General features: G+C 70.4%; 38 protein-coding genes and 1 pseudogene (1 of these 39 running past the window's edge). 18 read left to right on the forward strand and 21 right to left on the reverse strand.

Annotation, left to right across the window (positions count from 1 at the left end):
* Positions 1 to 71: 71 nt before the first annotated feature.
* Positions 72 to 1052, reverse strand: a complete 981-nt coding sequence (locus tag HF886_RS18540; RefSeq protein ID WP_169653130.1) for a tyrosine-type recombinase/integrase — start codon at positions 1050 to 1052, stop codon at positions 72 to 74.
* A 201-nt stretch (positions 1053 to 1253) separates the two neighbouring features.
* Here HF886_RS18540 and lepB point away from each other — a divergent pair, with 201 nt between their 5' ends.
* Entirely contained in the window at positions 1254 to 2042 is a 789-nt protein-coding gene (lepB, locus tag HF886_RS18545; RefSeq protein ID WP_169653131.1) for a signal peptidase I, read from the forward strand.
* An 85-nt stretch (positions 2043 to 2127) separates the two neighbouring features.
* On the opposite strand, the pseudogene HF886_RS18550 reads toward lepB, so the two are convergent.
* The 4 genes and pseudogenes from HF886_RS18550 to HF886_RS18565 all read right to left on the reverse strand — a co-directional run.
* Positions 2128 to 2418 (reverse strand): annotated as a pseudogene (locus HF886_RS18550) (alcohol dehydrogenase catalytic domain-containing protein); the annotation flags it as partial.
* Positions 2418 to 2945 carry an SRPBCC family protein gene (locus HF886_RS18555; protein WP_346765201.1) on the reverse strand — a complete coding sequence of 176 codons (528 nt, stop codon included), beginning with the start codon at positions 2943 to 2945 and terminating at the stop codon, positions 2418 to 2420. The gene HF886_RS18555 and the pseudogene HF886_RS18550, both read right to left, overlap by 1 nt.
* Before the next feature lie 152 nt (positions 2946 to 3097).
* Positions 3098 to 4591, reverse strand: a complete 1494-nt coding sequence (locus HF886_RS18560) for an NAD(P)/FAD-dependent oxidoreductase (RefSeq protein WP_169653132.1) — start codon at positions 4589 to 4591, stop codon at positions 3098 to 3100.
* Between the two features lie 72 nt (positions 4592 to 4663).
* Positions 4664 to 5434 (reverse strand): precorrin-3B synthase, encoded by a 771-nt coding sequence (locus HF886_RS18565; RefSeq protein WP_169622290.1) that lies wholly within the window; start codon positions 5432 to 5434, stop codon positions 4664 to 4666.
* A 104-nt stretch (positions 5435 to 5538) separates the two neighbouring features.
* Between HF886_RS18565 and HF886_RS18570 the strand changes: the two genes are divergently transcribed.
* The 3 genes from HF886_RS18570 (at position 5539) to HF886_RS18580 (ending at position 7207) form a co-directional block, all read left to right on the forward strand.
* On the forward strand, positions 5539 to 5994 hold the full coding sequence (locus tag HF886_RS18570; protein ID WP_169653133.1) for a PPOX class F420-dependent oxidoreductase: 456 nt from the start codon (positions 5539 to 5541) through the stop codon (positions 5992 to 5994).
* 20 nt (positions 5995 to 6014) lie between these two features.
* Complete coding sequence (locus HF886_RS18575) at positions 6015 to 6509, forward strand: acetyltransferase (protein ID WP_169653134.1); 495 nt, start codon at positions 6015 to 6017, stop codon at positions 6507 to 6509.
* Positions 6510 to 6673: 164 nt separating this feature from the next.
* Positions 6674 to 7207 (forward strand): glutathione peroxidase, encoded by a 534-nt coding sequence (locus tag HF886_RS18580; RefSeq protein WP_169653135.1) that lies wholly within the window; start codon positions 6674 to 6676, stop codon positions 7205 to 7207.
* A gap of 67 nt (positions 7208 to 7274) precedes the next feature.
* On the opposite strand, the gene HF886_RS18585 is transcribed toward HF886_RS18580, so the two are convergent.
* Genes HF886_RS18585 through HF886_RS18595 form a run of 3 tightly spaced genes read right to left on the reverse strand, consistent with a single transcriptional unit; the run spans position 7275 to position 10942 of the window.
* A complete protein-coding gene (locus HF886_RS18585; RefSeq protein ID WP_169653136.1) occupies positions 7275 to 8645 on the reverse strand; it encodes a metallopeptidase TldD-related protein in 1371 nt (456 codons plus the stop codon).
* Positions 8642 to 10153, reverse strand: coding sequence for a TldD/PmbA family protein (locus HF886_RS18590; protein WP_169622294.1), 1512 nt, complete (start codon positions 10151 to 10153; stop codon positions 8642 to 8644). The genes HF886_RS18585 and HF886_RS18590 overlap by 4 nt, the downstream gene beginning before the upstream one ends.
* Positions 10154 to 10174: 21 nt before the next feature.
* Positions 10175 to 10942: a TSUP family transporter gene (locus tag HF886_RS18595; RefSeq protein WP_169622378.1), complete on the reverse strand. Its 768-nt coding sequence runs from the start codon at positions 10940 to 10942 to the stop codon at positions 10175 to 10177.
* A 154-nt stretch (positions 10943 to 11096) separates the two neighbouring features.
* On the opposite strand from HF886_RS18595, the gene HF886_RS18600 reads away from it, so the two are divergent.
* From HF886_RS18600 to HF886_RS18615, 4 genes are read left to right on the forward strand one after another with little or no spacing between them, the layout of a single operon-like run.
* Complete coding sequence (locus tag HF886_RS18600; RefSeq protein WP_169622295.1) at positions 11097 to 11660, forward strand: FxsA family protein; 564 nt, start codon at positions 11097 to 11099, stop codon at positions 11658 to 11660.
* A gap of 19 nt (positions 11661 to 11679) precedes the next feature.
* On the forward strand, positions 11680 to 13290 hold the full coding sequence (locus HF886_RS18605; protein WP_346765409.1) for an amidohydrolase family protein: 1611 nt from the start codon (positions 11680 to 11682) through the stop codon (positions 13288 to 13290).
* A gap of 53 nt (positions 13291 to 13343) precedes the next feature.
* On the forward strand, positions 13344 to 14921 hold the full coding sequence (gene lnt, locus HF886_RS18610; protein ID WP_169653179.1) for an apolipoprotein N-acyltransferase: 1578 nt from the start codon (positions 13344 to 13346) through the stop codon (positions 14919 to 14921).
* Positions 14921 to 15700, forward strand: a complete 780-nt coding sequence (locus HF886_RS18615; RefSeq protein ID WP_169622296.1) for a polyprenol monophosphomannose synthase — start codon at positions 14921 to 14923, stop codon at positions 15698 to 15700. The genes lnt and HF886_RS18615 overlap by 1 nt, the downstream gene beginning before the upstream one ends.
* 21 nt (positions 15701 to 15721) lie before the next feature.
* Here the strand turns inward: HF886_RS18615 and HF886_RS18620 are convergent, their stop codons facing one another.
* The 5 genes from HF886_RS18620 to HF886_RS18640 all read right to left on the reverse strand — a co-directional run bounded on the left by HF886_RS18620 (position 15722) and on the right by HF886_RS18640 (position 20747).
* Positions 15722 to 16723 (reverse strand): diiron oxygenase, encoded by a 1002-nt coding sequence (locus tag HF886_RS18620; protein WP_169653137.1) that lies wholly within the window; start codon positions 16721 to 16723, stop codon positions 15722 to 15724.
* Positions 16720 to 17646 carry a prephenate dehydrogenase dimerization domain-containing protein gene (locus tag HF886_RS18625; RefSeq protein WP_346765410.1) on the reverse strand — a complete coding sequence of 309 codons (927 nt, stop codon included), beginning with the start codon at positions 17644 to 17646 and terminating at the stop codon, positions 16720 to 16722. Before HF886_RS18625 ends, HF886_RS18620 begins: the two co-directional genes overlap by 4 nt.
* On the reverse strand, positions 17643 to 19766 hold the full coding sequence (pabB, locus tag HF886_RS18630) for an aminodeoxychorismate synthase component I (RefSeq protein ID WP_169653138.1): 2124 nt from the start codon (positions 19764 to 19766) through the stop codon (positions 17643 to 17645). Before pabB ends, HF886_RS18625 begins: the two co-directional genes overlap by 4 nt.
* Before the next feature lie 7 nt (positions 19767 to 19773).
* Positions 19774 to 20148: a chorismate mutase family protein gene (locus HF886_RS18635; protein WP_169622299.1), complete on the reverse strand. Its 375-nt coding sequence runs from the start codon at positions 20146 to 20148 to the stop codon at positions 19774 to 19776.
* Positions 20149 to 20408: 260 nt separating this feature from the next.
* Positions 20409 to 20747 (reverse strand): RNA polymerase-binding protein RbpA, encoded by a 339-nt coding sequence (locus tag HF886_RS18640; RefSeq protein ID WP_169622300.1) that lies wholly within the window; start codon positions 20745 to 20747, stop codon positions 20409 to 20411.
* 183 nt (positions 20748 to 20930) lie between these two features.
* Between HF886_RS18640 and HF886_RS18645 the strand changes: the two genes are divergently transcribed.
* Positions 20931 to 21263, forward strand: coding sequence for a hypothetical protein (locus tag HF886_RS18645; RefSeq protein WP_169622301.1), 333 nt, complete (start codon positions 20931 to 20933; stop codon positions 21261 to 21263).
* Between the two features lie 21 nt (positions 21264 to 21284).
* On the opposite strand, the gene HF886_RS18650 is transcribed toward HF886_RS18645, so the two are convergent.
* Positions 21285 to 21887 carry a hypothetical protein gene (locus tag HF886_RS18650; protein ID WP_169622302.1) on the reverse strand — a complete coding sequence of 201 codons (603 nt, stop codon included), beginning with the start codon at positions 21885 to 21887 and terminating at the stop codon, positions 21285 to 21287.
* Between the two features lie 547 nt (positions 21888 to 22434).
* Here HF886_RS18650 and HF886_RS18655 point away from each other — a divergent pair.
* Complete coding sequence (locus HF886_RS18655) at positions 22435 to 44493, forward strand: non-ribosomal peptide synthase/polyketide synthase (RefSeq protein WP_169653139.1); 22059 nt, start codon at positions 22435 to 22437, stop codon at positions 44491 to 44493.
* 29 nt (positions 44494 to 44522) lie between these two features.
* Here the strand turns inward: HF886_RS18655 and HF886_RS18660 are convergent, their stop codons facing one another.
* The 3 genes from HF886_RS18660 to HF886_RS18670 are packed head-to-tail and all read right to left on the reverse strand — an operon-like array spanning position 44523 to position 46293.
* Complete coding sequence (locus HF886_RS18660; protein WP_169653140.1) at positions 44523 to 45116, reverse strand: zeta toxin family protein; 594 nt, start codon at positions 45114 to 45116, stop codon at positions 44523 to 44525.
* Positions 45113 to 45490, reverse strand: a complete 378-nt coding sequence (locus tag HF886_RS18665; protein ID WP_169653141.1) for a hypothetical protein — start codon at positions 45488 to 45490, stop codon at positions 45113 to 45115. The genes HF886_RS18660 and HF886_RS18665 overlap by 4 nt, the downstream gene beginning before the upstream one ends.
* Positions 45491 to 45543: 53 nt before the next feature.
* Positions 45544 to 46293, reverse strand: a complete 750-nt coding sequence (locus HF886_RS18670; RefSeq protein WP_169653142.1) for a TetR/AcrR family transcriptional regulator C-terminal domain-containing protein — start codon at positions 46291 to 46293, stop codon at positions 45544 to 45546.
* A 110-nt stretch (positions 46294 to 46403) separates the two neighbouring features.
* Here HF886_RS18670 and HF886_RS18675 point away from each other — a divergent pair, with 110 nt between their 5' ends.
* Positions 46404 to 46781, forward strand: a complete 378-nt coding sequence (locus HF886_RS18675; protein WP_169653143.1) for a VOC family protein — start codon at positions 46404 to 46406, stop codon at positions 46779 to 46781.
* A gap of 200 nt (positions 46782 to 46981) precedes the next feature.
* Here the strand turns inward: HF886_RS18675 and HF886_RS18680 are convergent, their stop codons facing one another.
* Entirely contained in the window at positions 46982 to 47314 is a 333-nt protein-coding gene (locus HF886_RS18680) for a VOC family protein (RefSeq protein ID WP_169622382.1), read from the reverse strand.
* Between the two features lie 1308 nt (positions 47315 to 48622).
* Here HF886_RS18680 and HF886_RS18685 point away from each other — a divergent pair.
* From HF886_RS18685 to HF886_RS18710, 6 genes are all read left to right on the forward strand, one after another.
* Positions 48623 to 49264 (forward strand): dihydrofolate reductase family protein, encoded by a 642-nt coding sequence (locus HF886_RS18685; RefSeq protein ID WP_169653144.1) that lies wholly within the window; start codon positions 48623 to 48625, stop codon positions 49262 to 49264.
* A 145-nt stretch (positions 49265 to 49409) separates the two neighbouring features.
* The gene (soxR, locus tag HF886_RS18690) at positions 49410 to 49859 is read left to right on the forward strand and encodes a redox-sensitive transcriptional activator SoxR (RefSeq protein WP_169622309.1); all 450 of its coding nucleotides are present in this window, start codon (positions 49410 to 49412) and stop codon (positions 49857 to 49859) included.
* A gap of 175 nt (positions 49860 to 50034) precedes the next feature.
* Positions 50035 to 51375: a glycosyltransferase 87 family protein gene (locus tag HF886_RS18695; RefSeq protein ID WP_346765411.1), complete on the forward strand. Its 1341-nt coding sequence runs from the start codon at positions 50035 to 50037 to the stop codon at positions 51373 to 51375.
* Positions 51376 to 51508: 133 nt separating this feature from the next.
* Entirely contained in the window at positions 51509 to 52081 is a 573-nt protein-coding gene (locus tag HF886_RS18700; RefSeq protein WP_169653146.1) for a hypothetical protein, read from the forward strand.
* Positions 52082 to 52176: 95 nt separating this feature from the next.
* A complete protein-coding gene (locus HF886_RS18705; RefSeq protein ID WP_169653147.1) occupies positions 52177 to 53220 on the forward strand; it encodes a tyrosine-type recombinase/integrase in 1044 nt (347 codons plus the stop codon).
* A 142-nt stretch (positions 53221 to 53362) separates the two neighbouring features.
* Positions 53363 to 54745 carry an NAD(P)/FAD-dependent oxidoreductase gene (locus HF886_RS18710; protein WP_169653148.1) on the forward strand — a complete coding sequence of 461 codons (1383 nt, stop codon included), beginning with the start codon at positions 53363 to 53365 and terminating at the stop codon, positions 54743 to 54745.
* 27 nt (positions 54746 to 54772) lie between these two features.
* Here HF886_RS18710 and HF886_RS18715 read toward each other — a convergent pair whose 3' ends face one another.
* Positions 54773 to 55456, reverse strand: a complete 684-nt coding sequence (locus tag HF886_RS18715; RefSeq protein WP_169653149.1) for a response regulator transcription factor — start codon at positions 55454 to 55456, stop codon at positions 54773 to 54775.
* The gene (locus HF886_RS18720) at positions 55453 to 56748 is read right to left on the reverse strand and encodes a sensor histidine kinase (RefSeq protein WP_169653150.1); all 1296 of its coding nucleotides are present in this window, start codon (positions 56746 to 56748) and stop codon (positions 55453 to 55455) included. The genes HF886_RS18715 and HF886_RS18720 overlap by 4 nt, the downstream gene beginning before the upstream one ends.
* A 203-nt stretch (positions 56749 to 56951) precedes the next feature.
* On the opposite strand from HF886_RS18720, the gene HF886_RS18725 reads away from it, so the two are divergent.
* Complete coding sequence (locus tag HF886_RS18725; protein WP_169622316.1) at positions 56952 to 57350, forward strand: DUF6223 family protein; 399 nt, start codon at positions 56952 to 56954, stop codon at positions 57348 to 57350.
* Positions 57351 to 57400: 50 nt separating this feature from the next.
* Here the strand turns inward: HF886_RS18725 and HF886_RS18730 are convergent, their stop codons facing one another.
* Positions 57401 to 57671, reverse strand: the end of a protein-coding gene (locus tag HF886_RS18730; protein ID WP_169653151.1) for an anibiotic ABC transporter. 1403 nt of this gene lie beyond the right edge of the window; 271 of the gene's 1674 nt are visible here — the last part of the coding sequence; its start codon lies off the right edge, out of view; the stop codon is at positions 57401 to 57403.

A 57671-nucleotide genomic window follows, 5' to 3' on the forward strand; every position in this document is an offset into this window, starting at 1 on the left:
GTATCCAGCACGACTCGTTGATCACTACGTCTACTGCAGAGCCGATCCGAAGTCCACCACTCCACGGGGCACTATCCAAACTGTTCGGCGTACCCGAACTCGACCAGGTGCGTCACATACGAGTGCCGCAGACTGTGCAACGTCAACTCCGGCGCAAGTCCCGCCTCATCCCGCAACTGCGCGAACCGTCGATCCAGATACCGGTAACCCACCCGGGTGCCCCGCTCGGTCGGCCACAAACCCGGATTCGCGACCGGATGGAACCGATCCCGAACCTGCTCGACATAGATCCGTAGACCCTCGATCGCCCACTCGAACTCCGGCAGCGAGAGCACCGAGCGACGCTTGGGAATGCTGCCCTTGGACGACTTGCCGTGCCGCACATATATCAACGCGAAGCTGCCCCACTGCGGTGCCTTCGGGTTCGAACGCAGATCCACCAGGTCCAAGCCCAGCACCTCGCGCCGTCGCAGACCCCACGCGTAGGTCGTCTTGAGCAACTGCGCATCCCGCAGCGCCGCCAACGCACCCTTGCGGCCCTGCCGCACCAGCTCGTCCACCCGGCCGTCCGCGACCGCGAACAATGCCTCCAACTCGTCGTAGTCCAACGGCCGCCGTCCCGGGCGCCCTTCGAAGTCGGCGGTGTGCGCGACGGTGTTCCACTCGAAACACACCTGCGTCGGCACCGCCCCGAACCGCGATCGGCACTCTGCGACCCAGCCGTACCGCTGATCGGTCACGAAGTTCAAGAACGCCCGGATCGTCAGGTGATAGATCCGCACCGTCGACCGCGCCAAGGGCCGGACGCCGCTGAGCAAGTGCGTGGTGAAGTCCTCCACATCACCCGGCAACCATTGCCACGGGTACGTCTCGGTGAACCGCTGGAACCGTTCCACCTGCCACCGCCGCATCAAGATGGTCTGGGACGCCAATCCCCGGCTGGTCTGCTGACGGGCGAAACCCTCGAGCATCGCTGCGAACACCGCTCCGGGCTCGTTGAGCAGCACGACACCCCGCGACCTCAGGCTCAGAACCTCGTCGCTGTGATCCATCGCAACATAATTGCATTAGAAGCATCATTGTGTCGATGTCTGCGGGATTTCTGCAGTCGTTACTCGGTCTTTGGTTTGGAATTCTCGATCGGACTTACTGCTGCGCCGCACCTTCGAACCTGACAGTCGATGAACAGGCACAACGGTCTGCAGCCTGCTCCGGATGTCGCGAAAGAACGGGTAGGAATAACCTCGCACACCATGACGGGAAACGAGAACTTCGAATCAGATCGACAAGAGGGAGGACGTGAACGAGGTTCGGGTTCTGGGGACACCCCATCCGCAGACGCGGAGTCGACAGCCAACAAGAAAAAGCACCGGTCTTTCCTCCGAGAGTTGCCGATCCTCGTTGTTGTCGCACTGGCACTGAGTTTTCTGCTCCAGACGTTCCTGGCCAGGGTGTACTTAATCCCCTCCGAGTCGATGGAGCCGACGCTCCATGGTTGCGTCGGCTGCACGGGAGACCGGATTGTGGTCGACAAGGTGACCTATCGGTTCGGCGACCCCGAGCCAGGTGATGTCGTTGTCTTCAAAGGCCCGCCGTCGTGGAGCACGGAATACCAATCGACACAGTCGGACAATGTCGTTGTCCGTGGTGTCGAGACCGTGGCATCGTGGGTCGGCTTGGTCCCACCGGACGAGAATGACCTGGTCAAGCGTGTGATCGCGATCGAAGGGCAAACGGTGCAGTGCCTTCCCGAAGATCCGACCGTGCTCGTTGACGGTGAGCCTCTGGACGAGCCGTACATCGACCGCACGCTGCGCGGAAATGACAGTGCATGCCAAGGTATCTTCTTCGGACCAGTCACCGTTCCGCAGGGGCACGTGTGGGTGATGGGTGATAATCGGACGAATTCGAAGGACTCACGGTTTCATCTGGGCGACGAACTGCAAGGGACGATCCCGGTATCGGAGATCATCGGCAAGGTCCGCTTGATTATTCTTCCCCCGTCTCGGTGGGGCGTCGTTCATGCCGTGAACCCGCAGTAGCAGCTGGGCGCTCTGTCCTTGCCTGTGAATAGTGCGCCAGTATCGTGTTGCATCAGGTCGAATAGTTCCCGGTTTGCATCCCGTCCTCGCAGTACGGGCAACTGCCGCACCCGATGAACGACGGCACGACGACGCGGTCACCGACCCGCACCGACGTCACCTCGGGGCCGGTCTCGACGATCTCGCCCATGAACTCGTGGCCGATGACGTCGCCTTCCCGCATGCCGGGCAGGTACCCACCGAGGAAATGCAGGTCGGAACCGCAGGTGGTGGTCAGGCGCACCCGCACGATCACATCGTGCGGGTTGACCAACCCCGGGTCGTCGACTGTTTCGACGGACAGGTCGTTGACACCCATCCAGCACAGGGCCTTCATCATCGGTCTCCTTCCGTGCCGCGTGCGCTCGGACTTCCGTGGAGTGTGGGCATCTCCCCGGTCTGCATCAGTGCCCGGGCCCGGTACAGCGCGGTGAAGGTCAGCGCTCCCGTCACCAGGTCGGGTGCCGGGGTGTCGGCACGCAGGGTCATCTCGGTGCCGCGCCCACGAGGGGCGTCGGCCACGGCCAGCACCAGACGCGGGCCCGGCGCGTCGGCGTCGTCCTCACCGGTGAAGGCGAGTCCTTCCTCGGTGACGTCGACGCGGGTGTCCCAGGTCATAGGATCTCCGCCGGTGTCCCAGTGCCACCGCAGCCGGTTCGCCTCCGCTGTCTCCACCCGGACGCGATCGCCGAACAACCGGGTCAGGTTGTCGGGATCTTGCCAGAACTGCATGACCTGCGCGCGGGGCGCAGCCACGGTGACGGTCTGCGGTCGTCCGGCGTCGGCGGGCCGGTCGGCGGCGCGGCGGACCAGGCCGCTCACCGCCTGACCGGCGTTGCCGACGGCCCTGCTGATGTCGATCACGGTCGCCTCCTCACTCGAGGTGTCGTGCAGGATTGCTGCGTCACGCTTCTCTGCCGGGACGTCTACCCGCGGACAGCGACGGTAAACGGCCCGGACGCGACGACCGGGCCGACACCTCAGCCCTTGCCAATACCGTTGCGATCGAGCGTGTTTCAGGCCCTGCGGGATTCGAGCAGCCGCAACCACACTTCGCTGACCGTCGGGTAGGACGGCACCGCATGCCAGAGCGTGTCGAGGGTGACGTGCCCGACGAGGGCGACGGTGGCGGCATGGACGAGTTCACTCACGTCGGTGCCGACGAAGGTGGCCCCGACGAGGGTGTCGGTGGCACGGTCCACGACCAGCGCGGCGTGGCCGGTGAAGTCGTCGCGCGACAACGCGGCGCCGGCCACGTCGATGTCCGCTTCGAGCACCTCCACGTCGAAGCCGTCGGCGCGGGCCTGCTCGGCGGTGCGCCCCACCGCGGCGATCTCCGGGTCGGTGAAGATCACCTGGGGGACCTGGTGATGGTCGGCGCTCGCCCGGTAGCGGGGCCCACCGAGGGGGCGACCCTCGGCCCGGGCGGCGATCACGTCGCCGCACACCCGCGCCTGATATTTGCCCATGTGGGTCAGTGCGGCACGACCGGCGACATCGCCCACGGCGTAGAGCCAGTCGCCGTCCACGCCCTCGACGGTGAGATGGTCGTCGACGGTGACGGCCGCGTCGGCGGACAGACCGACCGTGTCGAGCCCGAGCGCCGCCGTCGTGGCGCGACGGCCCGTCGCCACCACGATCTCGTCGACGTCGAGAGTGCTGCCGTCGTCGAGGTCGACGGTGACCGTGCCACCATGGATCCGGCCGATGCCGGTTTCCCGCACGTCGGGCCGGGTGACCTGCTTCACCGCCGCGTGATGACGCACCGTGACGCCGTGGGCCCGCAGCGCCTCTGAGACCATGTCGGCCGCGAACGGCTCGACGCGGGGCAGCAGGCGCGATCCGCGCACCACCATCGTCAACTCCTCGACGCCGAGTTGCCGCAACCAGGTGGCGGCTTCGCACGCGACGACGCCACCGCCGACCACCAGCACACGGCGGGGGATCTCCAGCAGATTGGTGGCGTCGCGCGAGGTCCACGGCAACGCCGCACGCAGGCCGGTCGTGTCGGGAATCGCGGCGACGGTGCCGGTAGCCAGCACCACCGCATGCCGGGCACGGAGGGTGCGGGGCTGATCGGGGTGGGCGTCGGTGACGGTGACGGTGCGTTCCCCCGCGAGGCAGCCGCGCCCGCGCACCACATCGATGCCCGCGGAGCGGGCCCACTCCACCTGCCCGCTGTCGTCCCGGTGACTGGTGAAGCCGTCGCGGCGGGCAAGGACGGCGGGCACATCGACGCCGTGTGCGCTGACCTTGTCGCCCACACCTGCCACGTGCCGCGCCGTCGCGAGCACCTGGGCGGGGCGCAGCAGCGCCTTGGAGGGCATACACGCCCAGTACGAGCATTCCCCACCGACGAGTTCGTGTTCGACAAGGGCGACGGTGCGGTCGCTTCCGGCGACGGCATACTGCGCGGCGTTCTCGCCGGCGGGCCCACCTCCGAGCACGATCACGTCGTAGGTGTCGTCATCGGGGTCGCGGGGCCCGGAAGGACTGTCGGCGCGGGTCACCCGTTTCACGGTAGGCGGCGAGGAGCGTCGGCGGACCGGTTCCGGAGGATCGACCGGACAATTCCGGCGCGGTCAGTCCAGTTGCGGGGACCGGGCGTCGAACACCAGCCCCATCGGTGCGAGCACCCGCACCACCTGCTCGGCGGTCCACTCGTCCAGGTCGCACAGCAACACCGATCGCCACGGGGTGATCACGACCGGCCGTTCCACCGCGGCAAGGAACTCGGCGAGCCGCGCCGGCAGCACCCCGCCGGGGAGACCGCCGGCGAGCGTGACCGCGCCGTCGGTCTGGTCGAGCCACCCGATCGGAGCCGGCGGCGGCGACGGCAACGGTTCCGCCGCATCGGGTTCCCCGGAGGGCGGGGTCCCGGCGAGCAGGATCTCGGCGGCGGTGTCCGGGTCGATGCGCAGGCCGGTGTCGACGCCGTCGCGCACCAACGCCATTCGCCCGTCGGGTCGCGCGAGGACCGCGACGTGCGGGGCCAGCGCGACGATGTCGCCGGTGCCGTCGTCGATGCCGTAGATCCGGGCGGCGCGGTCGGGGGAAGCGTGCAGCCGCGCCGCGACCGCCCGGACGAGAGGACGGATGTCACGGTGCCCCTCGAGGCGGCCGCTCAGCGGTGAGGCGAGGACGCGGGGCCGGGTCGGCGCGTCGACGGTGAGCCCGATCGCGTCGAGCCGCGAGACGATCGGTTCGGCGTCACCGCGCAGCAGGATCTGTGCCCGCTCGGTCAGGTGTAGTTCGCCGCCGCCGTGCGACTCGGCGAGTTCCGCGAGCGCACGCAACTGCGCTGCGGTGACCACGCCACCGGACAAGTGGACTTCGACCTCGGCGTCGGGCATGTCACCAGGCTAGATCGTCGTGCGGTCACCGACCACATCTTCCGCTGCGTCCCGTCCGGTGTCGATGCACGTCCGGGCCGGGAAAAGACCGTAGGGTGTCGGCCATGTCCGACACTCGCTCCGAGCGCCCCTCGTTCGCAGAGCTCTCCGAGGCCAAGTACATCCTGCTCACCACCTTCCGGAAGGACGGGACCCCGGTGGGCACCGCGGTGTGGGCGGCACCCGACGGCGACCGGCTGCTGGTGTGGACGGCGGCGGATGCCTACAAGGTGCGCCGGCTGCGGCGCGATCCGCGCCTGACATTGGCGGTGTGCGACGCGCGCGGCAACGCGAAGTCCGCGGCGGTCCCCGGCACCGGCGTGATCCTCGACGCCGAGCAGACCGCCCATGCGCGTTCGGTGATCGCCCGCAAGTACGGACTGCTCGGCCGGATCACCGTGGGGGCCAGTGTGCTGCGCCGCGGCCGCACCGGGACGGTGGGGCTGGCGTGTTCCCTCGATCCCGACACCGGAACTACCGACACCGGAACTACCGACACCGGAACTACCGACACGCAGTAACCGACGGCAACGGGGGACCGATGCGGCACACCTACTACTCCCAGGCGGTTGCCGTCGCGCTCGCGAACAGTCCGCTGGTCCCCGAGACCCGGCGCGGCCGATGGCTGCTCGCAGCCGGTGTCGAGGCCGCCGCACCGTGTGCGATCAGCCGGAACGTGGTCGTGCAGGGGTTGGGCCGGCTGTCTCTCGGTGCGGGCACCTTCGTCAACGTCGGGTGTTACTTCGACACGGTCGCCGACATCACCGTGGGGTGTCGGGTGTTCCTCGGCGATCATGTGCGGGTGCTGACGAGCAGCCACCTGACCGGGGGCTCCGAGCAGCGGGCCTCCACCCTGACCGGGGAAGCGGTGACCATCCGTGACGGCTCGTGGATCGGCTCGAGCACGGTGATCCTGCCGGGAGTGACCATCGGTCCCGGGGTCGTGGTGGGCGCGAATTCTCTCGTCACGCGCGACTGCGCCGCCGATTCGCTGTATATGGGCAGTCCGGCGCGGTTTCGCCGCACGCTGCCCTGACCGGGATACGGCAGCGACCGGGATCCCACCGTGACATCGGACACAGCGGCGAGAGGATCAGCGTGTCGTAGTTTTGCTGTGACACCGATCTTGTTCGACACCCGATCGTTCTTCCGCCCGCCCCTGCATTCCCACTCGCAGCATCACATCCGCCAGGAGACCGCATGACCGTGCACGACTTCACCGTTCGTACCGCCGAAGGAGACGCCGTCTCGCTCGGTGAGTACGCCGGTTCGTATCTGCTCATCGTCAATGTCGCCAGCAAGTGCGGTCTGACGCCGCAGTACGAAGGCCTCGAAGCGCTGCACCGCGCGACCGCCGGCAAGGGACTGCAGATCATCGGGTTCCCCTGCAACCAGTTCGGGGAGCAGGAACCGGGCACCGACGCGGAGATCCAGGAATTCTGCAGTCTGACCTACGACGTGACGTTCCCGGTCTACGGCAAGGTCGAGGTCAACGGCGACGACGCGGACCCGCTGTACCGGTACCTGCGCAGCGCCGCACCCGGCGACTTCGGGCCCGATCACGGTTTCCTGTTCGAGCACGTCCGCACGACCCGACCCGAGGCCATCGGCACCGACGAGGTCAAGTGGAACTTCACCAAATTCCTCGTCGACCCCGCCGGTGCGGTCGTCACCCGGTTCGAACCGACCGTCGCCCCCGAGGCCATCGGCGCCCAGCTCGCCGAGCTGCTCTAGCTGTACCCGCCCCAGCGGTCCGGCACCGCCCCGGCGGGGCTCCGTACGCCCCGCCGGGTACCCGTGGTCAGCGCGCCGCGCTGACCGACGACATGTGGAAATCCGGGATCCGCATCGGCGGCATCGCGGTGCGGGTGAACCAGTCCTTCCATTCGCGAGGCAGCGTGCGCTCGGTGTGTCCGACCTCGGTAGCCCGGCCCAGCAGCGCCACCGGGGACTCGTTGAACCGGAAGTTGTCCACCGCGGCCCGCACCTGCCCGTCCTCGATCAGGTACACCCCGTCGCGGGTCAGTCCGGTCATCAGCAGGCTCGCCGGGTCGACCTCGCGCAGATACCAGAGCGTGGTGAGCAGCAACCCGCGTTCCGTCCCGGCGATCATCTCGTCGAGGGACGCGCCGGTACCGCCGGTGAGCAGCAGGTTGTGACCCGGTGCGGTGGGCTGGGCGGAAAACTCCGCGGCTGCGGCACGCGGATAGGCCAGCGCGTGTACCGTCCCGTCCCGGATCCAGTCGACGCGGCCGGCGGGCAACCCGTTGTCGAACACCGACACCGCATCTGTCGAGGTGGTCGCCGTGACGAACGGCGCGTATTGCAGGCCCGGCGCCGCCGGATCGGAGGTCAAGGTCAGCGGCAGGCCGGTGAGTGTGTCGCCCAGGCGGGTGCCGTGCGGACCCGACCACACCGTGCGACCCTCGTGCGCGCCGAGGCCCTCCATCGACCACATCAGGGAAATCATCAGGTCGGCCACCGCGGAGGGCGGCAACACCGTCTCGTAACGCCCCGCCGGCACCGACACCGACGTCGCGGCCCAGTCCAGTCGTCGGGACAGGTCCTCGAGCAACCGGTCCATCCGAACATCGGTGAAATCGGTGGTCCCCGCCCCGACCCACGCGCTGGCACCGTCGAGTCCGCCACGTTTGCCGGTGATCTCGAGGGACCCGTCGGGTTGCGTCCAGCGCCGCCGCAGCCCCGTCGAGGTCCCCAGCCAGCTGGTGCGCACCCGATGCTCCGCGAACCCGTACAGCGCGTCGGATCCGTCGAAACCGTGTGCCAGAGCACCTATGACGGGATCGAACACGTCGATGCCGGTGCGTCCGGCCGGTGCGTCCCAGTCTGCGGGTGTCCCGTCGCCGGCGACGAGCGGCACGGCGTCTCCGGCCGGTGGGGCGGCGCGGGCCGCGGCGTCGGCGGCCTCGGTCACCGCGGTGACCTCACCGCGGTGCACCAGCGGCGCGGTGACGATGCCGCACCGGGTACCGGATGTCGTGTGCCGCAGCGCGATCACCGTCGCCGTCCGCGCACGCGTCGACCCGTTGGTGGTCATCGAGTTGCCCGCCCACCGCAGCGCTGCTTCCTCGGTGTCGTCGACCAGAACGATCGTCTCGTCGGCCGTGGACGCGGCGAGCGCCACCTCCACGAGATCCGCTGCGGGGATCATCGGCTGCCTTCCTGCACGGTGTTGAGCACGTTGACGCCGCGCACCAGCACCGACGGGCACCCGTGGCTGACCGAGGCGACCTGGCCCGGTTGCGCCTTCCCGCAGTTCATGGCGCCGCCGAGTCGCCAGGTGGACGGCCCGCCGACCGCCTCGAGAGCACCCCAGAACTCGGTGGTGGTCGCCTGATACGCCACGTCGCGGACCTGCCCGACGAGCCGGCCCCCGCGAATCCGGTGGAACTGCTGACCGGTGAACTGGAAGTTGTAGCGCTGCATGTCGATCGACCAGCTCCGGTCCCCGACGACGTACAGGCCGTCCTCGACACCGGCGATCAGGTCGGCGGTGCTGCGATCGACGACGGGGTCCGGTTGCAGCGAGACGTTCGCCATCCGCTGGATCGGCACATGGTGGGCGGAGTCGGCGTAGGCGCAGCCGTTCGATCGCGCCGCCCCGAGTTTCGGCGCGAACGCCCGGTCGAGCTGATAGCCGACGAGCACCCCGTCGCGCACCAGATCCCACGACTGGGCGGCGACCCCGTCGTCGTCGAACCCGGTGGTGGCGAGGCCGTGCGCGGTGGTGCGGTCGGCGGTCACATGCATCGCGTCGCTGCCGTACCGCAACGTGCCCAGCCGGTCCGGGGTCGCGAACGACGTGCCGGCGTACGCGGCCTCGTAGCCGATCGCCCGGTCGTACTCGGTGGCGTGCCCGACCGATTCGTGGATGGTCAGCCACAGGTTGGTGGGGTCGATCACCAGGTCCGTCGGACCGGCCGTCACCGACGGTGCCTGCGCTTTCTCGGCCAGCAGGCCGGGGAGCCGGTCCAGTTCGTCCGTCCAGTCCCAGTGGGTGTCGGAACTCAGGTACTCCCAGCCGCGCCCGACCGGCGGCGCCAGGGTGCGCATCGACTCGAAGGTGCCCGCCCGGCGGTCCACGGTGACGGCCTCGAGTTGGGGGTGCACCCGCACCCGCTGCTGGGTGATCGACGATCCGGCCAGATCGGCGTAGAACGTCTGCTCCTTGACCTCCTCCACGCCGGCGGTGACGTGGTCGACGCCGGCCGCGTCGAGGAGGCGGCGGGAGAAATCGCCGAGCAGCGCCACCTTGTCGGTCGTGGGCACGGCGAACGGGTCGATCTCGTACGAGGAGGTCCACACCGCGTCCCGGTACACCGGCTCGTCCGCCCATTGCACCGGGTCCCGGTTCAGCGGCCGCACCGCCCGGGCGACCGCCACCGCCCGCGCCGCCGCGTCCGCCGCCCCCGCCGGTCCCGGCACCGGGTGCGACGCGAACCCCCAGGTGCCGTCGAGGAGGACCCGCACCGCGAGCCCGCAGTCGGTGCCGTCCACCGCGGCCTGCACCGCTCCGTCGCGCAGCGTCAGCGAGTGGGTGCGTACCCGCTGCACCCGCACGTCGGCATGCGTGGCCCCGGCGGCGCGAGCCACCGACAGTGCCGCATCGGCGGCGGCCCGCAGCGGCAGGGCCAGAAAATCGTCGTCCACACCGGTCACCGGCCTACCGTAGCGACTGTCTCACCCGAACTGCTGGAAGCCGAGCCGCACCGCCATCGCGACGACCACGACCAGCAGCACCACCCGCACGAACCCGGCACCGCGCTGCAACGCCATCCGGGAGCCGAGCATCGACCCGGCGACGTTGCACACCGCCATGGTCAGCCCGAGGGTCCACCACACGTGCCCGCCGATCGCGAAGACCGCCAGTGCGCCCACGTTCGAACCGAGGTTGATCACCTTCGCCATCGCGGCGGACTTGACGAACTCGCTGCCGAGCATCGCCGCGAAGATGAGGATCAGGAAGGTGCCGGTGCCCGGGCCGAGGATGCCGTCGTAGAACCCGATCACCGCGGCCGCGCCGACGATCACCGTCACGATGCGTGTCGCGCTGGGGCGGTGCTGCTCCGTTCCGGAGCCGAGCTTGGGCCGGGCCGCGACGAACACCGCCACCCCGACGAGCACCACGATCACGATGGGGATGAACACCTCGCGGTCGATCAGCGACACCGCGGCCGCGCCCGCCCCGGCGAAGACCGCCGCGACCAGCGCGGCCGGCGCCAGCACCGACCACCGCAACGGAATCCGGCGCGCGAAGGTCCACACCGCCGCGCCGGTCCCGAAGATCGCGGTGAGCTTGTTGGTGCCCAGCGCCGCCTGCGGCGCCAACTGAGGCGCGACCAGCAGCAACGCCGGCAACAAGATCAGCCCGCCGCCGCCGACCACCGCATCGACCCATCCGGCGGCCGTCGCCGCGGCCAGCAGCACGGCCCAGTCGCCCACATCCATGCGCGCCATTCGATCATGGGGCGAGCACACCGACCGGATCGCCTCCGCGTCTGTGCGCCGCGCCGGGAGCAAACTCGGCTTCTCGTACGTTGAACAAACGAGTCCCTCACCCGAGAGACGTTCGCGCCGGACCCGGCGTACGGAAGGACCCCGCGTGTACCTGTTGCTGTTCGTCGTCTACGTCGCCGCGGAGATCGCTGTGCTGGCCTGGCTCGGCTCCACCGTCGGCGCCCTCGCCACCGTGCTGATCTTCCTGGCTGTCAACGTCGCCGGGTATCTGGTGCTCGGCGCCCAGGGCCGCCGCGCGCTGCGCGGACTCGGCCGGCTCCGCAGTGGCCCCCTCCCGCCCACCGGCTCACCCGACAAGATGCTCACCGACGGTGCGCTCATCGGCGCCGGAGCCGGCCTCGTGCTGCTTCCCGGCTTGATCACCACCGTCCTGGGCATCGTGCTGCTGCTGCCGAGCCGCGCACTGCTCCGCCCGGTGGTGCGCGCCGTGGCCGCCCGCACCGCCCGCACCCACGCCGCCACCTGGCGCGGACAACGCCTGGTGGTGGTCGACGGTCAGGTCGTCGAGAACACCGTCGTCGGGGCGGCGCCCCATCTGCCCGGTGGCCCCGGCCGCGGCCCCGTCGGCACGACCCGGCCGGACGTGGTGGACGGCGAAATCCTCGAAGGGGAGATCGTCGAGACCCCGCGGCAGCCCCGCCGCCCGTGACGGGGCAGACTGGGCAGTTGTGAGTCCAGCACCGCACACCCAGCTCTTCGTCGGCGGCCGCATCTACAGTGCGAGCGCACCCGACGCCACCGCGATGGCCGTCACGGACGGAACGATCGTGTGGGTCGGGCAGGACCGCACCGGACGCGTCCTGCACCCCGACGCCGAGATCGTCGACCTCGACGGCGCGTTCGTCGCACCGGGATTCGTCGACACCCACGTGCATGTCACCGCCCACGGGCTCGCCCTGACCGGACTGGACCTCACCGGCGCCGCGAACCGTGACGACGTGCTCCGCCGGGTAGGGGAGTACGCCGCCGGCCGCGACGACGCCGTGATCTGGGGCCACGGCTGGGACGAAACCCGCTGGCCCGATCCCACCCCGCCCACCACCGACGAACTCGACGCCGCCGCACCCGGCCGCCTGGTGTACCTGGGACGGATCGACGCACATTCGGCGGCGGCCTCCACGGCGCTGCGCGTCGCCGCCGGCGCGCTCGACATGCTCGGCGGCTACCACCCGCAGCGCCCGGTCACCGCCGCAGCCCACCACGCGGTGCGCGCCGCGGCCCGCACCGGGCTCACCGCACCGCAACGGGCCGAGGCCCGCACCGCCGCGCTCGACGACTTCGCCGCGCACGGCATCGTCGCCGTCCACGAATGCGGCGGCCCCGACATCTCCGGCCGCGACGACTTCACTGAACTGCTCGCCACCGACCACCCGGTGGAGGTGCGCGGCTACTGGGGACAGGCGGTCCGCACCGCCGACGACGCCACCGCCCTGCTCGCCGCGACCGGTGCGCACGCACTCGGCGGTGACCTGTTCGTGGACGGCGCGTTCGGATCGCACACCGCGTGGCTCGCCGCACCGTACGCAGACCGGCCGGACTGCCACGGCACCGCGTACCTGAGCACCGAGGAACTCGCCGACCACGTGCGGGCCTGCACCACCGCCGGCATCCAGGCCGGATTCCACGTCATCGGGGACGCCGCCGTCGCCGCCACCGTGGCGGCATTCGACGCGGTCGCCGCAGAACTGGGCGGACCGGCGGTCGGTGCACGCGGCCACCGCCTCGAGCATGTCGAGTCCATCACCGGCCCACAAGCCGAACAGCTCGCCCGGTACGGCGTGATCGCCAGCATGCAACCGATGTTCGACGCATTGTGGGGCGGACCCGACGCGATGTACGCCCAGCGCCTGGGCACGGCGCGCGCCGCGACCCTCAACGCGTTCGCCGGTATCGCCTCGACCGGGATGTCCCTCGCGTTCGGTTCCGACGCGCCGGTGACTCCGCCCCGGCCCTGGCAGATGCTGCGCGCCGCAGTGCATCACCGCACCCCCGGAAGCGGCATCTCACCGCGAGCCGCATTCGCCGCCTCGACCCGCGGTGCGTGGCGCGCCGGTGGCGTGCGCGACGGGATGGCCGGAACTCTCGATCCGGGTGCCCCGGCGTCGTACGCGCTGTGGGAGGCGGGGGACCTGGTGATACGCGCCCCCAAGGACAGCGTGCAGCGCTGGTCGACCGACCCGCGCTCGCGGGTCGCGCCGCTGCCCGACCTCGCCGACGGCACCGACGATCCGGTACTGGTGCGCAGCGTGCACCGGGGCCACGTCGTGTACGCACGGTGACCGCACCGGCCGGCCCGACACGGAGGCGGACCGCCACCGTGGTGGGCCTGCGGATGGCCGCGGCGCTGCTCGCCGGAGTGCTGCTGTTCGCAAGCTTCCCGCCGCGACCGCTGTGGTTCCTCGCACCGGTCGGCATCGCCCTGCTCACCGCGGTACTCACGGTGCAACCGATGCGGCGACGCGCCGGTTTCGGATACGGCTACCTCGCCGGACTCGGGTTCCTGGTACCGCTGCTGCCCTGGGTAGGGGTCTATGTGGGGCCGCTGCCGTGGCTGGCGCTCGCCGCCGCGGAGGCGGTGTTCGTCGGCCTGTTCGGGGCACTGGCGGTGCATCTGCGCACCCTGCCCGCTGCGCCGCTGTGGATCGCGGCAGCGTGGAGCGCCACCGAATTCGCGCGCGCGTCGGTACCCTTCGGCGGATTCCCGTGGGGGCGGCTCGCGTTCGGGCAGCCCGACGGGGTGCTCGTGTCCCTCGCCGCGCTCGGCGGCGCCCCGCTCGTGTCGTTTGCCGTGGCGCTGACCGGCACCGGTCTGGCCGCGTTGGTCTCGGTCGTCGTGCGCAGCAACGGTGCCCGCCTCGACCGGCGGGGCGCCGTGCGGGCCGCGGCGTGGGCGGCGCTCGCGCCCCTGGCCGCGCTGGCGGTGTGGCCGCTGCTGCGCACCGACCCCGCCGACTCGCCGGTGGTGACGGTCGCGGCGATCCAGGGCAGCGTGCCGCGACTGGGCCTCGACTTCAACGCACAACGCAAAGCGGTGCTCGACAATCACGTGGCGCGGACCCTGGAACTGGCCGCGGACGTGCGCGCCGGCGCGGTGCCGCAACCCGATGTGGTGATCTGGCCGGAGAACGCGTCCGATATCGACCCGCTGCGCAATGCCGACGCCGCCCGCGACATCACGGCCGCGGCGGCAGCGGTACAGGCGCCGATCCTGGTCGGCACGGTGCTGCGCAACGACGACGGCACCACCAGCAACTCGGTGATCGTGTGGGACCCGCAAGCCGGACCCGGAGAGCAGCACGACAAACGGATCATCCAGCCGTTCGGGGAGTATCTGCCCTACCGCTCGTTCTTCCGTCTGTTCTCCGAGTACGCCGACCGGGCGGGCAACTTCGTACCCGGCGACGGGGACGGGGCGGTCACCGCGGACGGCATCACCATCGGGGTCGCGACCTGCTACGAGGTCGCCTTCGACCGGGCGTTCTCCGATTCGGTGGACGCGGGTGCGCAACTGCTCGCGGTGCCCACCAACAACGCGACCTTCGGCGACACCGAGATGACGTATCAGCAGCTGGCGATGTCACGGGTGCGGGCGGTCGAACACGGCCGCACCGTTGTGGTCGCCGCCACCAGCGGGGTCAGCGCCATCGTCGATCCGGACGGGTCGGTGCAGCAACGCACCCCGCTGTTCGAGCCCGCAGCCCTGGTGGCGCAGGTGCCGTTGCGGGCAGACGTTACGCTGGCAAGTCGGCTCGGACCGATCCCGGAGCTCGTGCTCTGTGTCGGTGCCGTGGTCGCCGCCGGTCTCGCCCTCGTGCGTAGCCGACGTCAGAACGCCGGTCCGGGAGCAGACCCCGCGCCCGGCACCGCAGGAGCACCGGCCCCCGGCCGGTTCGACAGGGAGGACCTTTGATGGCATCGGCGACGCCGGCCGGGAACGACAGCGCACCCAGCGCCCGCACCCTGGTGATCATTCCGACGTACAACGAGCGCGACAACATCGGTCGGATCGTCGAGCGGCTGCACGCCGCCCTGCCCGGCACCGACGTGCTGATCGTCGACGACGGCAGCCCCGACGGCACCGGTGCGATCGCCGACGGCCTCGCCGCCGCGGACGACCGCATCCACGTGATGCACCGCACCGAGAAGAACGGGCTCGGCGCCGCGTACATCGCCGGGTTCCGATGGGGACTGGACCGCGACTACACCGTGCTGGTGGAGATGGACGCCGACGGCAGCCACGCCCCCGAACAGCTGCATCTGCTGCTCGAGCGCGTCGACGCGGGCGCCGATCTGGTGCTCGGCTCCCGGTACGTGCCGGGTGGCACCGTGGTGAACTGGCCGTGGCACCGCGAGGTGCTCTCGCGCGGCGGCAACATCTATTCGCGTCTCGCGCTCGGGGTGAACGTCAGCGACATCACCGGGGGATACCGCGCCTACCGGCGCGAGGTGCTCGAAACCCTCGATCTCGACGCGATCGCCTCCCACGGCTACTGCTTCCAGGTGGATCTGGCGTGGCGGACGCTGCAGGCGGGGTTCACCGTCGCCGAGGTGCCGATCACGTTCACCGAACGGGAGATCGGGGAGTCGAAGATGAGCGGGAACATCGTGCAGGAGGCATTGCTGCGGGTGACGCTGTGGGGGCTGCGCAGCCGCTACGAGCGGGTGCGGGCGCTGCTGCAGCGCAACTGACCGCCCGCCCAGCCGCGCACGTCAGGACCGGCCTCGCCGGGCACGGTGCGCGTCGAACGTGTCGCCGGCGCCGACGGACGCACACAGGCGGCGGATCGCGCTGCAGTCCTGTACCACCGGTTGGTGCGCGGTCGCCGCGGCGGTGTCCGCGATCAGTTCCCGGCCGCCGGGGACCTGTTCGTGCGCGACGATCGCCGCCCAGGTGGTCATGTCGCCGCCGGTGAAGGCATCGACCCCGGCGGCGAGCGCGTCGAACAACAACTCACGGTCTGCGGCGTCCAGTTCGGTGAACACCGTGGTGAACAATTCCCCGGTGAGGGTGGCGTGGCACAGTTCGTCGCGCCGGTGGACCGCGACGGTGGCCCGGTTGACCGGTTGCACGGTCTCGTCGCCGGTGAACAGCGCGAGATACGCGCTGATCGACGTCTCGGCGACCGTGGTGAACGCCAGTTGCACCAGCGCCGCGTGCCGCGGATCGACGGCGCGCTGCAACTCCGCGCGGTGTGCGCGCAGGGTGCGGCACGCGGGGAGCACCGCGTCGGGCAATGCCCAGCCACGCCCGCGGCGGGTGAGCGCATTGGCGTTCTGGTGCATGAGGGTGTGGTACTGCTCGTCGACCATCGCCTGCATCACCCCGACGACCACGGTGTCCGGCGGAGCGAGACCGAACACGTCGGAGGTGATCAGCCCGAAACCGGGATTGACCACGTACTGCTCGATGTCGATGACGTTCTTGTTGTAGGCGATCCACCCCCACGCCCGCAGCCGCGCGCGGGCGGGCTCGTCGAGTGCGAGGTACCGGGGATGGGTGTGGAACGGCAGCAGGGTGTCGGGGAAATCGTCGCGCGCGGGTTCGAACAGCGCATCCAGGTCGGGTTCGGATTTCTTCACCGCGGCGCGCCGCGGCCACGACCGGGTCAGGCCGCGAATCACCGCGGCGGCGACCGGGTCGCCGGTGTCGTGGCCGGGAAGCTCCGGGGGCCGCAACCGGGCCCGCAGCTTCGCGGCGTCGCGATCGGTCATGGCGACACCCCGTTTCGCACGGCGTCCGGTGCGTGCAGGTCCGACGGGAGCAGGCCGAACAGTTCCCCGCACAGTGCCCGGTACTGCTCGCGGTCGTCGCCGAGGGCGCGGTAGCCGCGTGCGGTCAGCGCCGCGAACCGGTCGGGGTCCTCGGCCGCGTCGAGGTCGTCCAGGGCGGCGCGCAGGGCGCGGCGGGCGTCCGCGGCGTACGGATTGGCCACCTGGATCTCGTGATACACCGCCGGTGTGCCGGACGCGATCCGGGCGAGCAGTGCCCGCAGCAGCACGTGCGGCGGGGGAGCGGCGGTCGCGGCCGTCGGTGGTCCCAGCCGGTCGAGGGCACCGCCGAAAGCGAGAACCACCGCGTGGGTCAGCGCCTGAGTGGTCGCCGTCGCGCGGTCGTGCTCGGCGGCGCCGACCTCCACGACCCGCGCACCCCAGCGGCCTACCGCGTCGACGAACGCCCCGACTGCGGGGCCGTCCCGGTGCCGCACCGCGAGTACGGGGCGCCCGGCCCAGCCGAGCGCCGGAGCGAACATCGGATTGATACCGAGCGCCTCCCGGTCCGGCAGGCCGGTACCCAGCGCCGCAGCGAACGGGGTTTTCACCGACAACGTCTCTACCAGCAGCGCCTCGGGGCGCAGCAACCCGGCCAGGGCGGGCAGCGCGGCCACGGCGACGGCGTCGGGGACGGCGAGGATCACCGTCGGCGCCGCGCGCACCGCCGCCGCGACGTCCGGGGTGGGCGCGGCGATGTCACCGGGCAGCACCGCGGCGCCGGCTGTGCCGGTCGTCGGGGCCGGAGCGCCGGGGTCGATCGCCAGCACGCGGTGGCCGTCGCCGGACAGGGCCGCGGTGAGCATCGCGCCGACCGCACCGCAGCCCCCCGCCACGACGACGCGGCCTGGTCCGCCGGCGGTCACGGCGCGGTGCCGTCGGGTCGGGCGCGGAGTGCGGCGTTGCCGTCGGCGGGATCGGCGTCGGTCTCGGCCAGGCAGCGCCGCATCACCAGCGATTTGACGAGCGTTTCCTCGAGTTCGTCGTCCGGGTCCGACAGCGCGACGATCGCGCCGCCGATACCGAAGGTGACCTGATGGTCGGTGGCGACCATCGTGCGGATCACGATCGACAGGTCGGCGGTGCCGGTGGGGGACAGGTAGCCGATCGCCCCGGAATACACCCCGCGCGGACCGTCCTCGAATTTGTCGATGATCTCCATGGTGCGCAGTTTCGGTGCGCCGGTCATGGACCCGCCGGGGAATGCGGCGCGCACACAGTCCACGGCGGTAACGTCGGGGCGCAGGGTCCCGCGCACGGTGGAGACGAGTTGGTGTACGGCGGAATAGGTTTCGATGTCGAAGAGTTTCGGCACGTGCACCGAACCCGGTTGGCACACGCGGGAGAGGTCGTTGCGCACCAGGTCGACGATCATCAGGTTCTCGGAGCGGTCCTTCTCGCTGACGAGCAGACCGTCGCGCAGTGCGGCGTCCTCGGCGGCGGTGCGGCCCCGGGGCCGGGTGCCCTTGATCGGTTTCGACTCCACGATGCCGTCGGTGCCGATCCGCAGGAACCGTTCCGGGGAAGCGCTGAGCACCGCCACCTCCGGGAAGTCCAGCAGCGCACTGTACGGGGTGGGGCTGATCTCCCGCAGTGTCCGGTAGGTGCGCAGCGGGTCGATGGTCCGGTCGACGGTCGCGGTGTTGGTCAGGCACACCTCGTACGTCTCGCCGCTGCGGATCTCGCTCTGGCACTGCTCGATCATCTCCAGGTAGTGCGCCGGTGTGTGCCGCAACCGGATCTGCAGATCGTCTTCGTCACGCAGCAACGGCACCGCCGTCGGGGCGAGAACATCGGTGTCGGCGAGCGCGGCGAGCGCCGCGGCGGTGGCGTCGAACCATGCGACGGACGCGGGATCGTCGGGTTCGTCCGACAACGCCAGGAGATAACAGCGGCCCGCCTCGTGGTCGAGGACGACCGCACGGTCCGCGAACACCATCGAGGCGTCCGCGATCGGGGAGGTGTGCACCAGTTGCCCGCCGGCGTCGGCCTTGAGTTCGTAACCGAGATAGCCGACGTATCCGAGTGCGAACGCGAACGGCAGATCGTCGCGGGGGGTGATGCGCCGTTCGGCGAGCCGCGCATCGAGGTAGTCGAAGAAGGTGCGGTGGTACTCGGCGACGGGCGCACCCGCACGGTATTCGCGCACCAGGGTTTCGGCGACGCTGTAGGTGACGAACTCGGCGCGGGGGCCGGACCCGTCGCCCATCACCGTGAACCGGGAACCGGGTTCGGTGGTGACGGAGCCGTCGAGCCAGAAGCTGTGCGGGTCGTCGGCAAAGAGTGTTTCGTAGACGGCGTGCGGCGCCGGGTGGAAGTCGAGGACCCGGGTGTCGAGCACATATCGGGGTGGGGCCGGTTCCGGCGGTGTCGGGGCGCTGACGGTGATCGGTGTCCGGGCCGGGGTGGCGGCCCGGAAGTTGCCGAGCAGTTCGGTGCCGTAGCAGGTGCAGATCGATTCGGGATGGAATTGCACTCCCCACAGCGGTCGGTTCCGGTGCTCGACCGCCATCAGCAGCCCGTCGTCGGTGTAGGCGGTGGCGACGAGCTGGTCGGGGACGTGCTCGGCGATCAGCGAGTGGTAGCGGACCGCGTCGAACGGGGACGGGATCCCGGCGAACAGACCGGTGCCGTCGTGCACGATCCGGCTGATCCGGCCGTGTACCGGCTCGGGGGCGGGCACCACCGCACTGCCGAACAGCTGGCACAACCCCTGGTGGCCGAGGCACACGCCCAGGACCGGCAGCCCGGAGTCGGCGAGGATGCGGTCGCTGATCCCGAAGTCGCGGGGCCGGTCGGGGCGTCCCGGGCCGGGGGAGACGACGATGTTGTCGAACCGGTGCAGCCCCAGTTCGTCCCACACGGTGTCGTTGGTGACCACGACCGGGGGAACTCCGTTGACGCGGGAGAGCAGGCTGTAGAGGTTGTAGGTGAACGAGTCGTAGTTGTCGACCAGCAGGGTTCGGGTCGGTGGCGGCGCAGACATGGCGGCCTCAGATCTGGGGGTCCCCGGAGCGCGCCGGGCGCGGACCGGTGTCGGCGCCCGCGGCGGCGACGATGTCGTCTTCGAGCCGGCAGGCTTCTCCGATGAGCAGGGTGTAGAGCGCTTCGACGAAGTCGCCGGACAGTCCATTACGGTGCGCGTAGTCCTGGGCTCGGCGATGCACAGCCTGCATCCGGCCGGGTTGGAGCACCGCGATGTTGTGGCGCCGTTTGATTTCCGCGACGCGGGCGCAGAGCGCCAGCCGGTCGCGGACGTCGTCGAGCAGTGCGCGGTCGACTCGGTCGAGTTCGGTGCGCAGAGCGTCGAGTTCGGTTTCCGGTGTCGGTGCGGTCGTCGTATCCGCCGCGGTATGCCTGTCGTTCACGTGCGCTCACCCCTGTACAGCCCCCGGGGGTGGGGGTCGGATCGTGAAGTGTTCGACGGTGCCCGACTCGTCGGTTGGTATTCGCTCATGATTGCACGCAGCCGAACGGGGTGCCGACAATTGATGGATTTGTGCCACTCCGGCAATGCAATTGCGTCCGGGACGGAAAAGCGTGCCGGCCGATACCGCAGACAAAAGGCGAATGCCGTTGCGGGAACAATTCCCGCAACGGCATTCGGAGGTGGTGCTGGCCGGGCCTGTCAGGCGCCGCGGCGCTTCGCCTTGATCAGATCGAGGCGTTCCTGCAGCAGGACCTCGAGTTCTTCGACGGAGCGGCGTTCGAGCAGCATGTCCCAGTGCGTGCGCGGCGGCTTGACCTTCTTCGGCTCGGGTGCCGCGCCCTCGACGAGGGTGCCTTCCAGCCCGTTCTTGCACATCCAGGTGCCGGGGATCTCGGCTTCGTCGGCGAACGGAACATCGAACTCTTCGCCGTTGTCGCAGCGATAGCGCGCGATCCGCCGCGGCGCCAGATCGTGGTCACGGTCGGTTTCGTAGCTCACCGCGCCGAGCCGGCTGCCTCGCAGTACACGATCTGCCATGGTGGTGTCCTCTCTTGTGTGCTCCACCCGCTGGTGGGTCCGCCTTGCAGGCGGGCGCCCACGCGGGATCAACGTTCACCTCATGTCAACGTCGACGGGGCCGATTCCGTTCCCGCGGCCCGCCTCGAGGCCGGATACACCACATTACCGGCCGCCTCCACAGCGTCGGTAAAGTGTCCGGACATGACCGACCGCACCCGTCCGCCGGGCAGCTGCCTGTGGTGCGGACGCCCGGTCCCGGAGATCGGGACGGGCCGGCGCCGCCGGTACTGCCGGCAGTCGTGCCGGCAACGCGCGTACGAGCAGCGCCACACCACCCGCGAGGCGGGATTGCCCGAGGACGCGGTGGTACTCACCGCCGCCGAGGTGGAATCGCTGGCGGACCGCGCCTATCTGGTGCGCTGCGCCGCCGAAGATGTGGCCACCGCGGTCGCCGAGGGCGCCGACGCGGCGGAACTGGGCCGGTTGTGTACCGACCTGGTGTCCCTCGCCCGGGACGCCGAGCGGATCCGCTGACCGGACCCGCCCGGCCGGGCGTCAGGCGAAGAACCCGCCGATCGTGAACACCACCTGGCAGAAGGCACCGTTGGTGTAGTTGATCGAACCGAAGAGGCTGGCCAGCACCGGGCCGGTGCCGGTGTTGACCGTCTTCGACAGTTGCGGCACCCCGCCGGCCTTGTCGTCGAGGGTCTCGATGCCGCCGCGGAAGGTCTCCATGTTGAGCCAGACGAATTTGAGGTCGGCGGCCGCAGGGGTGACGGGGATGGTCGGTGCCACGAAGATCTTGAGCTGCCCGATCTGTACGTCCGGGTTCACGTTGGGGCCCGGTTGCACCCAGCCGGTGGTCATGGCGTACGGCACGAGGCCGCCACCGCAGCCGGGTCCGAGAGTGGGGGCGGGCTGCATGAACGGCTGCGGAGTGTTGCGCGGCGGCGGCGCGAACAGCGCCGACCCCGTTCCGGCGCCCAGCATGTCGTCCACGGCGCGCAGGGCGTCCGGGTCGGGTGCGGCAGCGGCCCGCAACTGGTCGAGGGGCAGGCCCGGCGGAGCGGGCTCGGCAGCGGCCTGCGCGGGCAGGGCGACGGCCAGTGCGGTGGCGAACAGGGCGCCGAGAATACGGACGGTCCGGCGACGCGGCATCTGAGGCTCCTTCGGGTCGGCTGCGAGAAGTCGTGCGGGAAGGCGGCGAGCAGCGTGATCCACGGGCAACGGGGCCCGGGCACACGGTGAGGCGGGAGTGCGTGACGCGGACGTGCACGGCAGCGGAAAATTCCTGACGCGTACGGGGGTACCAAAACCTGAGGATAAGGATTCACCCCGCCGCTCCGGGGGATTTCGCCGATATCTCCGAGCATTCGGGACATTCACCCCACACCGGAAGATCAGGGGCCCCGCCGGCACGCTTCCGCGAAATTTCGCGTAATTGTTGGGACAGGGTCTCGGAAATGTTCGGTAAAGATTTCCGGGGCATATCCAAGATCGAATTCGATATCCGGTGTATTTCCGGATACCTCTGACCGAATGCGGGCAATGCCGCGCCATTCTGGTCTAACTTGGGGGAGTGCTCCCGGTCTTACCCGGGAGCACGACACGGGGCCCGGTCTCGGCGAGAGAGGTTCGACGAGCATCGGCCCCGACGCGATGTCGGGGGCGCGCCGTTTACGCCAACATCGCTCTCGGAGGGGACATGTCGTTGCGACAGCGTCGTCTGCAGCTACCACCCGATGCTTTTCCGCTTTCGTCCGCACAACGTTCGATCTGGTTTGCGCAGCAACTCGCACCCGACGTGCCGATCTGCATCGCCCAGTACGTCGATCTGCCCGGCGAACTCGACATCGACCGGGTACGGCAGGCCGGGTACGTCGGGGGCGGCGAGTTCCAGTCCGCCTACCTCCGGGTCGTGGAGGTCGACGGCGAGCCGTACCAGTACGTCGACCCGGCCTTGGCGGCGAAACCGATCGAAGTGGTCGATTTCCGCGCCGACCCGGACCCGCTCGACGCGGCGCACCGGTGGATGACGGCGGACTACTCCCGTCCGGTCGACCTCGCGCACGAACCGCTGATGAACATGACACTGCTGCGGGTCGGCGATGCCCGCTATCTCTGGTACGGCCGGATCCATCACGTCGCACTCGACGGCTACGCCGCGATGACCATGGTCAACCGCATCGCCGCGCTGTACACCGCGGCCGTCGAGGGACGCGATCCCGATCCGTCGCGCGCCGCCGACCTGCGCACCCTCTACGACTGGGACCGCGACTACCGGGCTTCCTCCCGGTACGCCTCCGACCGGGACTACTGGATGGAGCGCGTCGCCGGCCTCGAGGACGGCTCGTCGCTGGCCACCCGCACCGGCCCGCTCGCTCCGGTCTCGTTGTTGTCGAGCATCCCGTTGCCCGACGACCTGGTGACTGCCCTGACCGCCGTCGACGAGGACGCCGGATCGTCGTCCACCGCCGCGGTGGTCGCCGCGTTCGGGTGCTACCTGGCGCGGATGACCGGCACCGACGATGTGGTGGTGAACCTGCCGGTCTCCGCCCGCACCACCGCCTCGGCCCGCCGCTCGGGCGGCATGCTCGTCAACACCGCACCACTGCACCTGCACATCGACCCGGACGACACCCGCACCGCCCTGGTGCGGCGCGTGCAGCTGGAACTGACCGGGGCGCTGCGCCACCAGCGGTGCAGCATCGAGGACATCCGCCGGGAATCCGGCACCACCGCCCCGCACGCCTACGCCGGTCCCACCATCAACGTGATGCTCTTCCGGCAGGAGATCGTGCTCGGCGACCTGCGCGGCGAATTCCACATCATGACGTCCGGACCGATCGAGGACCTGCTCGTCAATATCTACCAAAGTGGCACTCCAGCCACGACTTTCATCGATTTCCGAGGTAACCCGCACCGGTACGACGACCAGGAGTTACGTGCGCACCATCGCCGGTTCGTGGGACTGCTCACCGCGTTCCTGCAGGCCGACGGCGACGCTCCCGTCGCCGGGATCGATCCGGAGACGGCCGCGATCGGTGTCCAGCGTGCGCGCGCCGCCGAGGCCGCCACCTATTGGCAGGGCGTCCTCGCCGACGCTCCCGACCACCTCGCCTTGCCGCGGCCGGCCGCGAGCCCGGACTCCGCAGCCGCCGATACGGGGGTGGCCGAGTTCGACACCGATCTGCCCGTCGCCCCCGGCACCGCACAGATGCTCCGCGACCACGCCGCCGACCCGGAGTCCGTGCTGGTGGCCGCGACGTCGGTGGTCACCTCGGTACTGACCGGCAGCCGGGACACCCTCGTGGGCGCCCCGTCCGGCACCGCCGTGTTGCCCTTGCGCAGCGACGTCGACCCCGCCGTGCCGTTCGAGCAGTACCTGAACCGGATGCGCGGGCTCGCCCGCGACGCCACCACCCACGCCGACGTCGACCCCGCGGTGCTCACCGGCGCGTCCGTCCCCGTGGCCGTGGGCCTCACCGACTCGTCTGCAACACTCCCGCAGCCCGACAGCACCGCGCTGACGTTGCGCCTCGCCGCCGGCGGCGACGGGGTGCACGTCCACGTCCGGTACCGGCCCGAGGCAGTGGACGAGGACATCGCCCGAGGGTTCGTCACCCGCCTGGCCCGCGTCCTCGATACCGCCGCCACCGCCCCCGCGACCCCGCTCGGCGCTCTTCCCGTCGTCAGCGGCGGCGAACTCGACGGTTTCCTGCCCGCACGTGGCCGGCCGGCGACCTCCCCGCAGACGCTGCCCGAGATCCTGACCGGCGTCGCGGCGATCGTGCCCGACTCGGTCGCCCTGACCTGCGGAGACGACGCACTGACCTACCGGGAACTCGACGAGTGGTCCAACCGGGTCGCGAGAATGCTCGTCGCGGCCGGCGCCGGCCCCGAACGATACGTCGCGCTGGGAATCGGCCGATCCCTCGAATCCGTCGCCGCGATCTGGGCGGTCGCGAAGTCCGGTGCCGCGTTCGTACCGATCGACCCTGCCTACCCCCGCGACCGGATCGAGTACATGCTCGGCGATTCCGGCTCCGTCCTCGGACTGACGACACGGGCGCACCGCGACGCGCTGCCCGACGACGTGGACTGGCTCGTCCTCGACGACCCGGCGGTGCGCACCCGCATCGCGGGCACCGACGCGACCGCACTGACCGACATCGACCGCCGGGCGCCTCTGCGCACCGGCCATCCCGCCTACCTGATCTACACCTCCGGCTCCACCGGCCGCCCCAAAGGAGTCGTGGTCCCGCACCACGGCCTGGCAAATCTGTCGGTGACACTGCACTCGCGGCTCGCCCCCGAGCCCACGGCCCGCGTCTCGCACTTCTCGTCACCGAGCTTCGACGCCTCGATCTTCGAATACATGACCGCGTTCGCCATCGGCGCGACCCTGGTGGTGATCCCCGCCCACGTGTACGGCGGCGACGAACTGGCCCGGTTGCTGCGCGACGAGCGGATCACCCATGCCTTCTCCACGCCGGCCGCACTCGCCTCCGTCGACCCGGCCGGGATCGGCTGCCAGGCGATCACCGTCGCGGGCGAGGCCTGCCCTCCGGAACTGGCGGCCCGGTGGGCTCCCGGACGGCGCATGTTCAACGCCTACGGCCCCACCGAAACCACCATCGTCGTCAACATCACCGACCCGCTCGTCCCCGGCGAACCGATCACCATCGGCACGCCCGTGTGCGGCGTCGACGAGGTGATCCTCGACGCGCGGCTACGCCCGGTCCCCACCGGGGTGACCGGCGAACTCTACGTCGGCGGACCCGGCGTGACCCGCGGCTACCACCGCAACCCGGGACTGACCGCAACCCGGTTCGTCGCCGACCCGCACGGACCCGCAGGCAGTCGCATGTACCGCACCGGCGACGTGGTGCGATGGCGGCCCACCCCCGACGGCGCCCCCACCGCCGAATACCTGGGGCGCTCCGATTTCCAGGTCAAGATCCGCGGGTTCCGCATCGAACTCGGCGAAATCGACACCGCCCTCACCGACCATCCCGACATCGCGTTCGCCGCCACCCTCGGCCGCACCGGTCCGTCCGGCGATACCGTCCTGGTGTCCTACGCGCTGCCCGAACCCGGCCGCACCGTGGACCACGACACGCTCCTCGAGCACCTGGCGCGCCGCCTGCCCGCCCACATGGTGCCGGCCGCGCTCGTCGAACTCGACGAGATCCCACTCACCGCGGTCGGCAAACTCGACCGCCGCGCCCTGCCGGAACCGGTGTTCGGGACCGCCGGCCCGGCCGGCACGGCACCGGCGACGGCCACCGAGGAGACCATCACACAGGTGTTCGCCGACCAACTCGGCGTATCCGGCATCGGCGTCCACGACAGCTTCTTCGACCTCGGCGGCAACTCGCTGATCGCCACCCGGGTGATCTCACGGCTCAACGACGCACTCGGCGCCGACCTGGGAGTGCGGACACTGTTCGAGGCGCCCACCGCGCACACCCTGGCCGCACAGATCGGCGAGACCCCCACCGACCGCATCCCGCTGATCGCCGGGCCGCGCCCGGACCGGGTCCCGGTCTCGGCCGCGCAGCAGCGGCTGTGGTTCGTCAACCAACTCGACCCCGGCTCCGCGGCCTACAACATCCCGGTAGCACTGCACCTGGCAGGCCCGCTCGACACCGCGGCGCTCACCGCCGCCGTCACCGACCTGCTCGACCGGCACGAAACGCTGCGCACCGTCTTTCCCGCCACCCCCGACGGGCCGATCCAGCGGGTCGTGCCCACCGGCGACCTCGGGCCGGACCTGACCGCCGTCCCGATCGACGCCGCCGACCTCGACGCCGCCGTCGCCGAATTCACCACCGCCGGTTTCGATGTCACCACCGACCTGCCGGTGCGGGTCCGCCTGTTCACCACCGCCGACGACGACCACGTACTGGCGGTGGTCGTGCACCACATCGCCGCGGACGGCGCGTCGATGGCGCCGCTGGCCCGTGATCTGGTCTCCGCCTACGCCGCCCGCATCCACGGCGCCGCACCGGCGTGGACACCGCTGCCCGTCCAGTACGCCGACTACACCCTCTGGTTCGACCGGCTGCTCGGCGACCCCGCCGATCCGCAGTCACGGGCCGCGACGCAACTCGACTACTGGCGCGACCGGCTCGCCGGTGCCCCGGACCTGACGGCCCTGCCCACCGACCGGCCCCGCCCACCGCGGCAATCCTTCCGCGGCGACACCGTCCGCTTCGACCTCGACCCGCAGCTGTACCGCGCGGTCGACACACTCGCCCGCACCGCCGGAGCCACCCCGTTCATGGTCGTGCACGCCGCCCTCGCGGTGCTGGTGGCGCGCCTCTCGGGCAGCGACGACATCACCATCGGCACCCCGGTCTCCGGTCGCGGGGACCCCGCGCTCGACGACCTGGTGGGCATGTTCGTCAACACCGTCGCCCTGCGCAGCACCATCCGCGGCGATCGCGCATTCGGCGACCTGCTCACCGCCGTCCGCGACGACGACCTCGACGCGTTCGCGCACGCCGACCTGCCGTTCGACCGGCTCGCCGACACCCTCGCCGGCGCCCGCTCGGAGGCGTACTCACCTCTGGTGCAGGTGATGCTGGCCTTCCAGAACAACGAGACCGCGCACCTCGCGTTGCAGGACCTGACCATCGACATCGCCGAAATCGACACGGCCACCACAAAATACGATCTGCATCTGCTCCTGAGCGATGTTCCCGGCGACGACGGCACTCCCGTCACCCTCGCCGGAGCCCTGTCGTACGCGACCGATCTGTTCGACCATGACACCGCCGTCGCCTTCGGCGACAGCTTCGTGCGGTTGCTCGCCGCGCTCGTCGCCGCACCTGCCACCCCCGTCGGCGACGTCGATCTGCTCACCCCCGCCGAGCGCACTCGCATCCTGCACGACTGGAACGCCACCACCGCGCCGCGCAGCGACGCGACACTCGGCGACCTGTTCGCCGCACAGGCCGCCGCGACCCCGCACGCCCCGGCCGTCACGGCGGACGGCCACACCCTCGACTACGCCGACTTCGACGCGGCCGCCAACCGCCTCGCCCATGTGCTCCTCGACGCCGGCGCCGGACCCGAACAGGTGGTCGCGCTCGCCGTACCCCGCTCGCTGGACCTGCTCGTCGGCATGTACGCCATCGTCAAGACCGGTGCCGCCTACCTGCCGCTCGACCCCGAGCACCCGCCCGAGCGGCTGCGCTACGTCCTCGACACCGCGCACCCGGTGACGGTACTGACCCGCGAACGCGACCGCCTCACCCTGCCGCCCGGCACCCCCGTCCTGGACTTGGACACCCTCGACACCACGAGCGCACCCGCGACCGCACCCACGGTCGAGCACCGGCCCGGCCCGACCGGCGACACCCTCGCCTACGTGCTGTTCACCTCCGGTTCGACCGGCCGGCCCAAAGGTGTCGCGGTCGCGCACGACGCCATCGTCAACCGGCTGCGCTGGATGCAGCACACGTACCCGTTGACCGCCGCCGACACCGTCGTCCAGAAAACCCCCGCCACGTTCGACGTGTCGGTGTGGGAGTTCTTCTGGCCGCTGCAGGTCGGGGCGCATCTCGTCCTCGCCGAACCCGGTGGCCACCGCGACCCCGCCTACCTGCTGCAACTGATCGACGAACAACAGGTCACCGTCGCGCATTTCGTCCCGTCGATGCTCGAAGTGTTCGTCGACGCCGTCACCGCCGGACGCGGCCGGTCGCTGCGGCTGCTGTTCGCCTCCGGGGAAGCGCTGCCCGCGTCCACCGCCGCCGCGACCCGCGCGGCGCTGCCCGGCGCCGCGCTGCACAACCTGTACGGGCCGACCGAAGCCGCCGTGGACGTCACCGCGTGGCCCACCGGCCCCGCCGACACCGGTGCGGTACCCATCGGCACCCCGGTGTGGAACACCCGCACCTACGTGCTCGACGCGCGCCTGCATCCCGTCCCCCCGGGAGCGGCCGGGGAACTGTATCTCGCCGGCATCCAGCTCGCCCGCGGTTACCTCGACCGTCCCGCACCCACCGCGGAACGGTTCGTGCCCGACCCGTACGGACCCGCCGGCAGCCGCATGTACCGCACCGGCGACCTCGCCACCTGGCGCCGCGACGGTGCCCTGATGTACCTGGGCCGCACCGACTTCCAGGTCAAGGTACGCGGCCTGCGCATCGAACTCGGCGAAGTCGAACAGGTGCTGCGCAGCCACCCCGATGTCGCGCAGGCCGTCGTGGTCGTCTACCGGCGCGAGGACGACCAACTCGCCGGATATGTCGTGCCGCGACCCGACCGCGCCGTCGACACCGCGGCCCTGACCGCGTTCGCCGCCGCCCGCCTGCCGGGCTACATGGTGCCCGCCGCGCTGACGGTGCTCGACCGGCTCCCCGTCGGCCCCAACGGCAAACTCGACCGCCGCGCGCTGCCCGAACCGGCACGCACCGGAGCCACCGCCCTGTACCGGCCGCCGCGCACCCCGCACGAAGAACTCGTCGCCGCGGCGTTCGCGGACCTGCTCGGCAGCCCGACCGTCGGCGCGGACGACAACTTCCTCGACCTGGGCGGCACCTCGCTGCTCGCGATGCGCCTGGCCGCCCGGCTCGCCGCGACCCTCGATACCGACGTCGGGATCCGGGACCTGTTCGACCATCCCACCGTCGCCGACCTCGCCGCGCACCTGAGCGCCCCCGACCGCGCCGCCGCCACCCGGCCCGCGCCGGTCGCCGGCCCCCGGCCCGACCCGATCCCGCTGTCCCCGGCGCAGCAGCGCATCTGGTTCATCAACCAGTTCGACACCAGCTCACCGGCCTACAACATCGCTGTCGCCCTCCGGTTGTCCGGGGACCTCGACCTCACCGCGCTGCGGCACGCCGTGAGTGACGTCGTCGCCCGGCACGAATCCCTGCGCACCCGTTACCCGTTCACCGACGCCGGTCCCGTGCAGGTGGTGGTGCCCGCCGCCGCGGCCCCACCCGAATTCGCGGTGGTGCCCCTCGACGGCACCCCCGACGCCGCGGACCCCGACGCGCAGATCGCCCGCATCGTGGGCGCCGGATTCGACGTGGCCACCGAAATCCCCACCCGCATCCGGGTACTGGCCGTCTCCGGAACCGAACACATCCTGGTGCTGGTCGTGCACCACGTCACCGCCGACGGGTTCTCGATGGGCCCCCTGGCCCGCGACATCATGACCGCGTACACCGCCCGCCGCGCCGGGCAGCCACCGCAGTGGGCCCCGCTGCCCGTGCACTACGCCGACTACACCCTGTGGCAGCACCGCATCCTCGGCGACGAGAACGACCCCACCTCGGTCGCCGCCCGGCAACTCCAGTTCTGGCGCACCACCCTCGACGACACCCCGGAACTGCTCGAACTGCCCCTGGACCGGCCACGCCCCGTGCAGCAGAGCCTGCGCGGCGCCCAGGTGCCGTTCACCGTCGACGCGGCCACCCACCGGCAGCTGGTGGCGGTGGCCCGCCGCCACGACGCCTCGGTGTTCATGGTCGTGCACGCCGCGCTCACGGTGCTGCTCGCGCGGCTCGCCGCCACCACCGACGTCGTCGTCGGCACCCCCGTCGCCGGACGTGGCCACCGCAACCTCGACGACCTCGTCGGGATGTTCGTCAACACCGTCGTGCTGCGCAGCCACGTCGACGAAACCGACACGTTCGCCGACCTGCTCGGCCATCTCCGGGACGCCGACCTCGCCGCCTTCGGGCACGCGGACGTCCCGTTCGAGCGCCTCGTCGAAGTCCTCGACCCGCCCCGGTCCACGGCGTATTCACCGCTGTTCCAGGTGCTGCTCGAGTTCCAGGACACCGAGCGGCCCGACGTCCGGTTGCCGGGGCTGACCGCCTCGGTGCTGGACCTGCAACCGGGACTGTCGCACTTCGACCTGCAGTTGTCGATCGCCGAAACCGCCGACGAGAACGGACCCGCCGGGATCCGCGCCGCGTTCACCTACGCCACCGACCTGTTCGACGAGACCACCGTGGCGTCGTTCGCCGACCGGTTCGTGCGGATCGTCGAGACCATCGGCACCACTCCCACCGTGCCGGTCGGCGACATCGACATCGTCACCGGACGTGAACTCGCCGCGCTGGCCCCCGCCCGCGGCCTGCCGCCGGTCTCCCCCCAGTCGTGGCCGGAACTGCTGTCGTCGATCGCGGCCATCGTGCCGGACGCGGTCGCCCTGTCGTTCCGGGGCCGCGAGGTGACCTACGGCGAACTCGACGAGTGGTCCACGCGCGTCGCGCGGCTGCTCATCGACTCCGGCATCGGACCGGAATCGGTGGTGGCCCTCGGGTTGTCGCGTTCGGTCGAGTCGGCGGCCGTGGTGTGGGCGGTGACCAAGACCGGTGCGGCGTTCGTCCCCGTCGACCCCGCGTACCCACCCGACCGCATCGCCTACATGCTCGCGGACTGTTCCGCTGCCATCGGCATCACCACCACCGACCATGCCGCCGCGCTGCCCGACACGGTGCCGTGGCTGATCCTCGACGATCCGGGCGTGCGCCGCCGCATCGAGGAGACCTCCGATGCGCCCGTGACCGACCTCGACCGCACCGCGCCGCTGCATCTCGACCACCCGGCCTATCTGATCTACACCTCCGGATCGACCGGCCGGCCCAAGGGCGTGGTGGTCACCCACAGGGGCATGGCCAACCTGCACGCCGAGGTGCGCAGCCACTTCACGCTCACCCACACCGCCCGTGTCTCGCACCTGGCGTCCCCGAGCTTCGACGCCTCGATCTTCGAGTTCACCAAGGCGTTCTGCGCCGGCGCCACCTTGGTGATCGTGCCGCCGGACGTGTACGGCGGCGACGAACTGGCCCGGTTGCTGCGCGAGGAACGGGTCACCCACGCCTTCGTCACACCCACCGCCCTCGCCTCGCTCGACCCGGCGGGCCTGGACACCTTGCAGGTGCTCGTCGTCGCGGGGGAGGCGTGCCCCCCGGACCTCGTGACCCGGTGGGCGCCGGGCCGGCAGATGTTCAACGGGTACGGTCCGTCCGAAGCGACCATCGAAACCAGCGTCAGCGCGCCCCTGCAACCCGGGTACACCGTCACCGTCGGCGGCCCCGCCATCGGCTTCCACCAGGTGGTGCTCGACGACCGGCTGCGGCCCGTCCCGACCGGGGTGGCCGGCGAACTGTACATCGCGGGTGCCGGTGTGGCGCGCGGCTACCATCACCGCCCCGACCTGACCGCCGCCCGGTTCGTCGCCGACCCGTACGGCGCGCCGGGGGAGCGGATGTACCGCACCGGCGACATCGTGCGGTGGCGCTCCGACGGCACCGTCGAATATCTCGGCCGCTCCGACTTCCAGGTCAAGGTGCGCGGGTTCCGCATCGAACTCGGCGAGATCGACGCGGCACTGACCGCCCACCCCGAGGTGGTGTTCGCCCACACCCTCGGGCACACCGCACCGAGCGGCGACACCTTACTGGTGTCCTATGTGCTGCCCGAACCGGCCGCCGACCCGGACCCGCACACCCTGCGCACCCATCTCGCCGCGTCCCTCCCGGCGCACATGGTGCCCGCCACCGTCGTGGTGCTCGACGAGATTCCGCTGACCCCGGTCGGGAAGCTCGATCGGCGCGCCCTGCCCGTCCCCGACCTCGCCGCCACCGGCGGCGACTACCGGGCGCCCACCTCCGACGTCGAACGGGTCCTCGCCGGGATCGTCGCCGAGGTCCTCGGCCACCCGCGCGTCTCCGTCGACGACAACTTCTTCGATCTCGGCGGCAACTCGTTGATCGCGACGCGTGTCGTGGCCCGCATCAACACCGCGCTCGGTACCGACGCCGGGGTGCGCGCGCTGTTCGAGGCACCCACGGTGCGGGCGCTGGCGGTGCGTGTCCTCGACGACCACGGGGGCCACGGGCGGGTGCCGCTCACCGCCGGGCCGCGTCCGGAGCGCCTTCCGCTGTCCCCGGCGCAGCAACGGATGTGGTTCGTCAACCAGTTCGACACCGACTCCGCCGCGTACAACATTCCGCTCGCGATCCGGTTGACCGGCCGCCTGGATCTGCCCGCCCTGATCGCCGCCGTGGGCGACGTCCTGGACCGGCACGAGATCCTGCGCACCTGGTATCCGGAAGACGAGCACGGCCCACATCAGGTGGTCACCGGCACCGGCCGGGTTCTCGCCGACCCCACCCCGGTGCCGATCACCGCCGCCGATCTGCCCGGCGCGCTGCTCGAGTTCGTCTCCGCCGGCTTCGATGTCGCCTCGGCCGTGCCGGTGCGGGTGCGACTGCTGCGCGTGCTCCCCGACGAGCCGGACACCGACTCCGGCACCGAACACCCCGGCACCGACCACTCCGACGTGCACGTCCTCGCCGTGGTGGTGCACCACATCGCCGCGGACGGGGCGTCGATGGCGCCGCTGGCCCGTGACCTGATGGGCGCCTACCTGGACCGGACCCGCGGCTCCGCGCCGTCCGCCGCGCCGCTGACCGTGCAATACGCCGACTATGCGCTCTGGCAGCAGGCACTGCTCGGCGACCCCACCGACCCCGAGTCCCTGGCCACCACCCAACTCCGGTACTGGCGCGAGACCCTCGCCGACCTCCCCGAACTGCTGCCCCTGCCCACCGACCGGCCCCGACCGGCGCACCGCACCTTCCACGGCGACATCGTGCGGTTCACCCTCGACGCCGACCTGCACCGCCGGATCTCCGCGCTCGCCGCCGCGCACAGCGCCACCGTGTTCATGACCGTGCACGCCGCGCTCGCAGTGCTGCTGGCCCGGTTGTCGGGCACCGACGACATCGCCGTCGGCACCCCCGTCGCCGGCCGCGGACACCGCGCCCTCGACGACCTCGTCGGCATGTTCGTCGACACCGTGGTGCTGCGCACCCCCGTCTCCGGGGGACTGTCGTTCTCCGACCACCTCGACCGCACCCGGGAAATCGACCTGTCCGCGTTCGGGCACACCGAACTGCCCTTCGAAAAACTCGTCGACGCGCTCGCCCCCACCCGAGCCACCGACCATTCCCCCCTGTTCCAGGTGGTCCTCGAATTCCAGAACAACGAGCGCGCCCACCTCGACCTGCCCGAACTGACCGTCGACGCACTCGACACCGACCTGCCCGTCGCGAAATTCGACCTGCAACTGTCCCTGCAGGAAGAGCCGGACGCGTCGGGAATGTCCGGCGGATTCACCTACGCCACCGACCTGTTCGACGCCGGCACCGTCGCCGACTTCGCGGACCGGTTCGTGCGGCTGCTCGACGCGGTCACCACCGACCCGCAACGACCCGTCGGCGACGTGGACCTGCTCGCCCCCGGCGAACATCCCCGCCGCGCCGACGCACTACGCGTCCCCGGCACCGACACCCTGCTCGACCTGTTCCGCCGCGGCGCCGACCGTGATCCCGACGCCGTCGCCGTCACCGCCGCGGACGGCGACCTCACCTACCGGGACCTCGACGCGCGGGTGCACCGGCTGGCGCGGCTGCTGCTCGGCCACGGCGCCGGGCCGGGCACCCTCGTCGCCGTCGCGCTGCCCCGCACCTCCGACCTCGTCGTCGCGCTCCTCGCGGTGCTGGAGACCGGGGCCGGCTACCTGCCCGTCGACGTCAGCTTCCCGGCCGAGCGGCTCGCCCACATCTACCGCGACGCGCAACCGGTGTGCACCGTCACCACGGACGATCACGCCGGGTCGCTGCCGGACACGCCCGCACCGGCGATCCACCTCGACAGCCCGGAGGTGCACGCGGAACTCGCCGTGCTGCCCGGTACCGCCCTGACCGACGCCGACCGGCACGGCCCGCTGCACCCCGAATCCACCGCGTACGTCATCTACACCTCCGGCTCGACCGGCCGGCCCAAAGGCGTTGTCGTGCCGCACCGCACCGTCGTCACGCTGCTCGACGACACGCGGGAGATGTTCGGGTTCGATCACCGCGACGTGTGGACGATGTTCCACTCCTACGCCTTCGACTTCTCGGTCTGGGAACTGTGGGGCGCCCTGGCCCACGGCGGCCGGCTCGTCGTGGTCGACTACCACACCGCCCGCGCCCCCCAGGACTTCCTGGAATTGCTGCGCCGCGAGCAGGTCACCGTCCTCAACCAGACTCCCACGGCGTTCTATCAGCTCATCGAAGCCGACCGCGCCGCCGGCGGTGCGCCCCTGCCACTGCGCCGGGTGATCTTCGGTGGTGAGGCCCTCGACCTGGCGCAACTCGAACGGTGGTACCGCCGATACGGCGACACCGCCCCGACGCTGGTGAACATGTACGGCATCACCGAAACCACCGTGCACGTCACCGCACTGGCTCTGGACCGGCACCGCGCCGCCACCGCCACCGCCAGTCTCATCGGTGATCCGCTGGCCGCACTGCGGTTGCATCTGCTCGACGCCCGGCTGCATCCGGTACCGCCCGGCGTGGCGGGAGAACTGTACGTGTCGGGGGAGCAGTTGAGCCACGGCTACCTCGGGCGTCCCGACCTGACAGCGTCCCGGTTCGTCGCCGACCCGTACGGTCCGCCCGGGGCGCGGCTGTACCGCACGGGCGACCGCGCCCGCCGTACCCGCGACGGTGACCTCGAGTACTTGGGGCGCAGCGACTTCCAGGTGCAACTGCGCGGGTTCCGCATCGAACTCGGCGAAATCGAAACGGTGCTGCTGCGCTGCCCCGGCGTCGCCCGCGCCATCGCGGTCGTGCACACCGACGACCGGTCCGGCACCGACCGGATCGTCGGCTACGTCGTCCCCGAAACCGGCACCGACCTCGACGTGACCGCCACCCTCGACCGCGCCGCGGCGGATCTGGCCGCCTACATGCTGCCCGCCACCCTCGTCGTCCTCGACTCGCTGCCGGTCACCGCCACCGGAAAACTCGACCGGCGGGCGCTGCCCGCGCCCGACTTCGCGGACCGCACCAGTTCCGGCCGCGCACCCACCGACGGCGTCGAACGGACCCTCGTCGATCTGTTCGCGCAGGTCCTCGGACTCGACACCGTCGGGGTGGACGATTCGTTCTTCGCCCTCGGCGGCGACTCGATCATGTCCATCCAACTGGTCTCCCGCGCCAAAGCTCTCGGCCTCGACCTCACGCCGCGCGCCGTGTTCGAGCACAAGAGCCCCGCCGGTCTCGCCGCGGTCGCCGGCACCACCGACGCCCCCGCGGTGCTCCCCGAACTGCCCGGCGGGGGAGTCGGCGCGCTGCCGCTACCCCCGATCGTGCACTGGATGCTCGACCGCGGCGGCCACTTCGACCGGTACTCCCAGGCGGTGCTGTTGCGCCTGCCCACCGGACTCGACGACGCCACCCTCACCGCGGTCGTCGACGCCGTGCTCGACCGGCACGACATGCTGCGGGCCCGCCTGGTCCCCGACCCGGCCTCACCCGCCGGATACGGCCTGCACGTCGACCCCCCCGGCACCGTCACCGCCGGCACCGTCGTCCACCGGGTCCCGGTGACCAGCGCCGCCGACACCGACGACTTCTTCGCCCTCGCCGCCACCGAACTCGACGCCGCCGCCGACCGTCTCGACCCGACCGCCGGGCACGTGCTGCAGATCGTGTGGTTCGACGCCACCAGCGGCGCCGGACGGCTGCTCATCGTCGTCCACCACCTCGCCGTCGACGGCGTGTCGTGGCGCATCCTCGTACCCGACCTCGCCGCCGCCTGGGGTGTCGCCGCCCACGACGACCCCGCCGGGCCGCTGCTGCCACCCCCGGCCGGGACTTCGGTGCGGCGCTGGGCGCACGCCCTCGTCGACGCCGCCCACGATCCGTCGCGCCGCGCCGAAGCCGACTACTGGCGCGACATGCTCACCGGCGACGACCCGCCGCTCGGCCACCGGCCGTTCGACCCGGCCCGCGACACCAACGACACCGTCACCAGCGTCGTCGCGGATCTGCCCACCGCCGTCACCGACGCGATGCTCACCACCGTGCCCGCCGCCTTTCACGGCAGCGTCGACCACGGTCTGCTCACCGCCGTCGCCCTCGCCGTGACCGGATGGCGACGCGAGCGCGGTGAGGACACCACCAGCGTGCTGCTCAACCTGGAAGGGCACGGCCGCGATACCGCCGCCGCCCCGGGCGCCGACCTGTCGGGCACCGTCGGCTGGTTCACCACCATCCACCCGCTGCGTCTGGACCTGTCCGGCATCGACCTCGACGACGCGCTGGCCGCCGGTCCCGCCGCCGGCCGCGCCGTCAAAACCGTCAAGGAACACCTCGCGGCCGTCCCCGACCACGGCATCGGCTACGGGCTGCTGCGCTACCTCGACGCCGACACCGGCCACCAGCTCGCCGCCCACCCTGCACCCCAGATCAGCTTCAACTACCTCGGACGTCCCACCGCCGGCACCGGCGGCGGCACCGACATCCCGTGGCTGCCCGTCGCCGGGTTCCCGCACGGCGGCACCCAGGACCCCGACATGCCGGCCGCCGCCGTCGTCGACATCAACGCCGTCACCGTCGACACCCCCGACGGACCGGTCCTGCGCGCGCACTGGTCCGCCCCCGCCGGTCTGCTCGACACCGCCGACCTCACCGAACTGAGCGACCGGTTCACCGCCGCGGCCACCGCGCTGACCCGGCACACCCGCAACCCGCACACCGGGGGACTGACCCCGTCCGACCTGCCGCTGGTGCGGCTGCCGCAGGACACCATCGAAGACCTCGAACAGCGCTACGGGCCTCTCGACACGGTGTGGCCCACCGCGCCGCTGCACACCGGGCTGCTGTTCCACGCGCTGCTCGCCGGGGACGACCCCGACGCCTACATCGTGCAACTCGTCCTCGACCTGCGCGGCCCCCTCGATCCCGCCCGGTGGCGGCGCGCCCTCGAGATGCTGCTCGACCGGCACCCCAACCTGCGGGCCGCGTTCACCACCGGCCCCGACGGCCACCTGCAGGTCGTCCCCACCCACGTCGATGTCCCGTTCACGGTCGTCGACACCACCGACGACCCCGATCCCGACGCCGCCGCGACGGAACTGCTCGACACCGACCGGCACACCCGCTTCGACACCACGCACCCGCCGCTGCTGCGCGCCACCGTCATCCGCACCCACCCCGACCGGCACCTGGTCGCCCTGACCAACCATCACCTGCTGCTCGACGGCTGGTCCACCCCCGTCCTGATCCGCGAACTGCTGGTGCTCTACGCCACCGACGGCGACCCCGCCGTCCTGGACCGTCCGCACAGCTACGGCACGTACCTGCAGTGGCTTGCCGACCGTGACCCGGCCGCATCGATCGACGCCTACCGACATGCCCTCGACGGTCTCGACGAACCGACCCTGCTCGCCCCGCAGCACCGGTCCGCGCACGGCGCCGGCATCTCCGAAGACCTCGACATCGACCTCGACCCGACGCTGTCCGCGCGCCTCGACGAGATCGCCGTGGCACGCGGCGTCACCGTCAACACCCTCGTCCAGACCGCGTGGGGGCTCGTCCTCGGAGCGCTCACCGGCCGCACCGACGTGGTGTTCGGCGCCACCGTCTCCGGCCGCCCACCACAGGTCCCCGGCATCGAATCGATGGTGGGCCTGTTCATCAACACCGTGCCGGTCCGGGTCGCGGTCCGCCCCGGCGACACCGTCGGCGGGCTCGTCGACCGGGTCCGGTCGGAACAGACCGCGCTGCTCGACCACCACCACATCGACCTGAGCACCCTCGACCGGCACGTCGGTGCCGCCGCCCGCTTCGACACCCTCACCGTCTTCGAGTCGTATCCGGTCGAACGCGCCGGCCTCGACCGCGACACCGACATCGGCGGCATCCGGGTCGCCGACATCACCGGCCGCGACGCCGCGCACTACCCGCTCAGCGTCGTGGTGCACACCGACGACGCGGTACACCTGCGGATGAAGTACCTCCCGGAGGTGTTCGACCGCACCGAGGTCACCACCATCGCCGACCGCATCGCCCGCACCCTCGACGCGCTCGCCGGCGACCCGACCGCACCCGCCGCCGGCATCGACGTACTCACCACCACCGAACGGCGCACCCTCACCCCGGTCCACGGACCGGTCGGCGGTAGCGTCGCCACCCTGCCCGACCTGCTCACCGCCACGGCCGCCGCGCATCCCGACACCGTCGCGGTGCTCGACCCCGCCCCCGGCGGCACCGACCGCACCGTCACCTACCGCGACCTCGACGAGCGCTCCACCCGGCTGGCCCGGGTCCTGCTCGACGAGGGCATCGGGCCGGAAACCTTCGTCGCGCTCGGCATCGCCCGCTCCGTCGAATCCCTCGTCGCACTGTGGGCGATCACCAAGACCGGTGCGGCGTTCGTCCCGGCCGATCCCCGCTACCCGGCCGAGCGGATCGCGTTCATGCTCGACGACTGCGGTGCCACCGTCGGCCTGACCACCACCGCGCACGTCGCCGACCTGCCCGGCACGGTCCGCTGGCTCGTCCTCGACGACCCCGCCCTGACCGGGCCGCTCGCCGCCACCGATCCGGCACCGATCACCGACCGGGACCGCATCGTGCCGCTGCGCCTCGACCACGCCGCCTACGTGATCTACACCTCCGGTTCGACCGGCCGCCCCAAAGGGGTGCTCACCACCCACCGCAGTCTCGACAACTTCGCGCGCGAGCAGCAGGACCGGTTCCGCGCCGGACCCGGCGCCCGCGTCCTGCACTTCTCGTCCCCGAGTTTCGACGCGTCGATCTTCGAATACCTGCTCGCGTTCGGGTCCGGTGCCACCCTCGTCGTGATTCCTCCGCACGTGTACGGCGGCGCCGAACTCGGTCGCCTGCTCCGCGAGACCGGCGTGACCCACGGGTTCCTCACCCCGGCCGCGCTCGCGTCCCTCGACCCGGCCGACCTGACCGCGTTCGTCGACCTCGCCGTCGGCGGCGAAGCGTGGCCCCCCGAACTGCGCGACACCTGGGCGCCACACCGCCGCCTCGTCAACGGGTACGGCCCCACCGAGACAACGGTCATGGCCGCGATCAGCGACCCGCTCGGTCCCCACGACCCGCTCACCCTCGGCGGTCCGCTGCGCGGAGTGCACGCCGTGGTGCTCGATCCCGCGCTGCGCCCGGTCCCGCACGGCGTCGCGGGGGAGTTGTACCTGGCCGGATTCGGGCTCGCCCGCGGCTACCATGCCCGGCCGGCGCTGACCGCCTCCCGGTTCGTCGCCGACCCGTACGGCACGCCGGGGGAGCGCATGTACCGCACCGGAGACATTGTGCGGTGGACCGGCGATCCGGACGACGGTCCCGGTCTCGAATACCTCGGCCGCGCCGACTTCCAGGTCAAGATCCGCGGGTTCCGCGTCGAACTCGGCGAGATCGACGCCGCCCTGACCGCCCATCCTGCGGTGTCGTTCGCGGTGACCGTCGCACACACCGCACCGAGCGGCGACACCGTGCTCGTCGGGCACGTCCACCCCGCAGCCGGCAGCACCATCGACCCCGACGACATCAAAGACCATCTGGCACAGCTCCTTCCGGAGCACATGGTGCCGACCGCCGTCACCGTCCTCGACACGATCCCACTCACCCCGGTCGGCAAACTCGACCGCCGTGCCCTGCCCGTCCCGGACCTGACCGCCACCGGCGCCTACGAGCCACCCGACGGCGACCTGGAAACCGCCGTCGCCGACGACTTCGCCGACGTTCTCGGCCTCGAGCGCATCTCCGTGACCGACAACTTCTTCGACATCGGCGGCAACTCCCTGATCGCGACCCGCGCCGTGGCCCGCCTCGGCGACCGGCTCGGCCGCGACATCGCCGTCCGCACCCTGTTCGAAGCCCCCACCGTGCGGATGCTCGCCACCCGACTCGATACCGACACCGCCCCCGGCCGCGACACCGCCGGCCCGGTTCCGCGGCCCCGCCCCGACCACATCCCGCTGTCCCCGGCGCAGCAACGCCTGTGGTTCCTCAACCAGTTCGACCCCGGCAGCGCCTCCTACAACATCCCCCTCGCCATCCGGCTCAGCGGCCACCTGTCCCCGGCCGCGCTCGGGGCAGCGCTGCACGACGTCATCGCACGGCACGAGAGTCTGCGCACCGTCTACCCGGCCTCCGCCGCCGGGCCGCGGCAACGCATCCTCGACGCCGACGACGTCCCGCTGACCGTCGACGTGGTGCCGGCCGACGCCGACGGCGTGTACAGCGCCGTCGCCGACTTCCTCGCCACCGGATTCGACGTCACCGTCGACATCCCGTTCCGGGCCCGGGTGTTCGCCCTCGACCGCGACGAGCACCTCGCCGTGCTCGTGGTGCACCACATCGCCGCCGACGGTGCTTCCACCGTCCCGCTCGCCCGCGACCTGCTCGGCGCCTACCAGGCCCGCAGCCGCAACGAAGCCCCCACCTGGACACCGCTGCCCGTCCAATACCCCGACTACACGCTGTGGCAACTCGACCGGCTCGGCGACCCCACCGACCCGCAGTCCCTCGCCGCCGCGCAGGCCGAGTACTGGCGCACCACCCTCGACGGCCTGCCCGACGTGCTGACCCTGCCCACCGACCGGCCGCGGCCGGCCCAGCAGTCGTTCCGCGGCGACATCGTGCGGTTCCCGATCGATCCCGCGCTGCACAGCCGGCTCACCCGGCTGGCCTCCGCGCACGGCACCACCTTGTTCATGACCGTGCACACCGCTCTCGCCGTGCTGCTGGCCCGCCTGTCCGGCAGCGACGACATCGCCATCGGGTCCCCGATCGCCGGGCGCGGGCACCGCGCACTCGACGACCTGATCGGCATGTTCGTCAACACCGTCGTGCTGCGCACCCGGATCCCCGGCGCCGCACCGTTCACCACCCTGCTCGACAGCGTCACCCACGACGACCTCGACGCGTTCGCCCACACCGACCTGCCGTTCGAACGGGTCGTCGAGGCGGTCGAACCGGCCCGCTCGACCGCGCATTCCCCGCTCTTCCAGGTTTCGCTCGAATTCCACAACACCGAACGGCCCGCGCTCGAACTGCCGCACCTGACCGTCGAGGGAGTCCAGCTCGACCCGCAGTCGTGCAACTTCGACCTCGAACTGCTCCTCGGCGAATCCGCCGACCCGGCCGGCGGCATGGACGCCGCGTTCGTCTACGCCACCGACCTGTTCGATCAGGACACCGTCGCCCGATTCGCGGACCGCTTCCTCCGGCTCCTCGACGCCGTCACCACCGATCCCGGCGTCCCCGTCGGCGATCTGGACCTGCTCACCGACTCCGAACGGGCGGCGCTGGTGCCCGCCACCGGTCCGGCGGGCGAACCGACACGGTTGTGGCCGGACCTGCTCGACGACGCCGTCGCGGCGAACCCCACCGGGACCGCGCTCGTCGACGGCGACACCGTGTTGAGCTACCGGGATGTCGAGGCGCGCTCCGCTGCGCTGGCCCGTTTGCTGCTCGACCGGGGAGCTGCCCCGGACACGGTGGTCGCGCTCGCGTTGCCGCGTTCGGCAGAGGAGATCACCGCGGTGTGGGCCACCACCCGCACCGGCGCCGCGTTCGTCCCGGTCGACCCGACGTACCCGGCGGACCGCATCGCCTACATGCTCGACGACAGCGCCGCGACACTCGGTGTCACCGTCGCCGCCCACCTCGAACACCTGCCCCGCACGGTGCAGTGGCTCGTCCTCGACGACGACGAGATCCGCGACGACCTGGCGCACCGCAGTACCGGCCCGGTCACCGACGCGGACCGCGCCGCACCGCTGCGCCCCGACCATCCCGCCTACCTCATCTACACCTCCGGGTCGACAGGCCGGCCCAAGGGCGTAACCGTCACCCACCGCGGTCTCGGCAACCTCGCCGCGGACGAACGGCACCATCTGCGGGTCGCGCCGGACAGCCGCGTCTCGCACCTGGCCTCACCGAGCTTCGACGCGTCGATCTTCGAACAGATGATGGCGCTGTGCGCGGGCGCCACCCTGGTGCTCGTGCCCTCCGAGGTGTACGGCGGGGAAGACCTCGCCGCTGTGCTGCGGCACCACCGCGTCTCGCACGCGTTCGTCACACCTACCACGCTGGCGTCCCTCGACCCCGCCCAGGTCCCGGACCTGCAGGTGCTGCTCGTCGCGGGGGAGGCGTGCCCACCGGAACTGGTGACGCGCTGGGCCGACGGACATCGCATGATCGACGCGTACGGCCCCACCGAGGCGACGATCATGACGTCGCTCGGGGAGCCGCTGAATGCCGGCGACCACGTCACCATCGGCCGTCCCACCCGCGGCGCCACCGCCGCCGTCCTCGACGCCCGGCTCGGGCCCGTGCCGGTGGGGGTGGCCGGGGAACTCTACGTCGCCGGCGCAGGACTGGCCCGCGGCTACCACCACCGGCCCGGCCTGACCGCCACCCGGTTCGTCGCCGATCCGTACAGCGACCGTCCCGGCGCCCGCATGTACCGCACCGGCGACGTCGTGCGCTGGACCGGCGACCACCGGCTCGATTACGTGGGCCGTTCCGACTTCCAGATCAAGGTGCGCGGGTTCCGCATCGAACCGGGGGAGATCGACACCGTCCTGACCGCCCACGACGACCTCGACTTCGCCCACACCCTCGGCTACACCGCACCGTCCGGCGAAACCGTGCTGGTCAGCTACGTGCGGGCCACCACCGTCCCCGCACCCGACCCGTCCGCGCTCCGGGACTTCGCCGCCGCCCGCCTCCCGGCGCACATGGTGCCCACCACCGTGATCGCGCTCGACGAGATCCCCCTCACGCCCGCCGGCAAACTCGATCGGGGTGCGCTCCCGGTCCCCGAGTTCGCCGGCATCTCCGGAGCACACCGCGCCCCGGCCGACGAACTGGAACGCACCGTCGCGGACGTCTTCGCCGACCACCTCGGACTCGACACGGTGTCGGTCGACGACAGCTTCTTCGCCCTCGGCGGCAGTTCACTGCTCGCGACCCGGCTGGTACCGGACCTGTCCCGCCGCCTGGACCGGCGGATCCCGCTACAGGTGCTCTTCGCCCATCCCACCGTCGCCGACCTCGCCGCCCATCTGCGCGCACCGGGGGAGCAGGACACCATCGACGACGCGCTGCGGATCCTGGTCCCGCTCCGCACCGGCACCGGACCGGCGCTGTTCTGCGTCCACCCGGCCGCAGGCCTGGCCTGGGCGTACACCGGGCTGACCGAACGGCTCGGCGGGCGCGGCGTCTACGGCCTGCAACTACCGGCGCTGAGCACGGGAGAGATCGTCGAATCGATCCCGGCGCTGGCCCGCCGCTACGCCGACGAGATCCGCCGCGCGCAGCCGGACGGTCCCTACCACCTGCTGGGCTGGTCCCTCGGCGGGGTCGTCGCACACGCCGTCGCCGTCGAACTGCAACGCGGCGGAGCCCCCGTCGACACCCTCGCGCTGATCGACAGCCATCTCGGTGTTCCCGGCGGTTCGGCGCCGGTCGAGGTCAAGGACATGCTCCGCGATCTCGGGGTCGCCACCAACGGCGGGCCGGACCCCAGCTACGACGATGCGCTGGACCTGCTCGAGGACACGCTCGGCGGTCCCACCGGACTGACACCGCGCCATCTCGAACGGTTGCACCTCGGGTCGGCCGCGGCCACCCGCGCGGTGCGGCGTCATTCGCCGGACACCTTTCTCGGCGACGCGCTGTTCTTCACCGCCCTGCGGTCGTCGACCTCGGTGCCGGCGGTCACCGCGTGGCACGACCTCGTCGACGGGATGCTGCACCAGTACCGTCTCGACGTCGAACACCACGAGATGGTGGCGGCGCCGGCGGTGGACACCATCGCCGCGGTGCTCCGCGCCCGGCTCGAGGAGAGCGATTCGCACCTGCGGCGCGGGCGGCGGTACCCGCGCATCGGTACCGGATCGCGGCGGTGAACCGCGCCCGGGCGTCGGGCCGGTCGCCGTCAGGTCTGCGCGGTCGGTGCCGTCGGCGCTCCGGTCAGCGCGGCAGGAGCCCACGACGGCCACGCCACCTCGCCGACCGGGTCGCCGTCGACGAAACGCGCCGCGATGCGGGTGACGTCCGCGGCGGTGTTGTCGTAGACGGTCGAGTGGTCGGCCCGGTCGATCGCGTCCGCCACCAGCGGCCACACCCGCTCGAAACGGGAGCGGATCTTCTCTTCGGGGACCCGATGGCCCCCTTCGACGACGCGTTCGGCGACACGCGCGACGGACAGTTCGACGGGCACCAGCACCACGTGCAGCACCACCACATAGCCGGCCCGGTGCGCCCGGTCGATCAGGTCGAGTTTGGACGGGTGCGAGAACACCGTCTCGGCGATGAACGATTCCCCCTGGTCGATGAGGGCGTCGCGGATGGTCGCGGCGATCTGCGCGGCCTCGTAGGAGTGTTCCTCGGGGCTGTCCGGCCATCGCTGCTTGGCGATCACATCGGCGTTGACGAACACGCTGCCGGGCAGCAGGGGAGCGAGACGCTGCTCGACGAACGTCGTTTTTCCGGATCCGTTGGGTCCGACGACGAGATCGAGTCGCCTCACAGAACGATCTGGGTGCCGTCAGGCAGATGCTTGACGACGCGGCCCTGGTCGTCGAGCACCACCGACGCGAGGCCCCGCGCGGCGCGATCGGTGACGTGGTGACCGGTCGCGAGGGATTCTTCGAGGGCTGCGGCAATCTCGGCGTTGAACACCACGCCTTCTTCGTCGGAGAGTTCGCGCAGCGGTACCCGCCCGGCGAGCGCGGCCTCGACGCGGCGCCGCGCGACCTGCCGCTGGTTGGACACCTCGCGGCCGACGCGCGCCCAGTGTTCGAGTTGCTGGCGGGCCGAACGGTTTTCCCGTTCACCTTCGGATGCGGCCGCGTCGACGAGCTCCGACGAGAACCTGGTCACCTTGTCGACGACGTTCGTCATGACGTACTCCTTCGCGCGACGCGCCTTACCGTTCCTCCCAGTGTAGCAATCTGCTACACAGTTGGCCCGGGATCGTCCGACGCGGTGCCGACGAGGACGGCGAGCGCGTCCAGCAGGCGCTCGATCCCGAACTCCCACGCCGCACCGGGACTGTACGACGTGTTCAGCACCGCGCCGGCTGCCGCGCCGACCCGCCGCGCGAGCGGGAAGTCGTCTCCGACATAGACCGTGAGACGCTCGCTCCACGCGGACCACACCTCGGCCATGTCCACCGCGCGGGGATCGGGCCGGCGGGCCCGCGCCGCGGCGCGGGTGAAGTCCGCGACGAAGGTCAGCGCCGCGTCGCGGTCCACGTCACCGAGGCCGGTGTGGTCGAAGGCGTGCAGATCGTGGTCGTACTTCGCGATCGTCCCCGGCCCCAACGACACTCGCTGGTCCGCGATATCGAGGAGCCAGTCGTGTTCGCCGTAGAGGGCCAGGTCGGCGTCGGCGACCTCACGCACCCGGGCCCGCCAGTGGCCGGTGGCGTACGGCGCGCGCGGCTGCCTGGCGTGCACGCAGTCGGCCATGAGGACCAGCAGGTCGTCGCGGGAGCCGACGTGCGTGTACAGCGCCATACCGGAGATGCCGAGTTCGGCGGCGAGGCGACGCACGGTGAGGTGCTCGAGTCCTTCGGTGTCGGCCAGAACGATCGCGGCGTCGACGGCCTGCGAGGTGGTCACCTTCGCCCGGGGTCCCCGCGCGCCGCCTCGAGGGGCGGCGGGGTGGTCCCGCCACAGCAGATCGAGCAGTTCGCGCGCCATTGCAAATCTCTCCTCCGCGGGTCGGATACGAGCTACTCTATACACTGCACAAGGTTTTGGGGCTCCCTCGCACCCGAACACACCCTCGTCTCCGCCACCTGGAGGTACCCGTGAAAATCACCGACACCGCCCTGTCCCTGAACGTGGCCGACCCCGCGGCCTCCGCAGAATTCGCCACCACCCATTTCGGCTTCACCGAAGCGATGTCCGCCGACGGCTTCGTGTCCCTGACCCACCCCGACGCCGGCTTCAACGTCGTCTTCCTGCGCACCGGACTCGGCACCTTCAAGCCCGCCTCGATCGCAGGCCCGGCCGGCCAGGGCATGCTGATCGCCTTCGTCGTTGACGACCTCGACGACGAATACGCCCGCATCGCCGCCGCCGGCGCGACAGTGGTCACCGCGCCCGAGACCGAGCCGTGGGGGGAGCGGTTCTGCCAGTTCGCCGACCCCAACGGTCTCGTATGGCAACTCGTGCAGTGGGTCTGAGCGGGGCCTTCCACCTTCCGGTCGGCCGCCCGGTGACCCACAAGATCTACCGGGATGCCGCGCACCACTCCCGACTCGTGCTGCCGTTCACGGCACGCACGGCAGGGGAGTAGGAGCGGGGAGGAACCGCTGCGGCCGGGTGCTGCGAGGAAGACCCCTCGAAGCACCCGGCCGCATCCCCCCGACGGGTCAACTCACGATCAACGATTCAACGGGCTGTAGAAGACCAAGCCGTTGCCTTTGTTGTCGTACACCACCGCACGCCGCTCGTGCGCGTCGTCGTACGGACCTTGCACGATGCCGCCGCCGGCTTCTTCGGTGGCTTTCGCGGCGGCATCCACATCATCGGTCTTGATGCCCACGACGACCTGTCCGTGGATCGGATGATCGACCGATGTCGCGAGCGCGACCGTGACCGCGCCACCGTCGAGCGCGGCAAAATGCGTGCCGTCCCGGAACTTCAGTCGCATTCCCAGGCCCTCGCTGTAGAACTTGATCGACTCGTCGAGGTTGTCGGTCGACAGGACGATCATCTTCACTTCGTGGCTCACGGCTTCTCCTCGGATGAAAGTTGCCCAACCTTACGGCTGTCGACCTCGGCCCGACGAGGGTCGATTGTCACTCGTCGGGCCGATAACTTCCCCATTCCACAGCTCGTCACGTGGCGTGTGGACGCGAGCGGCGACGGACCCCGGCACCTGACCGAAGATCGTCCTGGTGCATTTTCCGGAGCGGGCGCCGGAGACGATGAAATACAGCAAGCCGGAGGGTGGACATAAAACGTCACTGTGACGTTTTGATGTCCACGGGCAGGATGGGAGCGGGGAGGGTCGCCGGGGCTCGAGTGCCGGTGTATTCGAATCGGACAGCCGAGGCGGGAGCCGGAGATCGGATCGCCGGCCACCAGGCGTCGAGGACGATTCGGCCCGACGATCGGCGCCGGTGGGCGGAAGACCGGAAGCGACCAGCGCGCGCCGAGGCGCGATGCGAAAAGCTGCGACGACGTCGCATCAGCTGCGTAGCGATACGCAACGTCTCCGGCGGGCTCAGGGATTACACACTGCCGTTTCCGCAGGTCACCGTTTCGCCGATAATCTACATTATGTCAAGTAACGCGGATCAGGCCCGCCCCCGGAGGGAGTGGAACGCCCGCCGAGCAACCCATGCCGTTTCCGGCACACCCGACTCCGGCGCGTCACGTGATGCGCCGACGAGTGGCGCGGTTAACCCTTCGGCCCGCTCGGCACATGAATCCCGAGACGCTCGAGCGGCCGGCCCGTGGATCTCGCGGGATTCGTGGACCATCGGCATCGGCGGTCGATATCCCGGATGACGCTGCGCACGCGAACGCCGCGTGCGAGAACACTGCGATCTCCGCACAAGCCCTTCCGGCACCAACCGTGGAGACGGCGGACGACCGCAGCGCGCCGACCCCGCGCGCCTCGGCCGCACCATGTGGGCCCGCGAACGTACCCCGTCCCCCGGGGTCGGGAAACCGAGGATGCGCCTCATCTGCCCTATCCAATTTTGATGGATAATCACCGTTATCCATGAATACTACTGCTGCACAACAGTTTCGGTGTTCGGAATGTGCGACCCGCAATCCCGCGATCCTGACGGCACCGCCTGCACCGGACACGCGACCGTCGACCTCGGCACCTCCTCCTCGGTGGATCCGGTCGACGCTCCCCGGCCGGCCAGGGCACGATCGGCACGCTGCACTCCCCTGACCCGGCCGGCACAGCGCCCTGTCCCCCATCCTCCGAGCAGCATCCGATGAGTTTGCCCGCCGCGCCCGGTCTACCTCTGCGTATCCATCCGAGACGACACGGGAGAACAGTGTGTCCCAGCTTTTGCGCGTACAGAACTTCACCGTTTCGAGCGACGGAATCGCCGCAGGAGAAGATCAGACCCTCGAGAACCCCTTCGGTCTCGACCACAGCGAAATGTTCGAGTGGGCCGGGGCCACCGCGAGCTGGCCCAACCGCGCCGATCCCGGCGGCACCCGCGGCATCGACGACTACTTCACCCGCGACTTCTCCCACAACATCGGTGCGGAGATCATGGGCCGCAACAAATTCGCTCCCAAGCTCGGACAGTGGCCCGACCCCGAATGGCGGGGCTGGTGGGGCGACGAACCACCGTTCCACACCCCGGTGTTCGTCCTGACGCACCAAACCCGCCCCTCCCTCGCACTTTCCGACACCACCTTCCACTTCGTCGGGGGCGAACCATCCGACGTCCTCGCCCGAGCGCGCGAGGCCGCGGGCGGCAAGGATGTCCGACTCGGCGGCGGGGTCACCACGATCCGGCAATTCCTCGACGCCGACCTGATCGACACCCTGCACATCGCAGTGGCGCCGCTCGAATTCGGGTCCGGCCTGCACCTCTGGGAGTCACCGGACGAATTGCACGACAGATTCCATCACGACGTCGTTCCCAGCCCGAGCGGCGTCACCCATCACCTGTTCTGGCGTAAGTAACCCGGCACAGTCGCATCCCCTGCTCACCCGGACGCCGACGCGGGTGAGCCGTTGCCGTGTCTGCCGAGCGCTGCCGTCCCACCTCGGATGTGGGTACTGTGCACCCAGATCGACGCGTGCAATCCCGATCGTCGGAAGGCTCACGATGTCTGCTGCCGTGTGGTTGACCCCCGGCGAGTTGGCTGCTCGGTCGGGTGTGGCGGTCTCGGCGCTGCACTACTACGAGTCGCGGGGGCTCATCGACAGTCGCCGGACGACCGGAAATCAGCGCCGGTACCGGCGCGACACACTGCGGCGGGTGGCGTTCATCCGGATCGCGCAGGGCGTCGGGGTGTCGCTCGACGACATCAAGGCGGCCTTGGATTCGTTGCCGGACAGCCGGGTGCCGACCGCCGAGGATTGGGCACGGATGTCCGCGTTGTGGCACGACGAGTTGACCCGCCGTATCGACGCGTTGACCGAACTCCGGGACGATTTCGCAGGGTGTATCGGGTGTGGATGCCTGAGCCTGAAGATCTGTCCGCTGGCCAACCCGGGCGATGTGCTTGCCAAGGAAGGTCCGGGCCCGCGACGGTTGCCCGTCCGCGGCGACTGACACATCGCCCGCACGTCGGAGACGGAACGACCGGGACCCCTGCCTCGCGTCGGTGTCGGCGAACCGCACACTCCGGCCTCACGCCGTGTCGGTGCAGCACCCGTCGGTCTCCTCCCCCTAGGTTCGACGCATGGGGAGTCGAGACAGGAGTCGAACACACGAAACAAGATCGACGGTGCCGAGGTGGTGGCCCGTTGCGGCGGTGATTCTTGCCGGCGCCGCGTTTCTCGCCCACGACCGGCTGCTGGGGTTCACCGACTACTACGGCTTGTTCGGCAACGGCGTCGACGCGCTGGTGTACCGGCACGGCGGCCTGACCGCGCGCAGCCCCGAACCGCTGTACTCCTTCTTTTTGTTCGACTCGTTGCCGTTCACGTACCCGCCGTTTGCTGCGCTGATGTTCGTGCCGCTGTCGCTGCTCTCCGCGGCGGGCACCACCATCGCGGTGAACCTGGTCAATCTGGTGCTGTTGTACCTGGTGGTCCGGCTGAGCTGGCGCGCGCTCGGTTACGAGGATTCGGTGTGGATGCGGGTCGTCAGCGCGGGATCGGCGGTGGCGCTCACCTGGATCGAGCCGGTGCGGATGACCCTGTGGCTGGGTCAGATCAACCTGGTGTTGCTCGTCTTGGTGCTCTGGGATCTGTCCCGTCCGGAGCAAAGCCGCCTGCGTGGGATCGGCGTCGGCCTGGCCGCGGGCCTGAAACTGACGCCGGCGTTCTTCATCGCCTATCTCGTGGTGGTGCGACAGTGGCGTGCCGCCATGGTCGCGACCGTGACCTTTGCCGTGACGATCGTGGCGGGTTTCGGGGTGATCTTCACCGACGCGTGGCAATTCTGGACCTCGGCGATCATCCGCTCCGACCGCATCGGGCTGATTTCCTCACCGGCGAACCAATCGGTGCGGGGCATCCTCGCGCGGGCGCTCCACACGCAGGAACCTCCGATGTGGCTGTGGTTGCTGTGCGCCGCCGTAGTGGCCGGCGTCGGGCTGTGGGCCGCGCAGCTCGCCCACCGGCACGGCCGCCATCTGCTGAGCCTGACGGTGTGTGGGTTGACCGCGCCGATGGTCTCACCGTTCTCGTGGGGTCATCACTGGGTGTGGGTGGTGCCGCTGGTGGTGGTGTGCCTGGACCAGGCGGTGCGGTGGGGCCGATGGTGGGCTTATCTGCTTCCCATTGCTGCGGCGGTGCCGTTGTCCGCGTGGTACCGCTCCTACCCGGACGGTGTCGTCGCGATCGGCGTCTTCATGACCCCCGGTGAGCCACTGGTGCGCACCCTTCTCCAATCCGCGTACCCCATCGTGTTCGCGGTGCTGATCGTCGTCGTCCTGATCGCCTACGGTCGCGCGCCGACACGCGCTGCCGTGCCCGAAGAAGAACAGGTGCCGACCGCAGATCGGAGCCCGACGATGGTGATGGCACCGGTGGTCATCACCTCACCCGTCGTCGAAGAAGGAAAGACCGCGTCCGGGAGTTTCGGTGAGGGAAGCAAGGATTCACCCGCTCCGAGAGTGTGAGGCACTCGTATTCGCTTCGATCACGCCCTAGCGGAGCCGACACGCTGAGCGCAGTTCACCGTGCGGACGGAGATGCGCGGCTAGCATTGCCGAACGACGCGGTATCGGGCGGTCCGACACAAGGGATGCAGCGATGATTCGTAATGCTCTGGCACGAACCGTTCTCGTCCTTGCGACCGTGTCTGCGACCGGTCTCGCGGCGCCGGCACTCGTCGACGCGACGCCCGCTGAACCCGTTCCGGCAGTGGCAATTGCCCGGGGGATCGGTTATTCCGTTCAGGTCGACGGGCTGTCGATCACCTACACGGCCACCGATGTGCCGCGTGTGCCGCTCGTCGGGTCGCTCACGTTGCCGGGCTCGTGCACCACCGCGGTGGTCGACGCGGTTCGGGCCGCGCCGGTCGTCGGACCGGTACTGCTCGACTATCTCGTCGGTAACCCCGACATCGATGTTCTCGCCTTGCTCCGGGAACTCGGCGATGCCGACGCGATCACCGCGATACAGCCCCTGCAAGGCGCCAACCGCGACAACGTGGTGTCCGGAACGTTCCAGGACATCCCGCGAGGTGTTTATGCGGTCGTCAGCATCTGCAACCTGAACTCCGACCTGCTCGGCGCGGCCGGCGCGCTGGTCCTCGGCCCGGCATGGAGCTCGGGCTCCAGCGATGGGGGCGGATCGTCGATCGGTTCCAGCACCGGATCCTGAGGGGTGGGCTCATCGCCCGGTCCGTCACGTCACTCCCTCCTGTCACACTGGAATCGCACATGCGTACGACAGGGTGACCGAAGGAGGACGTGGGAATGACGAGCCGGGACGATCCTGGTCTGATCGAGTGGGTCTCGTCGTATCTGGAAACGCTGCAGACCGCGAAGCGGTCTCCGCACACCCTGAAGGCGTACCGCCTGGACCTGCATGCGGTGTGCACACACCTCGGTGAGCTGCGGGAACGGCCGCCCGCGGACCTGACAGTCGGCGACATCTCGATCCGCGCGATGCGCTCGGCGTTCGCATCGTTCGCCGCCGAGCGGCAGCCGGCCTCGGTGCGGCGCGCGTGGTCGGTGTGGAATAACTTCTGCAATTTCCTGGTCTCCGAGGGGGTGTCGGAGGGCAACCCGATGGCCTCGATCACCCAGCCGAAGAAACCTCAGCACACACCGAAGTCCTTCTCCCCCAGTGCGATTCACCAACTCGTCGAGACCGTCACCGTCGAGGCGCAGCGCCCGGCGGAATCGTCGCGGGAGTGGCCGCAACGCGACCTCGCGCTGATCGCGACGTTGCTGCTCACCGGCATCCGCTCGGACGAGTTGATCCGCCTCGACGTGGGCAGCATTCTCGGCGGAGCGGGCACGCCGGTGCTGCGGGTGCTGGGTAAGGGCGCGATCGAACGGGAGATTCCGCTCGAGGACAGCTGGACGGCCATCGTCTCGAGTTATCTCGAGGAACGGTACGCGCGGTTCCCGGCGCCGCGACGGCAGGTGCGCGGCGAGCGCGACGATCCGGCCGTGTGGGAGCGCTACCCGGGAACCGATCCGTTGTTCGTGGGCAGCGACGGACAGCGCATCACCCGCGGGACCCTGCAGTACCGGGTGCGTCGTCTCTACCGGCGCGCCGGCATCGAGTCCGAACGTAAACGCGGAGCGCTCGCGCACGCGCTGCGGCACACGTTCGCGACGAGCCTGGCCGACAGCGGGGCCACCATGGTCGAGTTGCAGCAGTTGCTCGGACATCGGTCCTTGCAGACCGTGCAGATCTACACGTCGGCGACCGGCGACGCGGTGCGGCACGCCGCGCAGCACAACCCGGTGTACGGACTGCTCGGCGACTCGGCACCCGGCCCGCACTGACCGCCCGGCACACCTGCATCCGGCGCGATCCCCCTGTGCTGCGGCGTGTCAACTGCGAGACTGGATGCAGTCCCACCCGCGTCGGCGGGCTTCCGTGGGGGTACCCAGGGGTGGTCGTGCCGACAACAGTGAAGGAGCATGCATGAGTGTCCAGTCGGGTGAGTCTCGTCATCGTGTCGTCGTCATCGGGTCCGGGTTCGGTGGATTGTTCGGTACCCAAGCCCTGAAGAATGCTGACGTCGACGTCACGTTGATCGGGCGTACCACCCATCATCTGTTCCAGCCGCTGCTCTATCAGGTGGCCACGGGCATTCTGTCGGTGGGCGACATCGCACCGGCGACGCGGATGATCCTGCGGAAGCAGAAGAACGCGCGGGTTCTGCTCGGTGACGTCGAAACGATCGACCTCGAGAACAAGACGGTGACCTCGCAACTCCTCGAGCGGCGCACCGTCACCCCGTTCGACAGCCTTATCGTGGCGGCAGGTGCCGGCCAGTCGTACTTCGGTAACGATCATTTCGCCGAGTTCGCACCCGGGATGAAGACGATCGACGATGCGCTGGAATTGCGGGGCCGCATTCTCGGCGCATTCGAGCAGGCCGAACTGTCCGACGACCCCGACGAGCGGGCACGGCTGCTCACGTTCGTGGTGGTCGGTGCGGGACCGACCGGAGTCGAACTCGCCGGGCAGATCGCAGAACTGTCGCGGCGCACGCTCCGGGAGGCCTTTCGCCACATCGACTCCACGGAAGCGCGGGTCGTCCTGCTCGACGGGGCACCGGACGTCCTTCCGGTCTACGGTGGCAAACTCAGCCGCAAGACCCGCCAGACTCTCGAAGGCCTGGGCGTGCAGATCCAGCTCAACGCGATGGTGACCGGCGTGGATGCCGACGGCTTGACCGTCAAGGAGAAGGACGGCACCGAACGGCGCATCGAGTCGCAGTGCAAGGTGTGGTCGGCAGGTGTCGCGGCCAGCCCACTGGGCAAGCAACTCGCCGAGCAGTCCGGAGCGGGCATCGACCGGGCGGGCCGGGTGGAGGTGCTGCCGGATCTCTCGTTGCCGGGATACCCGAACGTGTTCGTCATCGGCGACATGATGTCGCTCGACAAGCTGCCCGGTCTCGCTCAGGTCGCGATGCAGGGCGGCAAGTATGCGGCGAAACAGATCACCGCCTCGGTCGAGGAGGGACAGGATCCCGCGCAGCGTGCGCCCTTCCGGTACTTCGACAAGGGCAGCATGGCGACGATCTCACGGTTCAGTGCGGTCGCGAAGGTCGGCAAACTCGAGATCACAGGGTTCCTCGGATGGATCGCGTGGCTGTTCGTGCACCTGCTGTACCTGGTGGGATTCTCGTCGAAGGTGTCGACCTTGCTGTCGTGGGCACAGGCGTTCTTCTCGACCGGGCGCAACCAGATGGCGGCAACCGAGCAGCAGGTGTTCGGGCGGCTCGCGATCCAGCGGTTGCGGACCGAGGAGGACGCGGCCGAGGCACGCGAGGCTGTCGCGCGACGCGAAGCGGGATAACCCTCCGGGCGTCACACGCGTTGTTGTCTACGGGGTGACGAGTCCGCTCCGGTAGGCGATGACCACCAGTTGTGCGCGGTCACGGGCGCCGAGTTTCGCCATGGCATGACTGACGTGGGTGCGGGCGGTGGCCGGGCTGAGAAACAGGGCGGCACCGATCTCCTGGTTGCTCAGGCCCTCCCCGACCAGCGCGAGAACCTCGCGCTCGCGTTCGGTGAGGACGGAGAGCCGATCTTCCCCGGCCCTGTCCGCCGCCTGCCGGGTGGCGAACCGGCCGATGAGGCGGCGGGTGATGCGCGGCGCCAGCAGTGCATCACCCGCCGCGATCACGCGGATGGCATGCAGGAGTTCGGCCGGACCGGCGTCCTTGAGCAGGAAACCGCTGGCACCGGCCTGTAAACCCTCGAACACGTAGGCGTCGGTGTCGTAGGTCGTCAGGATGAGGATGCGTACATTTCCCAGCCCGGCAGTGGTGATCTCCCGGGTGGCTTCGATGCCGTCCAGGTTCGGCATGCGGATGTCCATGAGGACGACGTCCGGCCGCAGCGCGTAGGCCTTCGCTACCGCGTCCGTGCCGGTGGTCGCTTCCCCGACCACCGTGATGTCGTCCTCGGTGTCGAGGAGGAGCCGGAACCCGGAGCGCACCAACTGCTCGTCGTCGGCGAGCAGCACCTTGATTGTGCCGCTGGGCGTCGCTTCCTTTCCGGTCATGTGGCCGCCGTTTCGGTCGACGTCAGCGGAAGCCACGCGGTGACGGCGAATCCGCCGTCCGGCCGGGGACCCGCGTCGAGGTGCCCTCCCAGAAGGCGGCAGCGTTCCCGCATCCCGGCGAGGCCGTACCCGCGTCTGCTCTCCTGCTGCGCCGGACGGTCACTCCCCCGACTCGGGGCCGACAACGGCGAGACCGCGGGTGTCGCCGAGAGTGCTCGGCCTTCGTCGACGACGCCCACTTCCACAGCGTCTGCGCCGTAGGTGACGGTGATCGTCACGCGGGTCGCTCCGACATGACGGATCACGTTCGTGATCGATTCCTGCACGATCCGGTACACGGCGGTGCCGACCGCAGCGGGTACCGGCTGTTGAGGCGGCGGCGCATCCACGGTCAGATCGAGGCCCGCGTCGCGCGCCAGGTCGGCAAGGTCCTGGATCTGCGCCGGGCCCGGGTTCGGGGCCCGCCCGTCGGTGTCTCCCCCGACGCCGGCAGTTCTGTCGTCTCCGACGTTGTCGTCCCGGAGTACGTCGAGGATTGCGCGCATCTCCGCCAGTGCCCGCGCGCTGGTCTGCTCGATGACCTCGAGGGTTTCGCGGGCGCGCTCGGGGCGTTTGTCGAATACATGTGCGGTGACACCGGATTGGACGTTGATGACGGCGATGGCGTGCGCCACGGTGTCGTGTACCTCGCGTGCGATCCGGAGCCGTTCCGCGTCGACCCGGGCACGGGTTTCCTCGTCACGGGTGCGTTCGGCCACCGCGGCGCGTTCGAGTGCCTGCGCCGCGATCTGATTCCTCGCCCGCACGCTCTCACCGAGAGCCGCGCTCATGACCGACGCGCCGATGCGGAAGTAGACCCAGCCGATGGCGGCGGGTGGCTCGATGTCCGACGCGGCGATGAGCCATGCCGCGGACAGGACTACGATGCCCACGGCGGCCAGCCGGAGCGTGCGGTGCCCGTCGCCGTGCGCGGTGAGCGTGTAGAGGGCGACGAACAGCGCGAGCCACCCGGGCCCGTCCGGGAAGTCGAGGCCGTAATACACGACGCTGGTAAGCGCGGTGACGGCAAACACGGCGACCGGTCGGTCGCGGCGTACGACGAGGGCCGCGCCGGGGACGATCAACAGGAGATAGCCGAGGTTCCCGAGGTCGGACAGCGGACGCAGCACGACTTCGGGCTGCCCGCTGTTGCGCACCACAGTGCCCTGAACCTGCATGACGGTGACGAACAGCGCCAACAACAGGTCCTGAACACGGGCAGGCAGGCGGAACGACGCAGCGCGATCCTGCATGCAGTGATCATAGGTTTCCCGCGCCCGCAGCACCCGAGGTCTGCGGCTCGATCACCTACGTCCGCGGTTGCGGATCGATGCGCGCGGCGTACACCCGATGCCGTAGTCGCCGACGCCCGTCGGCCGATGACCTGCCGTCCCCGTGGCACGACGATCGAAGGTGCCCCATCTCGACGGATACCCGTCCGACCGAAAGGATCGTCATGTCTGTATTCGAGGTTTCTGTTGCCCCGCTTCCGGATCCCGCCTCCATCGTTGCCGCCGGTTACGAACTCGGTGTCGGCCGGGCGGTACCCACGACTGCGGCCGTGCTCGCGCTGATCGGCGTGGTCGCCGGCGCAGTGGCCCTGAGGCGTTCCCGCCGCTCCGGCACGCACCTCGCCCTGCCGTGGATCGTCGTCGCGTTGGCGACGGGAGCGATCGGTGTGATTGTCGGTGGGATGCACGGCGCGAATGCCGCCGGTGGTCCCAATACCGGCAACGGGGTCGTCGGCGCATTGTTCGCCGTGGTGCTGGGAGTGATCGCCGTCGTGCTGTGCGGTCTGAGTCTGGCCCGCTACCGCCGCACCGAGCGTGCCGCCCCGGTGCTGTCCGGCTCGTGACCTCGCTTCACGCCGACCTGAGCGCTCTCGAAGGACCCGCCCGCGAATTCTCACGACGTGGTGAGATCGCGGCGGCGGAACAGCATCACACCACCCGCGCAGAGAGCCAGGGCAATCAACGAGAGCGCGACCAGCGGACCGGCCGTGACCGACGCGGCCGGGACCGCCGGCACATGCGTGAACGGCGACACGTCCCGGACGGCGTCGGGCACCCCGAGGAGCGGACCGAACAATCCGACGACGAGGCAGAGGGCGAGCAGTGCCCAGGACAGCCCGGCCGACCAGGCGGGCAGTCCCCCGATGAACAGCACCACCGCGGCG

Source organism: Rhodococcus sp. 105337, assembly GCF_012844225.1.
Taxonomy (GTDB): Bacteria; Actinomycetota; Actinomycetes; order Mycobacteriales; family Mycobacteriaceae; genus Rhodococcus.

Bases quoted from the DNA above. Each gene is read 5' to 3' on its own strand.
- HF886_RS18540 (WP_169653130.1), bottom strand. From the start codon at position 1,052: ATGGATCACAGCGACGAGGTTCTGAGCCTGAGGTCGCGGGGTGTCGTG.
- lepB (WP_169653131.1), top strand. From the start codon at position 1,254: ATGACGGGAAACGAGAACTTCGAATCAGATCGACAAGAGGGAGGACGT.
- HF886_RS18565 (WP_169622290.1), bottom strand. From the start codon at position 5,434: ATGCCCGACGCCGAGGTCGAAGTCCACTTGTCCGGTGGCGTGGTCACC.
- HF886_RS18570 (WP_169653133.1), top strand. From the start codon at position 5,539: ATGTCCGACACTCGCTCCGAGCGCCCCTCGTTCGCAGAGCTCTCCGAG.
- HF886_RS18575 (WP_169653134.1), top strand. From the start codon at position 6,015: ATGCGGCACACCTACTACTCCCAGGCGGTTGCCGTCGCGCTCGCGAAC.
- HF886_RS18580 (WP_169653135.1), top strand. From the start codon at position 6,674: ATGACCGTGCACGACTTCACCGTTCGTACCGCCGAAGGAGACGCCGTC.
- HF886_RS18585 (WP_169653136.1), bottom strand. From the start codon at position 8,645: ATGATCCCCGCAGCGGATCTCGTGGAGGTGGCGCTCGCCGCGTCCACG.
- HF886_RS18595 (WP_169622378.1), bottom strand. From the start codon at position 10,942: ATGGATGTGGGCGACTGGGCCGTGCTGCTGGCCGCGGCGACGGCCGCC.
- lnt (WP_169653179.1), top strand. From the start codon at position 13,344: ATGGCCGCGGCGCTGCTCGCCGGAGTGCTGCTGTTCGCAAGCTTCCCG.
- HF886_RS18615 (WP_169622296.1), top strand. From the start codon at position 14,921: ATGGCATCGGCGACGCCGGCCGGGAACGACAGCGCACCCAGCGCCCGC.
- HF886_RS18620 (WP_169653137.1), bottom strand. From the start codon at position 16,723: ATGACCGATCGCGACGCCGCGAAGCTGCGGGCCCGGTTGCGGCCCCCG.
- pabB (WP_169653138.1), bottom strand. From the start codon at position 19,766: ATGTCTGCGCCGCCACCGACCCGAACCCTGCTGGTCGACAACTACGAC.
- HF886_RS18640 (WP_169622300.1), bottom strand. From the start codon at position 20,747: ATGGCAGATCGTGTACTGCGAGGCAGCCGGCTCGGCGCGGTGAGCTAC.
- HF886_RS18645 (WP_169622301.1), top strand. From the start codon at position 20,931: ATGACCGACCGCACCCGTCCGCCGGGCAGCTGCCTGTGGTGCGGACGC.
- HF886_RS18650 (WP_169622302.1), bottom strand. From the start codon at position 21,887: ATGCCGCGTCGCCGGACCGTCCGTATTCTCGGCGCCCTGTTCGCCACC.
- HF886_RS18655 (WP_169653139.1), top strand. From the start codon at position 22,435: ATGTCGTTGCGACAGCGTCGTCTGCAGCTACCACCCGATGCTTTTCCG.
- HF886_RS18665 (WP_169653141.1), bottom strand. From the start codon at position 45,490: ATGACGAACGTCGTCGACAAGGTGACCAGGTTCTCGTCGGAGCTCGTC.
- HF886_RS18670 (WP_169653142.1), bottom strand. From the start codon at position 46,293: ATGGCGCGCGAACTGCTCGATCTGCTGTGGCGGGACCACCCCGCCGCC.
- HF886_RS18680 (WP_169622382.1), bottom strand. From the start codon at position 47,314: ATGATCGTCCTGTCGACCGACAACCTCGACGAGTCGATCAAGTTCTAC.
- soxR (WP_169622309.1), top strand. From the start codon at position 49,410: ATGTCTGCTGCCGTGTGGTTGACCCCCGGCGAGTTGGCTGCTCGGTCG.
- HF886_RS18700 (WP_169653146.1), top strand. From the start codon at position 51,509: ATGATTCGTAATGCTCTGGCACGAACCGTTCTCGTCCTTGCGACCGTG.
- HF886_RS18705 (WP_169653147.1), top strand. From the start codon at position 52,177: ATGACGAGCCGGGACGATCCTGGTCTGATCGAGTGGGTCTCGTCGTAT.
- HF886_RS18710 (WP_169653148.1), top strand. From the start codon at position 53,363: ATGAGTGTCCAGTCGGGTGAGTCTCGTCATCGTGTCGTCGTCATCGGG.
- HF886_RS18715 (WP_169653149.1), bottom strand. From the start codon at position 55,456: ATGACCGGAAAGGAAGCGACGCCCAGCGGCACAATCAAGGTGCTGCTC.
- HF886_RS18720 (WP_169653150.1), bottom strand. From the start codon at position 56,748: ATGCAGGATCGCGCTGCGTCGTTCCGCCTGCCTGCCCGTGTTCAGGAC.
- HF886_RS18725 (WP_169622316.1), top strand. From the start codon at position 56,952: ATGTCTGTATTCGAGGTTTCTGTTGCCCCGCTTCCGGATCCCGCCTCC.